We start from the raw sequence: 57,529 nt of genomic DNA, 5'->3' as shown, positions 1-57,529 counted from the left end.
CCCCGCCCACCGCGTGCCGCGGCCGACCCCGCCGCCCCGGCCGGGGCGGCCTCCGTGGACATGGCCGTCTCGGCGCCCGGCCGGTCGGCCGACACCACCAGGGCCGCGAGCAGCGTGGTGACCGGTACCGAGGCGACCAGGCCGATCGAGCCGACCAGGGTGCGTACGATCTCCTCGGCCACCAGCTCGCTGTTGGCGACCGTGACCACACTGCTCTGCGCGATCGAGAAGAGCAGCAGCAGGGGCAGCGCGGCGCCCGCGTAGGCCAGCACGAGGGTGTTGACGACGGAGGCGATGTGGTCGCGGCCGATCCGGATGCCCGCCCGGTACAGCCCGCGCCAGCCCATCGTCGGGTTGGCCTCGTGCAGCTCCCAGACGGCCGAGGTCTGGGTCACCGTCACGTCGTCCAGCACGCCCAGCGAACCGATGATGACACCGGCCAGCAGGAGGCCGCTCATGTCGATCGACGGGTACAGGCCGTGGATCAGGCCGGTGTTGTCGTCGGTGTTGCCGGTGAGCGCGGCCCAGTCGATGAACTCCGAGCCGAGCAGTCCGATCAGGCACAGCGAGACCAGCGTGCCGAGTACCGCCACCGAGGTCCGCGCGGACAGCCCGTGGCAGATGTACAGGGCGATCAGCATGATGGCGCTCGACCCGACCACCGCCATCAGCAGCGGATTCGAGCCCTGCAGGATCCCCGGCAGGATGAACATGGTCAGCACCAGGAAGCTGACGGCCAGTGCGACCAGCGCCATCACGCCGCGCAGCCGGCCCACCACCACGACGGCGAGCGCGAAGATCCCGGCCAGCAACGCCATCGGGAACTTCCGGTTCACGTCGGTGACCGAGTACTGCAGGTCCTTGGGCGCGGAGGGCTCGTACGCGGCCACCACCTGCTCGCCCTCGTGCAACTGCCGCGACTGGTCGGGCTGCACGATCTCGGTGAAGGTACGGCCCTTGTCCTTGCCGGTGTCGACGCGGACCGTGGCCTTCTTGCAGGTGGCGTCCTCCTCCTTCGGGGAGGTGCCGTCCGAGGTCGAGATGTCGCCGGTCGAGCCGCCTCCGGAGGCGTTGACCGACTTGCAGCTGACCGAGACGACCTTGGTGACCGTCGCCGCCTGCGTCTGGCGGTCGAAGCCGACACCCGTGCGCTCGTGCGGCGGGGCACCGCCGGGCCACAGCACCACCAGGCCGACCACGACCGCGGCGGTGAAGGGGATGAGGATCGCCGCGATGACCTTCCGCAGGTGCTTGGAGACGGGTGCGGCCGGACCGTGGCTGTGACTGTGCCCGTGGCCGTGACCGCCGCCTGGCCCGGAGCCGCTGTGGTCGGCGCCAGGAGCGGCCCTACGGTCATGAGCGTGGCCGTGGGACGACCGGTGCTGGGTCTCGCCGTGACCGTGGGCCTGGCCGTCGTCGTGAGAGTGAGCTTGACCGAGGGCCTGCCCGTGGTCGTACTGCTGGCCCTGCCCGTGGATGTGTCCGTCACCGGCACCACGGCCCCCGTGGCCGGGTCCGCCACCCTGCGGCGCACCGTTGCCGCGCCGCGGGTCGGGGGGCGGATAGGGGTGCTGCTGTGTCGAGGTCACCGCCCGATCATCGCAAGAACGGTAGGGGCCCTCTGTTCACCGCGCCCGAATTGACGCTAGCGTGGAGGCACCTTTGCACACGCGGGAGCTCGGAGCACCGGGCTGAGAGGGCGCTGACCTCCGTATTCGCGATGTTTCACGTGGAACGAGTGATGTTTCACGGGAAACACCGCCCGACGGAAGCCGCTGCGTCGACCGCCGAACCTGTTACCGGGTAATGCCGGCGTAGGGAGTAGGTCTCATGACCAACAAGGACGTACGCACGCCTGCCTTCAGCCAGGACGAACAGCCCGTCACGGGCGAAACGTCCCCGGAGGCCGGGAAGTCCATCGGCTGGCACAAGGGGTATGTCGAGGGCTCGCGCCCCGACCTGCGGGTGCCGGTCCGTCAGGTGCACCTCACCAACGGGCAGTCGGTCACCCTCTACGACACCTCGGGCCCGTACACCGATCCGCTCGTCGAGACCGACGTCCGCAGGGGCCTGCCGCCGCTGCGGGAGAACTGGATCGTCGCCCGCGGCGACACCGAGGAGTACGCGGGCCGGCCCGTCCGTCCCGAGGACGACGGAATCAAGCACACCTCGCCGCGCGGGGGCCTGCGCAACCTGGACGCGGTCTTCCCGGGCCGGCCGCGCCAGCCGCGCCGCGGCCGGGGAGGCGAGGCGGTGACGCAGCTCGCGTACGCCCGCCGGGGCGAGATCACCCCGGAGATGGAGTACGTGGCCATCCGTGAGAACGTCTCTCCCGAGGTGGTCCGTGAGGAGATCGCGGCGGGCAGGGCCGTACTGCCCGCCAACGTCAACCACCCGGAGATCGAGCCGATGATCATCGGCAAGCGGTTCCTGGTGAAGGTCAACGCCAACATCGGCAACTCCGCGGTCACCTCCTCCATCGAGGAGGAGGTCGAGAAGATGACCTGGGCGACCCGCTGGGGTGCCGACACGGTCATGGACCTCTCCACCGGCCGCAACATCCACACCACCCGCGAGTGGGTGCTGCGCAACTCCCCCGTTCCCATCGGCACGGTGCCGCTCTACCAGGCCCTGGAGAAGGTCGACGGCAGGGCCGAGGAACTGACCTGGGAGATCTACAAGGACACGGTCGTCGAACAGGCCGAGCAGGGCGTGGACTACATGACCGTCCACGCGGGCGTCCGCCTGCCGTACGTGCCGCTCACCGCCAACCGCAAGACCGGCATCGTCTCGCGCGGCGGCTCGATCATGGCGGCCTGGTGCCTCGCGCACCACAAGGAGTCGTTCCTGTACGAGAACTTCGAGGAACTCTGCGAGATCCTCGCCGCCTACGACGTCACGTACTCCCTCGGCGACGGGCTGCGCCCGGGTTCCATCGCGGACGCCAACGACGAGGCCCAGTTCGCGGAGTTGCGCACGCTCGGGGAACTCAACCGGATCGCCAGGCGTTTCCATGTTCAGACCATGATCGAAGGCCCGGGCCATGTCCCGATGCACAAGATCAAGGAGAACATCGACCTTCAGCAGGAGATCTGCGATGAAGCGCCGTTCTATACGCTCGGCCCGCTGACCACGGACGTCGCGCCGGCGTACGACCACATCACCTCCGGCATCGGTGCCGCGATGATCGCCTGGTGGGGCACGGCGATGCTCTGCTACGTCACGCCCAAGGAGCACCTGGGCCTGCCCAACCGCGACGACGTCAAGACCGGCGTCATCACTTACAAGATCGCGGCCCACGCGGCCGACCTCGCCAAGGGCCACCCGGGCGCGCAGGAGTGGGACGACGCGTTGTCCGACGCCCGCTTCGAGTTCCGGTGGGAGGACCAGTTCAACCTCGCCCTGGACCCGGACACGGCCCGCGAGTTCCACGACGAGACGCTCCCGGCGGAGCCGGCGAAGACGGCCCACTTCTGCTCGATGTGCGGGCCGAAGTTCTGCTCGATGAAGATTAGTAAAACCATTACATCTCGGTTCGGTAACGCTGCCGTGGAAGGGGCCACTCAGGAGGAGATCACGGAAGGGATGCTTCGGAAGTCGCGGGAGTTCGCAGAGGCAGGACATCAGGTGTACCTGCCGTTGGCGGACTACTGACTTCGGCTCATCAGGGTGAACCGTCCCGATCTGCCTGACGAGCCGAAGTCGGTATCGACGGCCTCGCGAAGGTGGCCCCGAACGCCTGATGCCGCAACGGTGGAAGCAGCCGGGAGCGGGTAGCGCATCAGGTCGCGGGGCTGCCTGGCGTTGCCCGTGGCAGCGCCAGGCTCGTCCTCAGGCCATCACCAGGGCCCGCTCTAGCCGTTGAGGATCGTCACGCTGTACACGGTGACATAGGAGTCGAAGAGGACCGCGTTGCCCCGCGGATCGCCGGTCGGCCCGATGTCGAAGGAGCCGACGCTGGTGTTGAAGGCCCCGTGGTTCCAGTCGGCCGTGACCCTGTAGACGCCACTCTGGTCGACGTTCCACTTGCCGGGGGTGCCCGCGTAGCAGAAGTTGCCGTGCGAGGTCCAGACTTCCAGGCCGTGGCTCATGGGGAAGCTGCTGTTCTGGGTGGGGCACGCGGTGGGGCCGATGGCGCTGGCCGGCGTGGCCATCGCCACACCGCCGGCCAGGATGCCGCCGGTGAGGGCTATGGCCGAGAGTTTCCTGCGAATCATCAAGATCATCTCCTGTGCCTTGCGGTGGCCGCGATCCCAGGCCGGTGATCGCGGTGGTCCGAGTCGTGCCGTCCTGCCCCGGCCTGCCCTCCAGCCCCCGTTCCGCGGGGTCTTGTGCAAGATCGAGGCTAAGAGCTGCTGTCCTAGGTCCGTCCTAGATCCGTCCTACTGACCTTGAATGCGTGATGTCGTCACGGTGGCTGGCGTCGGAGACCGGTGCCGGTGAGGCAGCCGTCGAGGACATTGGGACGGTACTGGAGCTGGCGTAATCCGCGCCGGACGGCAGTGATCAGGTCATCGGGGTCGGCGAAGGCGCGGTTGGCCGTGGTGGTGCGTCGCAGGACGGACCAGATGCTCTCGACCGGGTTGAGGTCGGGTGCGTAGGGCGGCAATTGGAAGACGGTGAGCCAGTCGCGGTCGGCGATGTAGCGCCGCATGCCGGCGGTGAGGTGGGTGTTGAGGTTGTCCCAGACCAGCACGATCGGACCGCCCAGCTGCTGGTGGGCGGTCTGGATCAAGTCGCGGTAGTCCTTCCAGGAGAAGCTTTTGCGCCCGTCGGGCCGGGCGTCCGGGCAGGGACGGTAGATAAGCCGCGAAGGTTCACCGGTCTTGTAGCGGGCCAGGGCGGCCACCGATAAGCGGCGACGGGAACGGCCCCGGACGCGGACTACGGGGTGTGGCCGCGGCGGGACCAGGTGCGGGTGGTTGGCGGCGTCATCGAAAATCCGGCTTCGTCCTCGAAGACGAGCCAGGCGTCGAGCGCCGCCACGGTCCTTCCACCTGGGGCCAGGTCTCCTTCATCCAGCCGGTCACGGCCGCCCCGTCTCGCTCGATGGCACGGCGGGCGGGAACCCGGCAGGTCCAGCCATGCCGTCTGAGCAGCGCGGCGACACCCTGGACGGTGTAGCTCTTGTGGAACCGGCGCCCGATCAGGGCCTTGATCCGCGACAGCGTCCAGGTCTGGTCCGGCCAGCCATGCGTGACCGGTCCCTTGAACAGCTCCCGCTCAAGGACGGCGAAGAGTTCGTCGCTGAGCAACGGCAAGGACGCCGGCCCCTTCGAGGCCAGGGCTCTCGGCCCCTCCTGCGACCAGGCCCTGCGCCACCGCTGTACCGACCGGACGCTGACCCGCAGGTCGTGAGCGATGACCGCGTTCTCGTCGCCCTGCTGGAAGCGCTCAGCCGCCTCCAGCCGCAACTTCTCACGAAAGGCCCGCCGTTCGTCGGTCAGCCCGCCCCCTTGCGCATACCTCATGCACTTGGCGTACCGCAGGGATCATGACCCGTCAGCCCCACCGACACCACGCTCTGAAGGTCAGTAACGGCTGGTCAGACGACTGAAGCGTATGTGCGTGCTTTAGTAATGCTCTACTCGATGAAGATCTCTCAGGACATCCGGCGTGAACACGGCGGCAGTCGGGCCGAGGTGGAGGCGGGTATGGCGCAGAAGTCCAAGGAGTTCGCGGCCGCGGGGAACCGGGTGTATATGCCGGTCACGGACTGACGGGGGGCCCGTGCGTGCGCGGGGGGTCGGGAAACAGGCTCGAGTGGGCCGGGTGTCCGGCCTGCGCCCCCTGGCCGGGGGCGCAAGCCGGGTTATTCCGGCTGGTGTTCCGGGCCTCCGAAGTCCGGGCTGGTGTAGTCCGGGCTGGTGAAGCTCGGGCGGGGGGCGGGTGCGGCGCCGTCGTCGGTGCTGAAGCCGGGGCGGTCGTAACCGAGACGCGGCATCCGGCCCGCCGGGCCCGACGGGGCGGTGCGGCGCAGTCCGGCCGTGCCGGAGTCGGCGGCCAGCGCTTCCCGCAGGAAGGGCAGGACGCCCCGCTCCAGCACAGCGTCCCGCCAGGCCTCCCGGGCCTTGGCCACCTCCCCGCCGGGTTCGCCGTAGGCTCCGGCCTCCAGCGAGGGGCTGTTGCGCAGTGCGGTGAGCAGCAGTCCCGCGCCGGCCATGAGGATGGCGGCCGCGGTCACGACGCCGAACACCCAGCCCGCGGTGAGCATGGTCTGGGCGAACGCCGGGGCCGGGTCCAGCATCTTCAGGACGTATCCGACGAGGAGGAAGATCGCGGCGGCGGTGCCGGCGAGCACCGGCGCCAGGACCAGAGCGAGGGCGAAGCCTCCCGCTCCAGTGGTCTCGGCGGCCTCGCCGAGGGTGGTGGCGAGCCCCATCGCGCCGCCGGCGCCCGGCTCTGCGGAGCCGGAGTCCTGGACGGCGGCCGGGGTGGACCGCGCCGGATTGCGCAGTTCCTCGCGGACCTTCACGTAGTGCTGGTACTCGGTCGCCGCGGCCGCCGTGATCAGTGCGGTGGCGTTGAGCGCCATGGTGCGCAGCTGTTCGGTGTTCAGGTGCCGGCCTATGCCGGCCAGTTCGGGACGGTACGGGGCGGAGCGCAGCGCCTCGTCGAGGATCCGCTCGTATTCCTGGCGGTCCTCGCTGTGCAGGTGCTGCGGAACGCTGTTCATGTGCATCCCCCGATGCTCCGTAGGGCTGGTGGCTCGCACGCCGGCGAGCCGTCGGGCAGAAACGGAGGGGAGCCTGCTACGGATAAACCGATGGTAGAGCCGTTACGGCACGCGGTGACAGGGGGTTGCCGGAAATTGGGGGTGGCCCGTGTGTGACAGCGCGGGGATGAAACCGCCCGGACAACGCTCAGTTGTTCAGCGGGAGTTGCCTCACCAGCAGCTTTCCGGCCATGGTCACGCCGCCGTCCATGGCGATGGCGAGCCCGTCCGCGTAGACGTGCGGCCCTTCCACAACCGGGCCGGTGCCCTCTTCGCCCTCCTCGGAGCCGACTTCGCCCAGCAGATAGGGAATAGGGCTGTGTCCGTGAACGATGCGGGTACCGCCGTACGTATCGAGAAGGGAACGGACGGCGTCTGCACCCCCCTCGTCGCGGAAGGAGAAGCGCTTGGTGAACTTGCGGAAGAGGTCCCACACCTCGTCCGCGTCATTACGCGTGATGGTCTCGCGGACCGTGTCGTTGACCGCCTCGATCGAGTCGCCGTAGTCGAGGTAGGCGGTGGTGTCGGAGTGGACCAGCAGGTAGCCGTCGACCTCCTCGACGGCGTCCAGGCGGGCCATCCACTGCAGGTGGTGGTCCTGGAGCCGGTCCATGTCGGTCTTCTGGCCGCCGTTGAGCAGCCAGGCGGCCTGGAAGGTCGCGGTGCCCGCGCCGGAGTTGACGGGGGTGTCGCCGAACCGCTTGGCGCCGAGCAGCAGCAGCTCGTGGTTGCCCATCAGGGCCTTGCAGTAGCCGCCGGCCGCGGCCGCCTCGGCGGACAGCCGCATCACCAGGTCGATGACGCCGATGCCGTCCGGACCCCGGTCGGTGAAGTCGCCGAGGAACCAGAGCCGGGCGACGCCCGCGCACCAGTGCCCGTCCGCGTCGATCAGGCCCTGTTCGCGCAGCGCGGTGACCAGCTCGTCGATGTAGCCGTGCACGTCACCGACGACGTACAGCGGGCCGGGACCGTCCGCGGGCTGCGCCGCCGGGACGGCGGCGGGTTCGACGGGCACCTGGAGCGTGTCGCCGCGGTTGATGACGGGCAGGTCGCGCTCGGTGGGCGTGTACCCGTCCGGATACCCCTCGGGGTACATGTCGTCGAGGGGTGGGGCGACGTCGCCGGGGTGGGTGCTGGAAGCGTACGGACCGGTCTCGTTGACGTATCCGGGCACCCGGAAGTCGCGCAACGTCGCCGTCCGCTCCGTCTCGGGTCCCTGACCGGCCCCCTGAGTCATCAGACCCCTCCACCATCGCGCCGCATCTGCACCGCTTCGGACTGCCTGGTCGCAGCGGCCCGCGGTGTCGTGGGCCCATCATAGGAATGCCCGTCGCGCCGTGTGATGACCCAGGGGTGGTGAATCCGGGCAGGACTCCGGTTCAGGGTGGCTTTCGCCCCGGTTGGGCAGGGCTTCGACCACCCGTCGCTCGGCTGCCGGCCGCCGTCCGGCGCCGTCCGGCAGCCGCGCCGCCCCGTGCTCCACGCGTCCGTGCTACTCCTCCTCCGGCGCCCTCGGCGGGCTGACCGTGGTGCGCTGCGCGCGTCGCTGGGAGGAGGTACGCACGATCAGTTCGGTCGGTATCACCTGTTCGACCGGCTGGTCCGACTCGACTCCCTCGATCGCGTCGATGAGCAGTTGGACCACCGCCGTGCCGATGCGGCGCGGCTTCAGGGAGAGTGTGGTGATGGGCGGCTCGGTGTTGGCGTACACGGTCGACTCGCTGCAGCACACCAGGAGCAGGTCGTCGGGGACGCGCAGTCCGTAGCGGCGGGCGGCGGCGAGCAGGTCGGTGCCGTTGGGGTCGAACAGGCCGTAGACGGCGTCGGGACGGTCCGGGCGGGCCAGCAGCCGGTCGGCGGCGACGGCGCCCGCGCACGGGTCGTGGGCCGGGTAGGCCTCGTAGACCGGGTCCTGGCCGACGCGCTCGCACCAGCGCAGGTAGGCGGTGGTCGACAGGTGGGTGTACGTGTCCGTGGTGGTGCCCGTGAGCAGCCCGATCCGGCGGGCGCCGGCGTCGGCGAGATGGTCGAGGATGCCGAGTACGGCGGCCTCGTGGTCGTTGTCCACCCAGGCGGTGACCGGGAGCTCGCCGGCCGGGCGGCCGTCGGAGACCACCGGCAGGCCCTGCCGGACCAGTTCGCTGACCACCGGGTCCTGGTCGGAGGGGTCGATGACGACCGTGCCGTCCAGGGCCACGTTCGACCACACGTCGTGCCGTGAGGTGGCGGGCAGGATGACGAGGGCGTAGCCGCGGGCGAGCGCGGCCGAGGTGGCGGCCCGCGCCATCTCGGCGAAGTACGCGAACTCGGTGAAGGTGAAAGGTTCATCCCCGTACGTCGTCACCGTCAGGCCGATGAGTCCCGACTTGCCGGTACGGAGGGTGCGGGCGGCGGCCGAGGGGCGGTACCCCAGCCGGTCGGCGACCTCTCTGACATGGCGGCGGGTGGCGTCCGGGAGCCGCCCCTTGCCGTTCAGGGCGTCGGAGACGGTCGTGATGGAGACTCCGGCGGCGGCGGCCACGTCTCTGATGCCCGCCCGGCCCGGCCGGCTGCCTCGCCGAGAGGTTTCCGCGCGGCTCACCTGGTGCTTCCCTGCTGCTGTCATGGCGAGCCGATAGTAGGGCTCATGCGGTGGGGTAGTGCGGACGCATATGCACGCGTTGACAGGCACGTTTCTGCAAGGTCAATGTGGGTCAACTGCCTTAGAAAGAAAGTCAGTTGAACGATCCAATGGTAGGACGTGACTTGTCGGCACGCATGGGCCTGCCAAGTGCCCGATGTTTCGAAGAGGTCTCAACTCACCTGCACGGGTGATGCGCGCTACGGCGCGAGCCACCGGCGCGTAGATATATGTAGGGCGCGCCCCCGATAAATGCGCCTTCGTGCGGTGATGCCCGTGATGCCGGTGGTACGGATGAGGCTCGCCCTCCCGGCTCCGCGCCGGCCTGCCGACGGTCCGCCGCCGGTCCGGCCCGGTTCCTCGCGCCGTCTTCCCCTGTACGCGGTGGCGCCGAATCCTCATAAGGTGAGCAGTATTGGATGCCGGCGGCGTGGACGGTCCGCCGGTGGTCGCGAGGAGGACTGCGGTGAGCGAGACGAGCCCCAAGCTGCGCGCCGAGCTGGCGGGGATCCCCACCTACAAGCCGGGCAAGCCCGCGGCGGCCGGCGGCCCGGTCGCGTACAAGCTCTCCTCCAACGAGAACCCGTATCCCCCGCTGCCCGGCGTGATGGAGTCCGTCATCGCCGCCGCCTCCTCCTTCAACCGCTACCCCGACCTGGCGTGCACCGGGCTGGTGAACGAGCTCGCGGACCGCTTCGGCGTGCCGCTCGGGCACCTGGCCACCGGTACCGGGTCGGTCGGTGTGGCCCAGCAGCTGGTGCAGGCCACCAGTGGGCCCGGCGACGAGGTGATCTACGCGTGGCGGTCCTTCGAGGCCTATCCGATCATCACGCAGATCAGTGGTGCCCGGTCGGTCCAGGTGCCGCTCACCCCCGGCGATGTGCACGACCTGGACGCCATGGCGGACGCCGTCACCGACCGCACCCGCCTGATCTTCGTCTGCAACCCCAACAACCCGACCGGCACCGTCGTGAGGCGGGCCGAGCTGGAGCGGTTCCTGGACCGGGTGCCGAGCGACGTGCTGGTGGTCCTGGACGAGGCCTACCGCGAGTTCATCCGCGATCCCGAGGTCCCCGACGGCGTCGCGATCTACCGTGAGCGGCCGAACGTCTGTGTGCTGCGGACCTTCTCCAAGGCGTACGGCCTCGCCGGGCTGCGCGTCGGCTTCGCGATCGCGCACGAGCCGGTGGCCGCGGCGCTGCGCAAGACGGCGGTCCCCTTCGGCGTGAGCCAGCTCGCCCAGGAGGCGGCGATCGCCTCGCTGCGGGCCGAGGACGAGCTGCTGGGCCGGGTCGGCTCGCTGGTGTGCGAGCGGCTGCGCGTGGTCGAGGCGCTGCGCGGCCAGGGCTGGGCGGTGCCCGAGACCCAGGCAAACTTCGTCTGGCTGCGGCTGGGGGAGCGTACGACCGCCTTCGCGCAGCTCTGCGAGGAGCACGGCGTGGTCGTGCGGCCGTTCCCGGGCGAGGGTGTGCGGGTGACGGTCGGCGAGACCGAGGCGAACGACATCTTCCTGAAGGTGACGGAGGCGTTCCGCAAGGAGCTGTAGCCTCCGCGGGCCGCGCGGAGGTTGCCGCGGCCGAAGGGTGTCAGGTGTGCGGGGTCGCACGGCCGGGATGAGGGCCGAGCGGCCCCGTTCGCGTGTTCGGGAGGGGGCCGGACGGCTCAAGCGCGACCCCCCTTCGATGTTCGAGAGTGAGTGCGCCATAATGGCTTGTGAATGTGAATGCATTCACAAGCGCGTCCCGTTTGTTCCGTGATGTACGTGACAAAGGGGGCACATGCCGCTGTACCACGGCGACGTAAGGAGACTGACGACGTGTACCTGGCTTTGGCGCCGGAGACACTGGCGCGCTGGCAGTTCGGCATCACCACCGTCTACCACTTCCTCTTCGTCCCGCTGACGATCTCGCTGGCCGCCCTCACGGCCGGCCTGCAGACCGCCTGGGTGCGCACGGAGAAGGAGAAGTACCTCAGGGCGACGAAGTTCTGGGGCAAGCTCTTCCTGATCAACATCGCGATGGGCGTGGTCACCGGCATCGTGCAGGAGTTCCAGTTCGGCATGAACTGGTCCGACTACTCGCGGTTCGTCGGCGACATCTTCGGCGCCCCGCTCGCCTTCGAGGCGCTGATCGCCTTCTTCTTCGAGTCCACCTTCATCGGGCTGTGGATCTTCGGCTGGGACAAGCTGCCCAAGAAGATCCATCTGGCCTGTATATGGATGGTCTCCATCGGCACGATCCTGTCGGCGTACTTCATCCTCGCCGCCAACTCGTGGATGCAGCACCCCGTCGGCTACAAGATCGACAAGGCGAAGGGGCGGGCGGAACTCACCGACTTCTGGGCCGTTCTCACCCAGAACGCCGCGCTGGCCCAGGCCTTCCACACCCTGTCCGCGTCCTTCCTGACCGGTGGGGCGTTCATGGTCGGCATCGCCGCCTTCCACCTGTTCCGCAAGAAGCACATCACCGTGATGAAGACCTCGCTGCGGCTCGGCCTGGTCACCGTCGTCATCGCCGGCATGCTCACCGCCATCAGCGGCGACACTCTCGGCAAGGTCATGTTCAAGCAGCAGCCGATGAAGATGGCCGCCGCCGAGGCGCTGTGGGACGGTCAGAAGCCGGCACCCTTCTCGATCTTCGCCTACGGCGACGTCAGCAAGGGCCACAACACCGTCGAACTGTCCGTCCCCGGCCTGCTCTCTTTCCTCGCCGACGACAACTTCAACTCGTACGTCCCCGGTATCAACGACACCAACAAGGCCGAGCAGCAGAAGTACGGCGCCGGCGACTACCGGCCCATCATCCCCGTCACCTTCTGGGCGTTCCGCTGGATGATCGGCTTCGGCATGGCGTCCTTCGCCATCGGCCTCGCGGGACTCTGGCTGACCCGCAAGAAGTTCATGCTGCCGCAGCACCTGCGGGTCGGTGAGGACGAGGTGCCGAACCTGGTTCTCTTCAGGAACAAGGCGCTCAGCCCCAAGTTCGGCAGGCTGTACTGGCTGGTGGCGATATGGACCCTGGGCTTCCCGCTGATAGCCAACTCCTGGGGCTGGATCTTCACCGAGATGGGCCGCCAGCCCTGGGTCGTCTACGGCGTCCTGCAGACCCGCGACGCGGTCTCCCCCGGTGTCTCCCAGACCGAGATCCTCATCTCGTTGATCACCTTCACCGCGCTCTACGCCGTCCTCGCCGTCGTCGAGGTCAAGCTGCTCGTGAAGTACGTGAAGGCCGGCCCGCCCGAGCTCACCGAGGACGATCTCAACCCGCCCACGAAGATCGGCGGCGAGGCCCGTGACGCCGACAAGCCGATGGCCTTCTCGTACTAGGCCGAGGGAGACGCAGTCATGGAACTTCACGACGTCTGGTTCGTCCTGATCGCCGTCCTGTGGACCGGCTACTTCTTCCTGGAGGGATTCGACTTCGGGGTCGGCATCCTCACCAAGCTGCTCGCCCGGGACCGCCTGGAGAAGCGGGTGCTGATCAACACGATCGGCCCGGTCTGGGACGGCAACGAGGTGTGGCTGCTCACCGCGGGCGGCGCGACCTTCGCCGCCTTCCCCGAGTGGTACGCCACGCTCTTCTCGGGCTTCTACCTGCCGCTGCTGGTCATCCTGGTCTGTCTGATCGTCCGGGGTGTCGCCTTCGAGTACCGGGCCAAGCGGCCCGAGGAGAACTGGCAGCGCAACTGGGAGACCGCGATCTTCTGGACCTCGCTGATCCCGGCGTTCCTGTGGGGCGTGGCCTTCGGGAACATCGCGCACGGTGTCAAGATCGACCGGAACTTCGAGTACGTCGGCACCGTCTGGGACCTGCTCAACCCGTACGCCCTGCTCGGCGGGCTCGTGACGCTGACCCTGTTCACCTTCCACGGCTCGGTGTTCGCCGCGCTCAAGACGGTCGGCGACATCCGGGTACGGGCGCGGAAGCTGGCCACCAAGGTCGGTGTCCTCACCGCGGCGCTGGCGCTGGCCTTCCTGCTGTGGACCCAGGTCGACAGCGGTGACGGCAAGAGCCTGGTGGCGCTCATCGTGGCGGTCGCCGCGCTGGTGGCCGCCCTCGGGGCCAATCTGCGGGGCCGCGAGGGATGGGCGTTCGCCCTGTCCGGCGTGACCATCGTGGCCGCCGTGGCGATGCTCTTCCTGTCGCTCTTCCCGAACGTCATGCCGTCGTCGCTCAACGGGGACTGGAGCCTCACGGTCACCAATGCCTCGTCGAGTCCGTACACCCTGAAGATCATGACGTGGCTCGCGGCGATCGCCACGCCGCTCGTCCTGCTCTACCAGGGGTGGACCTACTGGGTGTTCCGCAAGCGGATCGGTACGCAGCACATCGCGACCGAAGCCGCGCACTGAGTCCGAGGAGAGGGCGTTTCACGTGAAACGCCCTCTCCGGGCCGAAGGGCATGTTTCACGTGAAACCAATCGATCCCCGTCTGCTGCGTTATGCCCGTGCCACCCGCCTCTTCCTGGTGGCCGTCGTCGGCCTCGGTGCCGTCGGTGCCGGGCTGGTCATCGCCCAGGCCATGCTCATCGCCGACGTGGTGGTGGGGGCCTTCCAGCACGGTCACTCCGTCTCCGAACTCCGCACCCCTCTGCTGTTGTTGGTGGCCGTGGCCGTCGGCCGGGCGCTGGTCTCCTGGCTCACCGAACTCGCCGCTCACCGGGCGAGCGCGGCGGTCAAGTCCGAGCTGCGCGGCCGGCTCCTCGACCGTGCGGTGGAGCTCGGCCCCGGCTGGCTGAGCGGACAGCGGACCGGATCGCTGGTCACGCTCGCCACGCGCGGGGTCGACGCCCTCGACGACTACTTCTCGCGCTACCTGCCGCAGTTGGGACTGGCGGTGGTCGTACCGGTCGCAGTGCTGGCGCGGGTCGTCACCGAGGACTGGGTCTCCGCGGCGATCATCGTCGGGACCCTGCCGCTGATCCCGCTCTTCATGGTCCTGATCGGCTGGGCCACCCAGTCCCGGACGGACCGTCAATGGCGGCTGCTGTCACGGCTCTCCGGCCACTTCCTGGACGTGGTCGCCGGCCTGCCCACGCTGAAGGTGTTCGGCCGGGCCAAGGCGCAGGCCGAGTCCATCCGGCGGATCACCGGTGAGTACCGGCAGGCGACCATGCGGACGCTGCGGATCGCGTTCCTCTCCTCGTTCGCGCTGGAACTGCTCGCCACGCTGTCGGTGGCGCTGGTCGCCGTGACCATCGGCATGCGGCTCGTCCACGGCGACATGGACCTGTACGTCGGGCTGGTCGTCCTGGTGCTGGCGCCCGAGGCGTATCTGCCGTTGCGGCAGGTGGGAGCCCAGTTCCACGCGGCGGCGGAAGGACTGGCGGCCGCGGAGGAGATCTTCGCGGTGCTTGAGACGCCGGTGCCGGCATCGGGGACGGGCGCGGTGCCTTCCGATGCGGCCCTGGCCTTCGAGGGCGTGACGGTCCGCTACCCGGGGCGGTCGGCGGACGCGGTGACGGATGTGTCGTTCACGGTCGAACCCGGGGAGACCGTCGCGCTGGTCGGCCCGAGCGGTGTGGGCAAGTCGACGCTGCTCAACGTCCTGCTGGGGTTCGTACGGCCCGCGCAGGGGCGGGTACGGATCGGGGACGTCGATCTCGCGGACGTCGACGTGGCGGAGTGGCGGTCGCGGATCGCGTGGGTGCCGCAGCGACCGCATCTGTACGCCGGGACGATCGCCGAGAACGTACGGCTCGCGCGTCCCGACGCGGACGACGACGCCGTCCGGGGGGCGCTGCGGGACGCCGGGGCGCTGGAGTTCGTGGAGGCGCTGCCGGAGGGGGCGCGGACGGTACTCGGGGAGGACGGGTCCGGTCTGTCTGCGGGGCAGCGGCAGCGGCTGGCGCTGGCGCGGGCGTTTCTGGCCGACCGGCCTGTGCTGTTGCTGGATGAGCCGACGGCCGCGTTGGACGGGGCGACCGAGGGGGAGGTCGTGGCGGCGGTACGGCGGCTCTCCGAGGGGCGGACCGTGTTGCTGGTGGTGCACCGGCCGGCGCTGCTGTCGGCGGCGGACCGGGTCGTGCGGCTCTCCGGCGGCGAGGTCCCCAGGGGGCTCCGCCCCCTGGACCCCCAGAACCTTCGCCCACCCACCACCCGACTCGGTCAGTTTGAGGGTGAGGTCGCGGGCCGGGTCGGTGGGTCGGCGGGCGGGGGTGTGGGGCATCTCGGTCAGGTGGAAGGTGAGGGTGCGGGGCGGGACCGTGGGCTGAGTGGTCCTCGGGCGGGCGGTGCTGCGGAGCCGGTGGTTGTGGGGCGGTGGGGTGTTCTGGGGCGGGTTCGTGCCGCGTCCGGGGGGCGGCGGGGGCGGTTGCTGCTCGCGCTTGTGCTGGGGGCGCTGGCGCTCGGCAGTGCCGTCGGGCTGATGGCGACCTCCGGGTGGCTGATCTCGCGGGCTTCGCAGCAGCCGCCGGTGCTGTACCTGATGGTCGCCGTGACGGCCACGCGGGCCTTCGGGATCGGGCGGGCCGTGTTCCGGTACGGCGAGCGGCTGGTGTCGCACGACGCCGTGCTGCGGATGCTGGCCGACACACGTGTCGCCGTGTACCGGCGGCTGGAGCGGCTCGCGCCGGCCGGGCTGCGGACGACCAGGCGGGGCGATCTGCTCAGCCGGCTGGTCGCCGACGTGGACACCCTTCAGGACTACTGGCTGCGGTGGCTGCTTCCGGTCGGGGCCGCGGTGGCGGTGTCCGCCGGGGCCGTGGGCTTCACGGCCTGGCTGCTGCCCGAGGCCGGGGCCGCGCTCGCGGTGGGGCTGCTGGCGGCCGGTGCGGGCGTTCCGCTGGTGACCTCGACCGTGGCCAGGCGCGCCGAGCACCGGCTGGCACCGGCCCGCGGGCTGCTCGCCACCCGGGTGACCGACCTGCTCACCGGCACCGCCGAACTGACCGTCGCCGGCGCGCTGCCGGCCCGCACCGACGAGGCCCGGCGGGCCGACGGCACGCTCACCCGGATCGCCTCGCGAGGGGCCACGGCCACCGCGCTCGGCGACGGGCTGACCGCGTTGCTGACCGGCCTGACCGTCGCGGCCGCCGCGCTCTTGGGCGCCCAGGGGGTCGCAGACGGCCGGCTGAGCGGCGTGGCGATGGCGGTCGTCGTGCTCACTCCGCTGGCCGCCTTCGAGGCGGTACTCGGGCTGCCGGCGGCCGTGCGGCACCGGCAGCGGGTACGCAGGAGCGCCGAGCGCATCTACGAGGTGCTGGACGCGCCCGAGCCCGTGCGGGAACCGGAGCGGCCGCGCCAAGCGCCCGCCGCGCCCTTCCCCGTCGTGCTGAAGGGCCTGAGGGCCCGGTACCCGGGGCAGCGGCGGGACGCCCTCGACGGGCTCGACCTCACCCTGCACGAGGGGCGCAGGGTCGCCGTCGTCGGTGCCTCCGGCGCCGGCAAGTCGACCCTCGCGCAGGTCCTGCTGCGGTTCCTGGACCCGGAGGCGGGCTCCTACACGCTGGCCGGCGTGGACGCGTACGGCATGGACAGCGACGACGTGCGGCGGCTCGTCGGGCTGTGCGCCCAGGACGCGCACCTCTTCGACAGTTCCGTGCGCGAGAACCTGCTGCTCGCCCGGAAGGACGCCACCGAGGAGGACCTGCGGGACGCGCTGGGCCGGGCCCGGCTGCTCGACTGGGTGGACGGGCTGCCCGACGGACTGGACACCCTGGTGGGCGAGCACGGAGCACGGCTGTCCGGCGGCCAGCGGCAGCGGCTGGCCCTCGCCCGGGCGCTGCTCGCCGACTTCCCGTTGCTCGTGCTGGACGAGCCGGCCGAGCATCTCGACCTGCCCACGGCGGACGCCCTCACCGCGGACCTGCTGGCCGCGACCGAGGGCCGTACGACACTGCTCGTCACGCACCGGCTGGCGGGCCTGGAGGCCGTGGACGAGGTGGTCGTCCTCGACGCGGGCCGGGTGGTGCAGCGCGGCAGCCATGCGGAGCTGGCCGCCGCGGCCGGACCGCTGCGGGACATGGTCGAACGGGAGGCGGCGGCGGACGCTCTGGTGGGAGTGCGGTAGACCGGCGCGGCGGCAGGTCTCAGGCGCGGGCGGCCAGCAACTGCTCGATCACCACGGCCACCCCGTCCTCGTTGTTGGCGTCCGTCCGTCCGGAGGCGGCGGCGACGGCGGCGGGGTGGGCGTTGCCCATGGCGTACGACCGGCCGGCCCAGGTCAGCATCTCGACGTCGTTGGGCATGTCCCCGAAGGCCACGACCTCCTCGCGCGAGATGCCGCGCTCGGCACACTCCAGGGCGAGCGTGCTGGCCTTGGAGACGCCCGGACCGCTGATCTCCAGCAGGGCGCTGGGGCTGGACCGGGTGACGGTGGCGCGTTCGCCGACGGCGAGGCGGGCGAGGGTGAGGAAGGCGTCGGGGTCGAGATCGGGGTGGTAGGCGAGGATCTTGAGGACGGGTTCGCCGGCGCTCGGACCGTCCGTCGCGAGGATCTCCTCGGCGGCGAGCAGGTGGTCCGGTATCTCCAGGTGCATCTTGGGATAGGCCGGCTCCTGGTGGAAGCCGTACGTCTGCTCGATCGCGTACACGGTGCCGGGCGCTGCCTCGCGCAGCAGTCGTACCGCGTCCAGCGCGTTCTCCCGGGCCAGGTCGCGCACCTTCACGAAGCGGTGGGCGCCGGGGCCGCCGTGCAGGTCGACCACGGCCGCGCCGTTGCCGCAGATCGCCAGGCCGTGGCCGTGGACGTGGTCGCTGACTACGTCCATCCAGCGGGCCGGGCGGCCGGTGACGAAGAAGACCTCGATCCCCGCCTCCTCGGCGGCGGCCAGTGCGGCGACCGTCCTCGGGGAGACCGACTTGTCGTCGCGCAGCAGGGTGCCGTCGAGATCGGTGGCGATCAGCCGGGGCGGGGTCGCGAAGGCAGGGGTCTCGGGCTGTCGGGTCGCTGAGGTCACCGCGCCATTCTCGCGCATATGCCCGCACGGCCGTGCGGGCGGGCGCACAGATGAGACACAGATGACTCCGAGTGTCCCCGGCGGCGTCCCGGCCTTGCCGGAGCGGGCTCAGCCGAGCTGGGCCGGGGCCTCCATGGCGATCTGCTCGAAGACCTTCTGGTCGGCCGCGAAGTCCGAGTCGGGGATGGGCCAGTGGATCACCAGCTCGGTGAAGCCCAGCTCCTGGTGGCGGCCGGCGAAGTCCACGAAGGCGTCCAGGGACTCCAGGGGGCGGCCGCGGTCCGGGGTGAACCCGGTGAGCAGGATCTTGTCCAGTTCCGCCGTGTCCCGGCCGATCGCCGCGCAGGCCTCGCCGAGCTTCCCCAGCTGACCGCGGAGCGCCTCGGCCGACTGCTCGGGCGTGCCGTGCTCGTACAGCTTCGGGTCGCCTGTGGTCACCCACGCCTGGCCGTGCCGTGCGGCCAGCTTCAGTCCGCGCGGGCCGGTGGCCGCGACCGCGAAGGGCAGCCGGGGCCGCTGCACACAGCCCGGGATGTTGCGCGCCTCGTGGGCCGAGTAGAACTCACCCTCGTAGGTCACCGAGTCCTCGGTGAGAAGCCGGTCGAGGAGCGGCACGAACTCGGCGAACCGGTCGGCGCGCTCGCGCGGGGTCCACGACTCCTGGCCCAGCGCGGTGGCGTCGAAGCCGTTGCCGCCCGCGCCGATGCCGAGGGTGACGCGGCCGCCGGAGATGTCGTCGAGGGAGATCAGCTCCTTGGCGAGGGGCACCGGATGCCGGAAGTTCGGCGAGGTGACGAGGGTGCCGAGGCGCAGTCGGTCGGTGACGGACGCGGCGGCGGTCAGCGTCGGGATCGCCCCGAACCACGGGCCGTCCCGGAAGCTGCGCCAGGACAGGTGGTCGTACGTGTAGGCGGTGTGGAAGCCCAGCTCCTCGGCCCGCGTCCAGGCGGCGGCGCCGCCCTCGCTCCAGCGGCGGTACGGGAGGATCACGGTGCTCAGACGCAGACTCATGGGTCCGAGACTAAAGGGACCCGCAGGCACGGCCGAAACGGTCACCGTATGCGGCTGCTCAGCCACGGCGTGAGCAGGTACGCGGCCAGCTGCTCCCGGTACGTGCGGTCGCCGGGCAGCGGTACGACCAGCGAGGCCATGGGCGGGAAGCGACGGCCCCGGACATGGGCCAGGTCGCCGAAGACGGAGTGCAGGAAGGCGGGCACGTCGTCGCGCGGTACGTCGTGGAAGTCCACGCCCTCGACGGTGATCCGCGCGTCGCCCTCCGGGAAGAGCCGCACGCTCACCCGGGGCACCCCGCCGAACTCGGCGTACGCCTCGTGCGGCAGCGAACCGTCCGGGTCGGTGGTGACCCCGAAGCCCGCCGCGCTGCGCCGCGAGGTCTGGTCGGCGCCGATGTCGTGCGTGACCTCGATCTCGCGTCCGTACTCGGTCGCGATCGTGTGGAGCGCGGCGACGGCCGCCTCGGTGGTCGGAAGGTGCTCGCCGTGCTCCCGGCGCCCGGAATGGTCCATACCACTCATGATGCCGGGGTCAGTGCGGTTCGGGGAAGCGCAGGTAGCGCGGCGGCACCGCACGCGTCAGCCACACCCCGTTCGCGCTGATGTGGAAGACGTGTCCGTCCCGGTGCATCGCCGCCGCGTCCACCGACAGCACGACCGGGCGGCCGCGTCGGGCACCGACCCGCGTCGCGGTCTCCCGGTCCGCCGACAGGTGCACGTCGTGCCTGTTCATGGGTGCGAGGCCCGCCCTCCGGATCGCCTCCAGGTTCCGTGCGACGGTGCCGTGGTAGAGGTACGGCGGCGGGGTCGCAGGGGGCAGTCCGAGGTCGACGTCGATGCTGTGGCCCTGGCTGGCGCGGATCCGGGTGCCCTCGACGGCGAACCGCTGCTTGTCGTTGGCGGCGACGACGTGGTCCAGTTCCTCGCGGCTGACCGGGAACCCGTGCGCCGCTGCCGCCGCGAGCAGGGTGTCGATCTCCACCCAACCCGCCTCGTCCAGGCTGAGGCCGATGCGTTCGGGCTGGTGGCGCAGGTGTTTCGAGAGGTACTTCGACACCTTCACGGTGCGCCGCTCGTCCGGTGTTCCTTCGTTGTGTCTCGCGTTCATGCCATCAGGGTGCCGGGCGAGACGCGCGTCACGCAGATATTTTTCGCCGCAGGTTTGATCCACAACCAAGTGCGGTTATCCACAAGGAAATTGGCCGAGTTGTGGACAACTACTGGGCATTTCGCGGTGTTTCGTCAAGATCGTTAACCAGGACGTGATCTGAGGCGAGGGCGTCCAAGTGTCGCGCCCCGACCTCGCGTTCGGCCGCGAGGGCGATGAACTCGGCGATGCGATCCGGGCCAACGAGGCGCCGCACGGCCTGAATCGTCTCGGCGGGGAGGGACACGGGGCGGGTCTCGTCCGGAGCCTTCGGCTGTTCGCCCGCGCCGAGCCTGCGACGCACCTCACGGGTCGCGAACAGGCGCATGGCACGCGCCAGTTCGGCGTCCACCGTCTGCCGGGCCAGCGGGCGCAGGCGCCGTACCAGCGAGGCCGCCTCGGCCGCGTCGGCGTCGGTGCGGCGGTCGGGGTCGTCGAGGTAGCGGGCGAAGACGTGCTCGGTGGTGAACTCCAGGAAACGGGCGGCTATGTGCTCGACCTGGAGTCTCAACTCCCGCAGGTGCTCGGAGATCGCGGAGAGCGGGACACCGGCCGCGTACAACTCGGCCGCCACGGCGAGTTCCTGGGGGCTCGGGACGAGGAAGGAGCCTGGGTCGTCGGCGACCGGCTCCAGTACGCCCAGTGCCACGGCCTCGGCCACGGCCGTGTCGTCGGGGGTGCCGCCGAAGCGGGCGTCCAGGTCGGCGCGGGTCAGGCGCACCGGTTCCTCGTCGGTCCAGGGTCCTTCGGCCTCGGTGACGAGCCCGAGGACGCCGGCCAGGCCGCGGCCGGTGTCCCAGGCGTCGAACAACTCCTTGATGGAGGCGAGGGTGTAGCCGCGGGAGAGGAGGTCGGCGATCTGGAGGAGGCGGGTGAGGTGGACGTCGGAGTAGAGGTTGGCGCGGCCCTGGCGTTCGGGGCGGGGGAGGAGACCCTTGTCCTGGTAGGCGCGGATGGTACGGACGGTGGTGCGGGAGAGGTGGGCGAGGTCCTCGATGCGGTGGGTGGGGTTGGCCGGCGGGTCGGTCATGTGGGGTTCCTTGGCTGGTGAGCGGGGGCCGGGGCCGGGCGGGGGCGGGGTTGCTTGCCGGCGCTTGCAGGGTGCCTCCCCCAGCCTTCGGCCGGGGAGACCCCAGTACCCACCCGTGCCGCCCTGCGGCACGCCTGCCCGCAACCAGGGAGGACACGGTGGGGGAGCGCCCCTCTTCGGGGGCGCGAGGAACTGCGCGACCAGCCCCCGCCGGACCGCAGTTGGGCCACGACTCTCTACAACTTCGGCTCCACCCTTGCGATCCGCCGCAACACTCCCGGCGCCACCCGCGACAGCACCCGCGCCCCCCGCGCCTCCGGCGTCACCGGTACCACCGCGCGATTGTGTTCCACCGCCTCCAGGATCGCCGAAGCGACCTTCTCCGGAGGGTAGTTGCGCATCCCGTACAGCCGGGCGGAGCGCTTCTGCCTGTGGCGCTGCTCCTCCTCGTCGACCCCGGTGAAGCGGGCCGTCGAGGTGATGTTGGTGTTGATGAGGCCCGGGCAGATCGCCGTCACCCCGATGCTCCGGGGGGCGAGTTCGGCGCGCAGGCACTCGGAGAGCATCAGGACCGCCGCCTTGGAGGTGCTGTAGGCCGGCAGCGTCCGGGAGGGCAGGTAGGCCGCCGCCGACGCGACGTTCACGATGTGGCCGCCCTGGGCGCGGTCCGCCATCCGGGCCCCGAAGAGGCGGCAACCGTGGATCACGCCCCAGAGGTTGACGTCCAGGACCTGCCGCCAGTCCTCCGTCGTCGTCGTGAAGAAGGAGCCGGACAGGCCGATGCCCGCGTTGTTGACCAGCACGTCCAGGACGCCGTACTCGCGGTGGACCTTCTCCGCGAGCTTCTCCATGGCCTGCTCGTCGGAGACGTCGGCCGTCTCCGCCCACGCGTCCGCGGCGCCGACCAGCCGGGACAGCTCGGCGGTGCGGGCCGCGGCCTCCGCGTCCCGGTCCACCGCCACCACCCGCGCGCCCGCCTCCGCGAACGCGAACGCCGTGGCCCGCCCGATGCCGCTGCCCGCGCCGGTGACCAGCACCAGCTGGCCGCCGAACCGCTGGGCATGGCGGTCGGCGGGCTTCGGCTCCGGCCCCGGGCCGTCCTCCACCGACCTCACGAACTCCTCGATCCAGGCCGCCACCTGGTCCGGCCGGGTGCGCGGGATCCAGTGTCTGTCGGGCAGGGTGCGGCGGGTGAGCCGGGGCACCCAGCGCCCCAGGTCGTCGTAGAGCCGCTCGGAGAGGAACGCGTCGCCGAGGGGCGTGATGAGCTGCACGGGGGCGTGCGCGTACGCGTCCTCACGCGGGCGGCGCAGCCGGGACCGCACGTTGTCGCGGTACAGCCAGGCGCCGTGTGCCGCGTCGGAGGGCAGGGAGGACGTGGGGTAGTCACCCGGCGGGAGGTTCTCCGCCCGCCGCAGGATCCCCGGCCAGGCCTTGCCGAGGGGGCCGCGCCAGGCCAGTTCGGGCAGGGCGGGGGTGTGCAGCAGGTACACGTACCAGGACTTGGCGCCCTGGCCGAGGAGCTGGCCCACCCGGCGAGGGGTCGGGCGCCGCACGCGTGCGGCGATCCAGTGCCCGAAGTGGTCCAGGGACGGCCCGGACAGCGACGTGAAGGAGGCGATACGGCCCTCCGTGCGCCCCACCGTGGCGAACTCCCAGGACTGCACCGAGCCCCAGTCGTGGCCGACGAGGTGCACCGGTCGGTCGGGGCTGACCGCGTCGATCACCGCCAGGAAGTCGTCCGTGAGCTTGGCGAGGGTGAAGCCGCCGCGCAGTGGCTCGGGGGCGGTGGAGCGGCCGTGGCCGCGGACGTCGTACAGGACGACGTGGAAGCGCTCCGCGAGGCGGGCCGCGACCGCGGACCAGACCTCCTTGCTGTCCGGGTAGCCGTGGACCAGGACGACCGTCGGGTCCGCCGGGTCGCCCAGCTCCGCCACGCACAGGTCGACGCCACCGGTACGCACCCGGCGCTCGCGCGCGCCTTCGATCCCGTTCACTTGTCCTCCGCCCAGCGCCGCACGTGCGGCAGATCGTCGTCCAGCCAGAAGGCGCCCTGCTCGGGGTCCCGGGAGTCGGTGACCACGAGGATCTCCTCGAACTTGGCGCCCGTGCCGCGGAAGCCGAGGTGCGGTTCGACCGCCCACAGGCCCGGCTGCGGCGGGTGGTCCGAGAAGCGGTACGGCGACCACAGGGGCGACCAGCCCTCGCGGTGGCCGTGCAGCGCGTCGGCCGCGAGGCCCTTCAGGGACTGGGTGCCGAACCCGAAGAGGTGCGGTGCCCAGCGGCGCTGCTTCACCCGGTCCACCTTGTGGGCGATCACGCCGAAGGGGTACGCGCGATGCCGGTTGGCGTAGCCCTGGCGGACCATGAGGCGGTCCACGTCCTCGTAGATGTCGCGCAGCGGGCGCCGCTCGCGCACCTCGCGCAGGATCAGCTCCCGGTGCGCCTCCAGGTCGGCCATCAGCCGGTCCTGCACGGGGTTGGGCCCGAGGGCGCCCGAGTAGCCGATGTCGGCCGTGCAACCCTCGTACACCGGGGCCAGGTCCAGGATGAACGGCATGCCGGGCGCCAGCCGGCGGTCGGTCGGGAAGAACTGCAGCGGGACGCGGAAGTCCGTGAACGCCGTGCGGTCGCCGAACCAGGCGAAGGGGAGGTGGAACCAGTCCCGCACGCCCCGGGCACGCAGCCACTCGCGCTGCATCCGGGCCGCCTCACGCTCGGTGATCCCCGGCTCCAGCGCGGCCGCGACCGCCTCGGCGCACTCGTAGGCGAGCCGTTGCACCCGCCGGAAACCCTCGAGCTCCGTGGCGCGTTCTTCCTTCGATGCCACTGCCGTCGCCATCCGTTCCGTCCCGTCCCCGTCTCCGTCGACTGCGGTACGTGCCCGTAACTTGACACTGGTGAATGTGACAGTTGTTAGAGGCGACGTCAATAGGCCGTGGCGAGGCCTGTGGACAACTCTGCGTAGCCCTCAGGCAGGGGATCCCCTAGGGCCCCGTAATACTCGAGAGTGACGTGAAGACGGCTCCAAGGTCTGACGACCCCAGTGGCGCGGGTCACTACCTTCTATGACGTGACTGTGATCGCGACCGAAAGCCTGAGCAAGCGGTTCCCCCGGGTGACCGCGCTCGACCGGCTGTCCGTGGACATCGGACCCGGTGTGACCGGGCTCGTCGGAGCCAACGGCGCCGGCAAGTCCACCCTGATCAAGATCCTGCTGGGTCTGTCCCCCGCGACCGAGGGCCGCGCCGAAGTGCTCGGCCTCGACGTCGCGACCAAGGGCGCCGCCATCCGCGAGCGCGTGGGCTACATGCCGGAGCACGACTGCCTGCCCCCCGACGTCTCGGCCACCGAGTTCGTCGTGCACATGGCCCGCATGTCCGGCCTGCCGCCCGCCGCCGCCCGCGAGCGCACCGCCGACACCCTGCGCCATGTCGGGCTCTACGAGGAGCGGTACCGCCCGATCGGCGGCTACTCCACCGGCATGAAGCAGCGCGTGAAGCTCGCCCAGGCCCTGGTGCACGACCCGCAGCTGGTCTTCCTCGACGAGCCGACGAACGGCCTCGACCCGGTCGGCCGCGACGAGATGCTCGGCCTGATCCGCCGCATCCACACCGACTTCGGCATCTCGGTCCTGGTCACCTCGCACCTGCTCGGCGAACTGGAACGCACCTGCGACCACGTGGTCGTCGTCGACGGCGGCAAGCTGCTGCGCTCCAGCTCCACCACCGACTTCACGCAGTCCACGACCACGCTCGCCATCGAGGTCACCGACAGCGACGAGCACCCGGACGGCACCCGCGCGGTCCGCGACGCGCTCCACGCGCGCGGGGTGGAGACGAACGCCGAGGGCGGCGGCCTCCCCGGCGCCGGCCACATCCTGCTGCTCACCGCCCAGGGCGAGGAGACCTATGACCTGGTCCGCGACGTCGTCGCCGACCTCGGTCTCGGCCTGGTGCGCATGGAACAGCGCCGGCACCACATCTCCGAGGTCTTCACCAGCGACGACGAGCAGCGGAAGGAGGCGACCGTCCATGGCGGTTGACCAGCCCATCGCGGGACCGGGTGACCAGTCCCGCATCCACGACATCGGCTACCGCGGCTACGACGGCCCGCGCCTCGGCCGCGGGTACGCCCGTCTGTCCCTGTACTCGCAGACCCTGCGCGGCTCCTACGGCCTCGGCCGCTCGGTGAAGTCCAAGGTGCTGCCGATGCTGCTGTTCGCGGTGATCTGCGTGCCGGCGGCCATCATGGTCGCGGTCGCCGTCGCCACCAAGGCGCACGACCTGCCGGTCACCTACACGCGGTACGCGATCATCATGCAGGCCGTCATCAGCCTGTACGTCGCCTCGCAGGCCCCCCAGGCCGTCTCCCGCGACCTGCGCTTCAAGACCATCCCGCTGTACTTCTCGCGGCCCATCGAGACCGCCGACTACGTCCAGGCCAAGTTCGCGGCCCTCGCGTCCGCGATGTTCATCCTGACCGGCGCCCCGCTGGTCGTCCTGTACGTGGGCGCCCTGCTCGCCAAGATGGACTTCGGGCACCAGACCAAGGGGTTCGGCCAGGGACTCCTCTCGGTGGCGCTGCTCTCCCTCCTCCTCGCGGGCATCGGCCTGGTCATCGCGTCGGTCACGCCGCGCCGCGGCTTCGGCATCGCCGCCGTGATCGCCGTACTGACCATCTCCTACGGCGCGGTCTCCACCCTCCAGGCCATCGCCGACGCCCAGGGCAGCACCGGTGCCATCCCGTGGATCGGCCTGTTCTCGCCGGTGACCCTGATCGGAGGCCTGAGCACCGCCCTGCTCGGCGGCACCAACACCTTCCCGGGCGGCGACGGACCCTCCCATGCCCAGGGCGTGGTGTACCTGCTCGTCGTCCTCGGCCTGATCGCCGCCTGCTACGGCCTTCTGCTGCGCCGCTACAAGAAGGTGGGACTGTGACCACGCTCTCCATCGACCACGTCTCCCGCTGGTTCGGCAACGTGGTCGCCGTCAACGACATCACCATGACCATCGGCCCCGGCGTCACCGGCCTCCTCGGCCCCAACGGCGCCGGCAAGTCCACCCTCATCAACATGATGGGCGGCTTCCTCGCCCCCTCCACCGGCACGGTCACCCTCGACGGGCAGCCGACCTGGCGCAACGAGGCCATCTACAAGCACATCGGCATCGTCCCCGAGCGCGAGGCGATGTACGACTTCCTCACCGGCCGCGAATTCGTCGTCGCCAACGCCGAGTTGCACGGCCTCGGCGCCAAAGCCGCGCAGAAGGCCCTCGCCACGGTCGAGATGGAGTACGCGCAGGACCGCAGGATCTCGACGTACTCCAAGGGCATGCGCCAGCGCGTGAAGATGGCGTCCGCCCTGGTCCACGACCCGTCGCTGCTCCTCCTCGACGAGCCCTTCAACGGCATGGACCCGCGCCAGCGCATGCAGCTCATGGAACTGCTGCGGCGGATGGGCGACGAGGGCCGTACGGTCCTGTTCTCCTCCCACATCCTCGAAGAGGTCGAGCAACTCGCCTGGCACATCGAGGTCGTGGTCGCGGGACGGCACGCGGCCAGCGGCGACTTCCGCAAGATCCGCCGGCTGATGACCGACCGCCCGCACCGCTACCTGGTCCGCTCCAGCGACGACCGCGCCCTCGCGGCCGCCCTCATCGCCGACCCCTCCACCTCGGGCATCGAGGTCGACCTCACCGAGGGCGCGCTGCGCATCCAGGCCGTCGACTTCGGCCGCTTCACCGCCCTGCTGCCCAAGGTCGCCCGCGACCACGGCATCCGGCTGCTCACGGTCTCGCCGTCCGACGAGTCCCTCGAATCCGTGTTCTCGTATCTGGTCGCGGCGTAGGAGGCCGAAGATGTACGACCCCACAGTCGCCAGGCTCACCTACCGGGCCCTGCTCGGCCGCCGCAGGGCGCTCATCCTGGGCGCGCTGCCCCTGCTGCTGATCGCGATCTCCGTCGTCGTCCGCGGCCTCGCCGGCGCCGACGACCAGACGGCCGCCGACCTGCTCGGCGGTCTCGGGCTCGCCACCATGGTGCCGATCATCGGCGTCATCGCGGGCACGGGCGCGATCGGCCCGGAGATCGACGACGGCTCGGTGGTGTACCTGCTGTCCAAGCCGATCAGACGACCCACCATCATCTTCACCAAGCTGATCGTGGCGATCGCCGTGACGATGGTCTTCTCGGCCCTGCCGACCCTGATCGCGGGCTTCATCCTCAACGGCAACGGCCAGCAGATCGCCGTCGCCTACACGGTTGCCGCGCTGGTCGCCTCCATCGCCTACGCCGCGCTCTTCCTGCTGCTCGGTACGGTGTCGCGGCACGCGGTGGTCTTCGGGCTCGTCTACGCGCTGGTCTGGGAGGCCCTGTTCGGCTCCCTGGTGCCCGGAGCGCGGACGTTGAGCGTCCAGCAGTGGTCCCTGGCGGTCGCCCACAAGGTGACCGGGGGCGACCTGGTCACGTCCGACGTCTCGCTGACGACGGGCACGGTGCTGCTGGTCGTGGTGACCGTCCTGGCCACCTGGTACGCCGGCCAGAAGCTGCGCTCGCTGACGCTGGCGGGCGAGGAGTAGACGGCCCGCTTACTGACGGGGGCTTGACCCCCGTCCGGCCACACTGGGTCAGAGGGGATGCACTGCGTAGGAGGCGCGGGGATGGCTGACGACTGGAACGACCTCGTACTGGACGAGGAGTTCATACGGTCCGCGGAGACGTCGGAGCCGTCCGCGCGGGCGCGGATGCTGGCCGCGCGGTGGCGCGCGGAGAAGCCGGAGCCGCAGCCGTGGCGGTCGGACGAGGCGCCGGCAGGGTGGTTCTTCAGCAAGGCCCGGCGCAAGTGGTGGCGCCGTTGAGGTTGTGGGGTGGCTGCGGGCCGGTGGGGGCTGGTTACGCGGTTCCTCCCCCAGCCTTCGGCCGGGGGAACCCCAGCGCCCCTGAAGGGGCGCGCGCAGTGGGCGCCTCTGAATAATCAGTGGCGTCCAACTCGGCCCGAAGGCACAGTTGTTGTGTCACCCCACCAGCTGGGAGAGGAGCCGGACGATGTCCATGCACGACAGTACGTCTCGCTCCCGTCAGGGCAGCCGTCGGCGGGTCGCCGTGTAGCTGCCCGGGGCGGCCGCTTCGAGCACGCGATGTCGCTCTCGCGTGGGCCGCCCACCCGGAGGATTGGCCGAGTGGTAAGGCACCGGCTTGCTAAGCCGCGGTCGGGCCCGAAAAGCCCGCGCACGTTCGATCCGTGCATCCTCCGCAACCTTCAGGACGCCCTGGCTGCAGCGCCCCAAGAGGCGCTGGGGGTCCCCCGGCCGAAGGCTGGGGGAGGAACTGCGCGACCAGATCCCACCGAGCCGCACCCGAGCCACCACCTCAGGCGAGCAGACGCTCCACGACCACCGCGATGCCGTCCTCCTCGTTGGAGGAGGTCACCTCGTCGGCCACCGTGCGAAGCTCTTCATGCGCGTTGGCCATGGCCACCCCCCGAGCCGCCCACGCGAACATCGGGATGTCGTTCGGCATGTCGCCGAAGGCGATCGTGTCGGCCGGCCTGAGGCCCAGCCGGCGCGCGGCCAGCGAGAGACCGGTCGCCTTGGACAGGCCCAGAGGCAGCAGCTCCACGATGCCCTCGCCCGCCATGGCCACCGTGACGAAGCCTCCGGCAGCCTGCTGGGCCGCTTCCGCGAGCTCGTCGTCGGACAGCCGCGGGTGCTGTATGTAGATCTTGTTCAGCGGGGCCGCCCAGAGGTCGGCGACGTCCGTGAAGGGCGTCGACGGGAGATGCCCCGTCACCGCGTACCCCGGCCCCACCAGCACGTCGCCGTCGAGGCCGTCACGGCTCGCCGCCAGGTACAGCGGACCGACCTCGGCCTCGATCTTCGCGAGGGCGACCCCGGCCAGCTGCCGGTCCAGCGTCACGGAGGTGAGGAGGCGGTGCGCGCCGGCGTCGTACACCTGCGCCCCTTGGCCGCACACGGCGAGGCCGTCGTAACCGAGGTCGTCGAGGATGTGCCGGGTCCAGGGGACCGCGCGGCCGGTGACGACGATGTGAGCGGCGCCCGCCGCGGTGGCCGCGGCGAGCGCTTCACGGGTGCGCGGGGAGACCGACTCGTCGGACCGCAGCAGCGTCCCGTCGAGGTCGGTCGCGATCAGCCCGTAGGGGAAGCTCACCGGGACACCGGCTCCAGGACCTCCCGGCCGCCCAGGTACGGGCGCAGCACCTCGGGCACGTACACCGAGCCGTCGGCCTGCTGGTGGTTCTCCAGGATCGCCACGATGGTGCGCGGTACGGCGCACAGCGTGCCGTTGAGCGTGGCCAGCGGCTTGACCTGCTTGCCGTCGCGGACCCGGATGGACAGCCGGCGGGACTGGAACTCGGTGCAGTCCGACGTCGAGGTCAGCTCGCGGTACTTGCCCTGCGTCGGGATCCACGCCTCGCAGTCGAACTTGCGGGCGGCCGAGGCGCCGAGGTCACCGGTGGCGACGTCGATGACGCGGAACGGCAGCTCCAGCGAGGTCAGCCACTGCTTCTCCCAGGCCAGCAGACGCTGGTGCTCCGCCTCCGAGTCCTCGGGGGCGACGTAGGAGAACATCTCCACCTTGTCGAACTGGTGAACGCGGAAGATGCCCTTGGTGTCCTTGCCGTGCGAACCGGCCTCGCGGCGGAAGCACGGGGAGAAACCGGCGTAGCGCAGTGGCAGGCGCTCCGCTTCGATGATCTCGTCCATGTGGTACGCGGCGAGCGGGACCTCGGACGTGCCGACCAGGTAGAGGTCGTCCTTGTCGAGGTGGTAGACGTCCTGGGCCGCCTGGCCGAGGAAGCCGGTGCCCGCCATGGACTGCGGGCGGACCAGCGCCGGGGTCAGCATCGGCGTGAAGCCGGCCTCGGTGGCCTGCGCGATCGCCGCGTTGACGAGCGCCAGTTCCAGCAGGGCGCCGACGCCGGTCAGGAAGTAGAAGCGGGAGCCGGAGACCTTGGCGCCGCGCTCGACGTCGATGGCGCCGAGCAGCTGGCCCAGCTCCAGGTGGTCCTTGGGTTCGAAGCCCTCGGCCCCGAAGTCGCGGATCGTGCCGTGCTCCTCGAGGGTGACGAAGTCCTCCTCGCCGCCGACGGGCACCTCGGGGTGGACGAGGTTGCCGAGCCGGAGCAGCAGCTCGTGGGCCTCGGCGTCGGCCGCGTCGCGCTCGGCGTCGGCGGTCTTGACGTCGGCTTTCAGCTGCTCGGCCCTCTTCAGCAGCTCGGCCTTCTCGTCGGCGGAGGCCTTGGGGATGAGCTTGCCGAGCTGCTTCTGCTCGTTGCGCAGCTCGTCGAAGCGGACGCCGGAGGACCTGCGCCGCTCGTCGGCGGAGAGGAGGGCGTCGACGAGCGCGACGTCCTCTCCACGGGCGCGCTGGGAGGCGCGCACACGGTCGGGGTCCTCACGGAGCAGGCGAAGGTCAATCACGGAGCCAAGGCTACCGGTGCGGGGTTGCCCCCCACGAATCACTATTGACACGTGTTCCGAATCGTGGCTTACGTTCCGTTAGGGATGAATTGCCCAACGTGTCAATAAAAAGTGTCTCACTCCCCGAGACGGGGCATGCCCGCGGCTTGCGGTTGACTGGATTTCCTTGTGCGCAGCGGGACTTGGGGGCGCGGTTGTCCACAGGGATCCACGCCCTCCCGAGAGTTATCCACAGGGTGTGTGGACGGAGTGTGGACTCCGGAATGGATCACTCCGCGAGTGGTGCGTGAAGAGAGGAATTCCCGCATCAAACCGGGACAACACCCTCTTTCGAGTGGAAAGGCATCGCTCCAAAAGATGAACCATGGGAAACGAGTGGACGAAGGGTGATGTGGGCGGGCGGGGGCGTCCTGCCGTCCTGTAGGCCGATTTGTCGACAGACTCATGTGTCGCTGTCGACTTGTCCCCAGGTCGAGATGGGCGCCTGTGGATAACCCCTGTGGATAACGAAGATACGAGGGTACGACCGGCTAGAAACGGCCGTCCTGGCAGCGCGCCACCCAGTCCGAGGCCGCCACGAACTCCTCGTCCGACGTCCCCGGCAGCGTGGGTCCCACGGTCTCGCCCGGTCGGACGTCCGCCCGCGGGTACGAGCCCAGGAAGCGCACCTGGCGGCAGATCCGCTTCAGCCCCATCAGCGCCTCCGCCACCCGGCGGTCGGAGATGTGGCCCTCGGCGTCGATGCAGAAGCAGTAGTTGCCGATACCGGTGCCGGTCGGCCGGGACTGCAGCAGCATGAGGTTGATGCCCCGGGTGGCGAACTCGCCGAGCAGGTCACGCAGCCCGCCGGGGTGGTCGTCGTTCTGCCAGAGCACGACCGAGGTCTTGTCCGCGCCGGTCGGGGCCGCGGGCCGGGCCGGGCGGCCGACCAGGACGAACCGGGTCTGTGCGTTCTCCGCGTCGTGGATCCCGGTCTCCAGGGCCTCCAGGCCGTACCGCTCGGCCGCGAACTCGCCCGCGAAGGCCGCGTCGAAACGGCCCTCCTGGACCAGGCGGGCGCCGTCCGCGTTCGAAGCGGCGGACTCCCAGACGGCGTCCGGGAGGTGGGCCCGCAGCCAGTTGCGGACCTGCGGCTGGGCCACCGGATGGGCGGTCACCGTCTTGATCTCGGAGAGCTTGGTGCCGGGGCGGACCAGCAGTGCGAACGTGATCGACAGCAGCACCTCGCGGTAGATCATCAGCGGCCTGCCCGCGACCAGCTCGTCGAGGGTCGTGGTGACCCCGCCCTCGACGGAGTTCTCGATCGGCACGAACGCGGCCTCGGCCTCGCCGTTGCGTACGGCGTCCAGCGCGGACTGGACGGAGACGTACGGGATGAGCTCCCGGGTGGCGGCCTCCGGAAGCGTGCGCAGGGCGACTTCGGTGAAGGTGCCTTCGGGACCGAGATACGCATAGCTCGCTGGCATGTCCCTCACCCTAATGGGCGCAGGGAGACACGGCTCAGTTGTCTCATCGGATCCACTCGAACGGGTGGTTTGAAACCCGGAAACGCGCCAATAGTGATCAGAAACCACTCTGGTACAGCTGCGGCGGGCGGATGTCACCCCTCCAGCAGCCGCTGCCCCACGTACTCCCCGTCGGCCGCGCCGCCCGGCACCGCGAACAGGCCGCTCGCCTCGTGCCGGATGTACTGCGACAGCGCGTCCCCGCGGTCCAGCTTCCGCTGCAGCGGCACGAACCCGCGCAGCGGATCCGCCTGCCAGCAGACGAAGAGCAGCCCCGCGTCCGGCGTCCCGTCCGCGTCGATGCCGTCGTGGTACGAGAACGGGCGCCGCAGGATCGCCGCGCCCCCGTTCTGGTCCGGCCGGGTGATCCGGGCATGGGCGTTGATCGGGACGACGTACTCCCCGTCCGACCGGGCCTTCTCCAGGTCCATGGCCGTCGTCTCGGTGCCGCCGGTCAGCGGCGCCCCGTTCGACTTCCTGCGCCCGATCACGTTCTCCTGGGCCGCGAGCGACAGCTTCTCCCAGTCGTCGAGGAGCATGCGGATCCGGCGCACGACGGCGTAGGAGCCGTTCGCCATCCACGCGGGGTCGCTCGCACCGCTCGCCGGCACGAAGATCCGGCGGTCGAAGTCCGAGTCCGTCGGCTTCGGGTTGCGGGTGCCGTCCAGCTGGCCCATGAGGTTGCGGGCCGTCATGGGGTGCGCGGTGGCGCCCGGGGTGCGGTTGAAGCCGTTCATCTGCCAGCGGACCTTCGCCGCGCTGCCCGCGTCCTTCTGTATCGCCCGCAGGGCGTGGAAGGCGACCAGGGCGTCGTCGGCGCCGATCTGCACCCACAGGTCCCCGTTGCTGCGTGACCTGTCGAGGTGGTCCGAGGAGAAGTCGGGCAGCGGGTCCAGCGAGGAGGGCCGCTGCTTCTCCAGGCCGGTACGGCTGAAGAAGCTGTTGCCGAAGCCGAAGGTGACCGTCAGCGCCGAGGGCCCCGCGTCCCGGGCCACGTCCGTGTCGTCCTGCGTCATCGGCTCGCCCGCCATCAGCCGCCCGGCCGTCGTCGACCAGCGGCGCAGCAGCGCGGCGGCCTCGGTACGGCCCGCGCCGGCCGCCAGGTCGAAGGCGACGAGATGGCCGCGCGCCTGGAGGCCCTCGGTGATGCCCGGCTGATGTTTCCCGTGAAACATCGCCCGGTCGGAGCCGACCGAGCTGAGCGGGGTGGCCTGGGCGGGGGCGGCCGCGTAGCCGAGGCCCGCGCCCGCCGCGCCGAGGACGAGTCCGGTGGCCCCGGCGGTGCCGAGCAGTGCACGCCGGCTGACTCCCCCAGCCGGGGGAGCCTCGGCGGCTGCGGTGCGGGCCTCGGTGACGGACTGGGACTGTTCGGGCATGGTGCGGTTCAGCCGATCTGCGCGCTCTTGGAGACGGTCACCTGGTCGATGTCGGAGGTCCGCACGGTGACGGAGACCTTCCAGTCGCCGGCGATGGGGATCTGCACCCCGTTGGCCGCCCAGTGTCCGGTGGTGATGTGGTCGGGGTTCACGGGAATCGGCCCGAGCTTCTTGGCGTCGAGAGTGAAGGCGACCTTCACCTCGGGGATGTCGAAGGCCCGGCCGTTGGGGCGCTGCACGTAGACGTGCATCTCGTTGCTGCCGACGGTCGCGGGGTCCAGGTCGACGCGGACCACGCCCTTGCCGTCCTTGCCGCCGGTGTCGAACGACATGTCGAGGGTCAGCGCGCCCGAGGACGAGTTCGACGCGGAGGAGGACGAGGCGGATGCGGTGGTGGCCTTGGCGTCCTGCTCGGTACGGCCGGGCTCGGTCTGCGTCAGCACGGTCGTGACCGCGAGCAGCGCGACCGCGACCCCGGCTTCGGCCAGCACCGAGCGGCGCAGGCCGAAGCGGTGCGGGTCGGCGTCCCGGAGCCGCCTCTGCCGGGCGGTCTCCCTGGCGGACTGCTGCCGGGCGAGCTGGGCGGCGCGCTCGGGGTCGTCGTCGGCGGCCCCGGCCTTCCCGGAGCCGCCGGGCACACCGGTGCCGGACTTGGCGGCCTTGCCGGAGGCCTCCTTCGTGGCGGCGGACGCCTTGACCGTCTCCTTCGCCGTCTCTTCCTCCTCCGGCGCCTCTTCGACGGTCGCCGTCTCCGTCACCCCCGCAGCCGCGAGCCGCCCGGTCCACCGTCGCGAGATGGACGCGATGCCGACGAGCAGCGCCACGAGCCCGATCTTGACCAGCAGCAGCTCGCCGTAGGCCGTGTCGGTGAACGCCGACCACGAGCCGAGCTGGCGCCAGGACTGGTAGATGCCGGTGGCGACCAGCGCGAGCACCGACCCGAAGGCCACACGGGAGAAGCGCTGTACGGCGGCGGACTCGACCGGGGTGTCGGCGGGCGCCCGGTAGAGGGCGACCAGCAGGGCGGTGAGCCCGCCCAGCCAGGCGGCGACGGCGAGCAGGTGGATGACGTCGACCGGCATCGCGATGCCCGGCTGGAGTCCGGTGGAGGCGTGCTCGGCCATGGCCCAGCTCGCCGCGAGTCCGGCGGCCACGACGGTCCCGCCGACGGCCAGCCCGAAGGTCAGGTCGCGCTTCTCCTCGTCCTCGCGCTTGTCGTAGGCGCCGAAGAGGACGGCGATGAAGAGGGCGGCCGCCGCGAGCAGCAGCAGCCGGGAGACCAGGGCCGCGCCGGTCTTGGTCTGCAGCACCTGGCCGAGGAGGTTCAGGTCGAAGATGTCCCCGACGCTGCCGGAGGTCGTGTAGGAGCCGCGCAGGAGCAGCAGCCAGAGGGTGGCCGCGGTGAGCGTCAGCCAGCCGCCGACGACCAGGCGCTGCATGGCCCGCACCCCGGAACCGCGCTGCCAGCAGGCGAGGACGAAGGCGGCGCCGCCGACGAGCACGATGTACCCGGCGTAGGACATGTACCGCCCGAAGCCGTAGAGCCAGCCGACGACCCCGCCGCCCGCCTCCTGGTCCCCGACCGAGGCGACGGTCTTGGAGGGCGCTCCGACGGAGAAGGTGAAGGCACCGGCGACGGGGTGGCTGTCCGCCGAGACGACCTGCCAGGCGACTGTGTACGTGCCGTTGCCCAGCCCGCTCTTGAGCTGGACCCCGTAGGTCGTGCCGGTCAGGTTGCTGGGCTTTGCGAGGTCGACCCGCTTGCCCTTGGGATCGAGGACCCGGATGGAGTTGTTGTTCGTCGACACGTTTTCGGAGAACGTGAGCGAGACCTGATCGGGCGCCTTCGGGACCACCACCCCCTGGGCGGGGTCGCTCCCGGTCAGCGCGGCGTGCGCCGAGGCCGGCCCGGCGCCGGCCAGCAGCGCGCCGGTGACGGCGAGGAACAGCAGCACCAGGGTGCGCAGGCGGGGGGTGATGGTCCGCATCAAGGTCGGTCCTCCCTCAGTGTCCGGTCGACGGGTTGTACGTGGCGGACTTCACCGGCATCTCGACGGTGAGCGGACCGGATTCGGCGAACTTGAGTTTCAGAGTGATCGTGTCGCCCTGTTCCGGGCGGCGCTTCAGCTTCTCGAACATCAGATGGTTGCCACCACTTTTGAACACGAGTTGACCGTGTGCGGGCACCTCGAAGGCGTTGACCTCCTCCATCGCCCCGCCGTTGGTCTCGTGCATGGTGATCTCACCGGCGGAGTCGCTGGTGACCGAGGTGAGCTCGTCCTTCGTGCCGCCCCTGTTGGTGATCGTCAGGAATCCGGCGGCCATGTCGGCGGAGACCGGCTGGGGCATGTAGGAGGCGCCGACGGACAGCTCGACCCCCGAGGAGCCCGAGGAGCCCGAGGCTCCTGAGGCGCCCGAGCCGCCGCAGCCCGCGAGGGCGAGTGCCCCCGCGATCGCTATCCCGGTCAGGGCGAAGCGTTTCCCGGGTTTCCCGGGGTTCGTGGACGTCACGGGTTCTCCCCCTCGATGATCTTGGGGAGGTCCTTGGTGTAGTCGTCGACGGTGGCGTTCTCGCCGTAGAGGACGTATCCGCCGTCGGTCTTCGGCGAGAACGCGATGACCTGGGTGCCGTGCACCGAGACGACCTTGCCGGTCTTCTTGTCCTTGTGGGTCGGCTCGATGGAGATGCCCAGGGCGCGGGCGCCGGCCTGGATGGTGGCGAAGTCGCCGGTCAGCCCGACGAAGCTCGGGTCGATGCCCTTGAGCCACTTGCCGAGCTCGGACGGGGTGTCGCGGGCCGGGTCGGTGGTGACGAACACGACCCGCAGTTTCGCCTGGTCGGCCTTGGACAGCGCCTTCTTCGCGACCGCGACGTTGTTCATGGTCAGCGGGCAGACGTCGGGGCAGTGCGTGTAGCCGAAGTAGATCAGCGTCGGCCGGCCCTTGGTCTCCGTGCGCAGGTCGTACTTCTTGCCCTGGGTGTCGGTGAGTACCAGGTCAGGCTTCTCGAACGGCGTGTCCAGGATGGTCGCGGCCTTGTTCGAGGTGTCCCCGGAGACCACGGTGACGGGTGACTTCGCGTCGTTGTCGCCGCTGCCGCAGGCGGAGAGGGTCAGGGTGGCGGCGGCGAGCAGCGCGGCCGCGGCGAACGTCTTCTTGCGCATAGGAAAATGTCCCAGATGTGAGAGATCCGGCGCGCACCGGGGGGCCGTACGACAGTTGCGCGACAGCTGTCACAGCGTCGCACGGCCCCCTGTGCGCGTTACGGACGCGGAGCTCAGGCCTCGGTGCCGGTGGTGGACCGGCGGCGCCCGGCGAGGACGCCGTAGGCGACCCCGGCCACGCCGACGGCGATGCCGACGACGCCGAGGACGCGGGCGGTGGTGTCGGTGCCGCTCGGGGAGCCGGAGTCGTCGGACGAGGCCGTGGTCTCGGTCCTGGCCGCGGTGTCCTCGGCCGTCGTCGAACCGTGGTGGTCATCGGTGGCGGCGGACAGCGCGAGGACCGGGGCCGGGTTCTCCGGCTCGTCCTGGCCCTTCTGCTGGACCTCGATCCACCGGACGACCTCCTTGTTGGAGTACGTCTGGACGGCCTTGAAGACCAGTTCGTCGGTGTTCTCGGGCAGGGCGCCCACGGAGAGCGGGAACTTCTGGAAGTAGCCCGGCTCGATGCCCTTGTCCTCGGCGGTCCAGGTGACCTTGGTGACCGCCTGGTCGATCTTCTCGCCGTGCATCTCCAGCGGCTTGGCCAGCTTGGACTTGGTGACGTCGATCTTCCAGCCGGCCATTGGCTGCGGCATCACGGAGGCGATCGGGTGGTCGGCGGGGAAGTTGACCTCGACCTTGGTGGTCGAGGCGTCGTCACGCTCGTTGGGGACCTTGAAGTCGATGACCGCGTAACCGCCCTTGGCGGCGGTGCCCTCGGGCTGCACGCTGACGTGCGCGAACGCGGGCGAGGAGACGGCCAGTACGGCCGTACCCGTGACGGCGGCGACGGCGACGACGCGCGAGGCCTTCATGGCGGACACGGCGGACATGGCGGTCATGACGGAAGCCTTCATGGCAGGGAGCACTCCACTCCGAGTGAGTTCTGTCGTTGAGGGTGCGCGTGGAGAACCGAAATCCCACAGCCGAAATCCCACGGCCGAGATCCCACAGCCGGGAACCCTGAGCCGGGAAACCGGGGTCGGAACCGAAGCCGGGAGACCGGAGCCGGAGACCGAAGCCGGGAGACCGGAGCCGGAAGCCGACAGCGGCCGTCGGAACGGTGCACGCGCGCGTGCCGCACGACGGCGGCAGGTCCCTCCGGATCCGGGCAGACCCCGGGGAGTGCTCTGGTCGCGTCGTGTCAGGCGGCGAGAACGAGTACGGCGGCGGCGACCGGCGGCCCGCGCCGGATCACGGAGTGCTGGAGCGTGACGGTGCACGGTGCGGGCGCTATGTCCCAGGCGCTGCGGCGGCCCCGCGCGGGCGCCTCGGGCACGGCCACGAGCCCGGCGCACAGAGCGCGCGCCAGCGCGAGCGCCCCGCGCAGGGAACGGATCAGCGCCCCCTCGGCGACCCCGTGCGCCGAATCGGCCGACAACTGGATCAGCCGCAGCAGCGCGAGGTCGCCCCGGCGCAGCAGCCACCCGGCCACGACGGCCGCGAGCACGTGCCCGAGCAGCATGGGCACGGAGGGCAGCAGCGAACCGGAAGCCCCGGTGGCGTCCGCGGCATGGGCCGCCCCGCTCGTGCCGGTGGCCGGAGCGGAGGTGCTGAGGTGCGCGTCCGTGAGGATCTTGTAGGCGTGGGCGGGGCTGATCTGCGCGGCCCCCGCCCCGCACACCAGCCGTGCGGCCCGCTCCACCAGCGAGGCGTCGTTCAGGGACGTGGACGAGATCGACGACATCGACGTCATGGATGCCATGGCCGACCCGGACATCGAGCCGCCGGACATCGCGGAACCGCCGTGCTGACCGAGTCCGAACAGCGTGTGGAGGACGGTCTGCACCACCGTGAGCAGGGCCACGATCCCCGGCAGCGAGCGTGCCCGGCCGGTCAGCGGGGCGACGAGCGCCAGGGTGCCCAGGAAGCCCGCGCCGAGTGTCCACAGCGGGACGGTCGCGCAGGAGGCCAGGGTGTGCCCCGCCGCGGCCAGCACGACGCAGAGCGCGGCGAACACCGCGGCCCGCAGGAGCCGCAGTCCGCTTCCGGTGCGCGCCGCGCGCGGATGGGGGGCAGTCATGGCGCGCTCATCATCGCACTGGACCCGCACCCGTTCGACGCCAGGTCCGGAAGATTCCGTTACGCCGGAGGACGGTGATCGAGAGAAAGAACCGAAAGATCATCCTTGTGGCGAACCGCCCGCTCATACACCGAAACCTCCACCCACGCATCCCCCGGATGGGCGTTCTCACATGAACGGAGTGCTTACACCCGGGCACGGGTGGCAATAGGTATCGGTATGTCGAGCCGCAGCCAGGAGGCTGGAGCATGAGCATCTGGTGGTCACTCCATCTGCGGCGTGAGGCCGCGAGCGTGCCGCTCGCCCGACGGTTGCTGATCGGCACGATGGAGACGGCGGGCGTCGACCCCGACATCTCCTACGACCTCTCCGTCGCCCTCAGCGAGGCCTGCGCGAACGCCGTCGAGCACGGCGGGGTCGGCCGTACCTCGGAGGCGTACCGGGTCACCGCCTACCTGGACGGCGAGAAGTGCCGTATCGAGGTGGCCGATTCGGGCCCGGGGCTCGCGCCGGGGTTCGCCCGCACCCAGGACATCAGGCCCGCCCGTCCCGACGCCGAGAACGGCAGGGGCCTCTGTCTCATCAGGGAACTCGCGGATCACGTCCACATCGGCAACAAGCCGGGCCGCGGCGGCACCGTCGTCAGCTTCGACAAGATCCTCAAGTGGAAGAAAGATCCTTCCCTGCTTTCGGCATGACTCTCGCTCCGGCATAACGCCCGCGCTAGGGTGCGCGCATGATTATCGGAAAGATTAAAGAAAGCCTGCTCATCCCCGGCGTGATATTGCGTCCCATTGCCGTCGGCGACGCGGGAGCGCTGTGCGACGCATACGTCGGCAGCAGAAGTCATCTCGAACCCTGGGAACCGGTCAGACCCGAGACCTTCTTCACCGTCGAGGGCCAGGCCGAGCGCATCGACAGCCTGCTGGGACAGGCCGCGGACGGCCTCGTGGCCCCCTGGCTCATGGAGTCGGCCGAGGACGGCCGGATCGTCGGGGCGATCACCCTTTCCGGCATTTCCCTCGGTCCTTTCTGCAGTTCCTACGTCGGTTATTGGGTGGCCGGTGACCAACAGGGCCGCGGTCTGGCCACCGCTGCCCTGGAACGGGTCTGCGAGATCGCCCGGGAGGTGGTGGGACTTCACCGGATCGAGGCGTCCACCCTGATCGAGAACACGACGTCCCAACGCGTGCTGAAGAAATGCGGGTTCGAGACGATCGGGGATGCCCCGCAGTATCTGCACATCAATGGAGAATGGCGGGACAGCCGGCTGTTCCAGCGGGTCCTGCACAACCGCGCCCCGGCGCTGTGACCTGTGGCTTCCCGACTGGTTCAGCTTCCTGGGCGTTCACAGGCCGTTGCCAGCCCCTGCCCATACCCCTGACAAACGGCGTTCCTGGCTTCGTCGGCCATGACGGGAAACCACAAGAACGCGTCGATCACCCGCCGCCGTGCCCTCGCGGTCTCCGGCGGCACGGTGGCGGCCGGCGGCCTCGCGGTCGCCGGCTTCCAGTCGGCCTTCGCCGACACCACGGACACCGGCGCCGACGCGACCGGAACGGCCGCCGCCGACGCGGACGCCACCGCCTCCGCGAGTTCCACCGGCAGTGCGTGCATGACGCTGATGAGCAGCGTCACGGAAGGGCCGTACTACCTCGACGGTGCCTTGGTGCGCAAGGACATCACCGAGGGCAGGGCCGGCGTTCCGCTGACCCTGCGCCTGACCGTCGTGGACGCCACCGACGGCTGCACCCCGGTCAAGGGCGCGGCGGTCGAGATCTGGCACTGCGACGCCTGGGGCTACTACTCCGGTTACACCACCGCCAACCCGGGCGGCTCGGCCCCCGCGGAGAGCGAGGAGGGCGACTCCGCCGACGACGACACCTACCTGCGCGGCTACCAGATCGCCAACGCCAACGGGGTCGTCAAGTTCGAGACGATCTTCCCTGGCTGGTACACCCCGCGCACCTGCCACATCCACGTGAAGGTGCACACGGGCGGCGAGAAGGCGGACGGCACCTACGAGGGCGGCAAGGTCGACTACACCGGCCGGCTCTTCTTCGCCGACGACATCGCCGAGGAGATCTTCACGCTCGAGCCCTATGCGAAGCACACCGGCGACTACACCGTCCTCGCCGACGACATGGTGTACGACGGCGGTGGCGCCGCCGGCGGTCTGCTGACCCTGAAGGCCGTGCACAAGAAGGACCCGTCGAAGGGCTACAAGGGCTCGCTGACCCTGGCCGTCGACCCGGACGCCGAGAACACGGGCGCCGGCAGCGGTGGCGGCGGCACCCCCCGCCGAGCGACGCCCCCACGGGCACCCCGCCGGGCGGGGCTCCCGGCGACAGCGCCTCCCCGTCGGCCTCTGCCTCCTCATAAGGTAAGGGACATGACAAGTTGCGAGGACGACGCGCTGGCCCGGGCCGCCGTGGCCGCGCTCACCGGTCAGCTGGCCCTGGCCCCCAAGCCGGGCCTGCCCGACCCGCGTGACCTGGACGTCCGCAGCACGCGCCGGGAGCACGACAGTCTGCGCTGGTCGGCCAGGGCGCTGGCGCCCGGCCTCGCGGCGATGGCCGCCTCCGCCCGCCGTACCGGCGAGGCCACGCCGGTGCTGCGGGCGGAACTCGGCGCCATCGGCCGGTGCACCGAGCACTCGGTCGGCCTGGCCGGCGGCGGCCACAAGGGCGCCCTGTGGGCCCTCGGCTTCCTGGTCGCCGCGGTCGCCCTGGACCCCCGGGCCACGGCCCGCGAGATCGCCCTGAACGCACGGAAGATCGCCGCGTTCAACGACAAGGGCGCCCCCAGGCGTCCCTCCCGGGGTTCGTCGATCTCCGTCAAGTACGGCGCGGCCGGCGCCCGTGGCGAGGCCCGGGCCGGATTCCCGCACGTACGCAGGGCCCTGGACGCCCTCACCGCGGCCCGCAAGGCAGGCGCGACCGAGAACCAGGCCCGTCTGGACGCCCTGCTCACCGTGATGTCCACCCTCCAGGACACCGAACTCCTCCACACCGCGGGCCCGCTGGGTCTGCGCCGGGTCCAGGCCGGGGCCCGGCAGGTCCTGGAGGCGGGCGGCACGGCGACGGAGGCGGGCGCAGAGGCACTGCGAACCCTCGACGCGGACCTGCACGACAAAGACTGGAGCCCGCGGGGCAGCGCGGGCCTGCTGGCCGGCGCCCTCTTCCTGGACGCCCTGCCTTCTCTGTGACGCCCCGACCCGGGCGCCCCGAAAGGGACGCGGGGCTGTATCCGGTCTGCGGCCACCGCCGCGTGGGCGAGAGCAACCTCCTACGACCCGCGGAACGCGACGACCACCCGCGGAACGCGACGATGGCCGGGCACCCCCTTGGTGCCCGGCCATCCACATCGCGCGTCAGCCCTTGAGCGAAGCCATCCAGCTCTCGACCTCGTCAGACCGCCGAGGCAGCCCCGCGCTGAGGTTCCGGTTCCCGTCGGCCGTCACGAGGATGTCGTCCTCGATCCGGACGCCGATTCCCCGGTACTCCTCCGGCACGGTCAGGTCGTCGGCCTGGAAGTACAGCCCCGGCTCGACGGTCAGCACCATCCCCGGCTCCAGGACGCCCTCCACGTACGTCTCGGTCCGCGCGGCGGCGCAGTCGTGGACGTCGAGCCCCAGCATGTGCCCGGTGCCGTGCAGCGTCCACCGGCGCTGCAGGCCCAGCTCCAGCACCCGCTCCACCGGGCCCTCCACGAGCCCCCACTCGACGAGCCGCTCGGCCAGCACCCGCTGCGCGGCGTCGTGGAAGTCGCGGTACTTGGCGCCCGGCTGGACCGCCGCGATGCCGGCCTCCTGGGCGTCGTACACGGCGTCGTAGATCTTCTTCTGGATCTCGCTGTACGTGCCGTTGACCGGCAGCGTGCGCGTGACGTCTGCGGTGTAGAGGCTGTGCGTCTCGACGCCGGCGTCCAGCAGGAGCAGGTCGCCGGAGCGCACCGGGCCGTCGTTGCGGACCCAGTGCAGGGTGCAGGCGTGCGGGCCGGCCGCGCAGATGGAGCCGTAGCCGATGTCGTTGCCCTCCACGCGTGCGCGGAGGAAGAAGGTGCCCTCGATGTAGCGCTCGCTGGTGGCCTCGGCCTTGTCGAGGACCTTCACGACGTCCTCGAAGCCGCGGGCGGTGGAGTCGACGGCCTTCTGCAGCTCGCCGATCTCCCAGTCGTCCTTGACCAGCCGGGCCTCGGAGAGGAAGACCCGCAGCTCCTCGTCGCGCTCGGCGGTGACCTTGTCGGCCAGCGCGGCCTGGATGCCGGCGTCGTACCCGCGGACGACCCGCACCGGGCCGGTGGCCTCGCGGAGCTTGTCGGCCAGCTCGCGCACGTCGGCGGCGGGGATGCCGTAGAGCGCCTCGGACTCGGTGAGGGAGTGGCGCCGGCCGACCCACAGCTCGCCCTGGCCGGAGAGCCAGAACTCGCCGTTCTCGCGGTCGGAGCGGGGCAGCAGGTAGACGGTGGCCACGTGGCCGTCGTCCTTCGGCTCCAGGACGAGTACGCCGTCCTCGGTCTGGTTGCCGGTCAGGTAGACGTACTCGACGGACGCCCGGAACGGGTAGTCCGTGTCGTTCGAGCGGGTCTTCAGGTTGCCGGCCGGGATCACCAGGCGCTCGCCCGGGAAGCGGGCCGACAGCTCGGCGCGGCGGCGGGCGGTGTGCCCGGCCTGCTCGACGGGCTGGAGATCGCGCAGCTCCGTGTCGGCCCAGCCGGACTTCATGCTCTCGGCGAGCTCGTCGGACACGCCCGGGTACAGGCCGTTCTTGCGCTGCTTGATCAGCTCTTCCGACTCGGTCTCCGGGGTCTCCGGATTTTCCGGGGTGAGCTCGTCGGACACGGTTATCCTCCTCGACACTGCAGTGGATCCCGTCCATCGTACGGTCGTACCGGACGGCGTCCCAGGGACCCGGGGCCCGCAGCCGTGTGAGGTGTGTCCGTCTCCGCCCTCCGGCGCTCCTCCTGACTGACCGGTCAGTCGAAGCGGGCTGCTAGCAGGACCACGTCCTCCTCGCTGTCGGCCTCGGCCAGGCCGTCCGGCAGCACCGTGCGCAGGACGTGGTCGGCGATCGCCCCGGGGTCGTGGCGCAGCGCGCGCGGGACGCTCGCGGCGGCGGTGTGCAGCCGGGCGAAGGCGCGGTCCATGGGGTCGCCGGTGCGGTGCAGCAGTCCGTCGGTGTAGAGGAGCACGGTCTCGCCGGCCTCCGCCTCGATCTCCACGCTGGGCGCCTCCCAGCAGGCGAGCATGCCGAGCGGCGCGGACACCGAGGTCTCCGCGAACTCCGTGCGGTGCTCCCCGATCAGCAGCGGCGGGCTGTGTCCCGCCCCGGCGAGGGTGACCTTGCGCAGCGCGGGCTCGCAGTAGGCGAACAGGGCGGTGGCGGAGCGGGCCGGCTCGGTCAGCCGCAGCAGCAGCTCCAGGTCGGACAGGACCGCGACCGGGTCCTCGCCCTCCATCACGGCGTACGCCCGCAGCGAGGCGCGCAGCCGGCCCATCGCGGCGACCGCGCTCGGCCCGGAGCCGGTGACCGAGCCGACGGCGAGGCCGAGGGCGGCGTCGGGCAGCGGCAGCGCGTCGTACCAGTCGCCGCCGCCGCGCGGTCCGGTGCGGTGCCGGGCGGCGAGCTGGACGCCGGCCACCCGGGGCAGCCGGGAGGGGAGCAGTTCCTCGGCGATGGTCGCCATGCACGCGCGCGTGCGCTCGACCTCCAGCAGCCGGGCCAGGTGTGCGGCCGCGTGCCTGACGTACAGGCCGGCCAGGTGGCGGCGGCGCTCGTCGGGCTCGGCCGGCTCGTCGTACAGCCAGGCGACCGCGCCGAGGCGGTCGGCGTCGGTGGCGAGGGGGAGCGCGTAGCTGGCCGCGTAGCCGAGGCGGGCGGCGACCTCGCGGTGACGCGGGTCCAGGCCGTCCTCGGCGAACAGGTCGGGGTGCGCGCTCTCGGCGGCGGTACCGGTGTCGTACGGCAGCGCGCCGCGCGGGACGGTCTCCAGGTGACCGAGGTCGGCGCGGCCGAGTCCGAGGCCGAGCGTGGTGTGCGGGCCCAGCCCGTCGGCGGGCTCCAGCGCCGCGACCCCGCGCCGGGCACCGACCAGGGCGGCACCCGCGCGCAGCAGTTCGTGCAGGGCCGGCTCCAGCGCGTCGGTCCGGGCGAGCCGTTCGGTCAGTTCGTGCAGGGTGGTGAGGTCGGAGACCCAGCCGGCCAGCCGGTCCTGGAGGACGGTGCCGGGTGCCGGGGCGGCGGGGGCCTTCGGGACGGCGGGTGCGGCCGGGGTGGCCGGAGCGGGGGGGACCGGGGCGACAGTGTGTGGGGGAGTGGGGACCGTTGAATCGATTCCAGCCACTTTCGGAGGGTGCGGGGCGTTCATCGCGTCCGGCTTTCAGACCTGTGCGTATTGCTCAGAAGCATCGCAAACCCCCATATTTTTCTACGCCGCCGGCGGTGTCTCCACATGTACACGCACTCGTGAGGGGATGTCCAGCATTGTCCTGCCGGGATTCCTGGTGTCCGTGGGCCTCTTGAGGTGTTCTCAGGGGGTTCTTCCGGACCGCTTGCGCAAAAGCAAAGTTGGCTTAAAACTGACTCGGGCAACGGTTCATTGCGGTCGACTGGCCTTGCTCCACAGAGCGTCACAGCGGTCGTGATGGGTACGTACTCGGTGAAGGCCAGGGGTGGTTGGGGACCACGCGGAACCTGGCGACGGACCCGGGCGTCTTAACCACCGACGACCGTGCCCCATCCTCCCGTGGCGGAGGCGGAGAGAAACACTCGGAACGGCAAAACGCCAGACTTCGCCACCCCCACGCCGTGGCCGTGCTTTTGATAGACGCAGTACGAGACGCAGTACGGGCAGTACGAGCAGTACGCGGTACGAGCAGTACGACGCAGTTCTTGTGAACGCGGGCGCGGCCCCCGCTCGACCCCGATGGGGTTCCCCTTGCCCAGCGCAGGGGTGTGATGCGCCAACAGGTACGCACAGTGAAGTGATCGACACATGGTGTGATGTGGTCCACGGTGTTGCCAGCGGTGCAACGGAAAGGAACGAGCGCTCATGCGCGAGATCCTCGGAAGGCGACGCAGGCTCCTGTCCAGGCGGAACGACAAGGGGCCTGAGCTTCTCGGCGCGGCCCTGACCTTCGCGACGGAATGGCAGTGGCCCGTACTCCCGGGCGTGGCTCCCGACCCTCAGGGGCGGGCCCGGTGCGCGTGTCCCGACCCCGAGTGCACGGTGCCCGGTGCACACCCCTTCGACCCCGGCCTGCTCGCCGCCACCACCGACGAGCGCATGGTCCGCTGGTGGTGGGGGAACCGGCCGACGGCCCCGATCGTCCTCGCCACCGGCGCCGCCGGCGGCAACGCACCCTGCGCGGTCAGCCTGCCGGCCCTCGCCGCCTCCCGCGCCCTCGCCCTCCTCGACCGCCGCGGCATGCGCCTCGGCCCGGTCGTCGCCGCACCCACCCGCTGGGCGCTCCTCGTCAAGCCGTACTCCATGGAGCAGCTGGGCGAGCTGCTCTACGCCAAGGACTTCGTGCCCGGCTCGCTCCGCTTCCACGGCGAGGGCGGCTATCTCGCCCTGCCGCCCTCCGAGACCGGCCAGGGCGCCATCCGCTGGGAGCGGGCCCCGCTGCCCGGCTCGGCCAAGCCCTGGGTGCCGGACGTGGAGGCCGTGGTGGACGCCGTGGTCGACGCCCTCACCCGTACGGGTGTGAGCGCGCCCGAGTTGTAGGGGTGTCCGGCGCGCGAGCCCGGCTTGTCGCGTCCGCCTGGTTACCCTCCGCACATGAACGTGCGTCTCCTCGCCCTCGCGGGCGTCATGGTGAGCGCGGTCGCGCTGCCGCTGGCCGTGGCGTCCGCAGGACAGGTGGGCGACGCCGCCGTTCCCGCCGCCCGGCACGACGACGAGAAGCTGCCGGTGCCGGTCCGGTCCCCGCTGGTGCTCGGGCTGGGCCTCGCCACGGCCGCCCGCTGCGGTCCCGAACTCACCTCGCCCGACGGCGTCGAGGCGCAGACCTGTGTGATGGCCCAGGGTGCGGACACCTGGGCGCGCACCTACTACCGCAACGCCACCGGCGCCGCCCTGGAAGGCGTGCTGAGCCTCCTCGGCCCGAACGGCCGCACCGTGCAGACGCACTGCGCCGCCGACGCCGCCGCCGACGACGAACCCGCCACCTGTGAGACGCCCCGGGAGCACACCAGGGGTGGGCTGGACGCCTACACGGCCGTCACGGAGTTCGCGGCGCGCGACGGTGACAGCCCGCTGCTGCTGCGCTCCGCGAGCAACTCGGGGGACGCCGGCGCCGGAGACTCCGCCGGGAGCAACTCCCAGCGCTCAAACGGGAGTTGACGAACCACTGCGGTCCGTACACCGGGCGCGGGCATGAAAAAGGCCCGGTTGCTGGCGACGGGGGATGCACCAGCAACCGGGCTACTGAGACGGTAACAAGAGATCGGCGGTTCGCAAATTCGATCTCGGCTATTCGGACACGTATTTGCTTGCCGTGTAGGGCAGTTGTGACAGGAGTCACCCGCGTCGACGGGCCTGGGGCGGCTGACCGACCGGTCAGCCGCGACCCTGTGTCCGCGCTGGTCGTCTGCTGATCGTCAGCTGAGCGTGACCTGTCGGTTGGTGAGTCCGCCGCGGGCCCGCCGCTCGTCCGCGGTGAGGGGTGCCTCCGAGGCCAGCGCGGTCGCGAGGCGCTCGGCGAACTCGGCGGCGGGCTTCTCCACGTCCTCGGCGCCGACCCCGCTCGGCAGGTCCCAGACCGGCACGGTGAGGCCGTGGGCACGGAACGAGCCGACCAGCCGGGTTCCCTCGCCGAGGCCGGACCGGCCCGCCGCGTGCAGCCGCGCGAGAGCGTCCAGAAGCTGCTCCTCGGGGTACGGCATGACCCACCGCAGGTGGTTCTTCTCGGGCGTCTCGCACCAGTAGGCGGAGTCGACGCCGGTCAGCTTCACCGTCGGGATGGCCGCCGCGTTGGCCCGCTCCAGGGAGGCGGTCACGTCCGGGGTGGCGTTCTCGGCGTCCTGCACCCAGAACTCGAAGCCGTCGTGCACAACTGGCTCGAACGGGCCCTTCGGGTCGAGCAGGTCCTGCAGCCGGGGGCTGTCGGCGGGGGCGCGGCGGCCCTGCACCGGGGTGCCCGGCTCGGCGGCGAGGGCGCGCCGCAGGGTGTCGGCGAGGTCGCGGCTGATGTCGCCGGAGGCCGTGTCGTTCTGCAGACCGAGCAGGACCGTGCCGTCGTCGCGGCGCAGCGCGGGCCAGGCCATCGGCAGCACGGTGGCGAGCGTGACCGAGGGGACGCCCTCGGGCAGGCCGTCCTTCAGGGTCAGCTCGACGGTGGCGGCGGGGACCAGCTCGCGCAGCGCCACCCAGTCGCCCTCGCCGGCCAGCCCCTCGAACGGGCGGTGCACCAGCTCGGTCGCCGCGTGCGCCGCCGCCCGGCCGTGACAGGCCTTGTAACGGCGGCCGCTGCCGCACGGGCAGGGCTCACGGGCACCGACAACCGGATAGTTCACATCAGCGCCTTCGGCGCGGGCCGCATCGCTGGGCTGCGGCCGCGTGGCCGTCGTCTGGGGTCGCTTCTTGGCCATCTGGGTGTCTCCCGGTTACGGCTCGTCTCGTACGGCGGGAGCCTAGCCGTTCATGCCCTGGACCACGGGAACCTGTGGACAACGGCGCCGCCGCGAACCTATTGCCCAGGGCGCCGAAGCCCCGGGCGCCGAAGCCCCAGCCGGCTCGTCGGCGGTTCGGTCCAGGTCGTCGAGCGCGGCGGTTCAGTCCAGGTCGTCGAACGCGTCAGCGAAGTCCAGGTCGGGCATCGCAGGGACCGGGGGTGCCGTGACGCGCGTAGCGAAGGCGTCGCGGCGGTCCCGGGTGACCGGACCGAGCACGTCCTTGTGGACCACGACCCAGACGGTCACCTCGCCCCGGGCGTCGTCCCGGACACCCCAGTCGTCGGCCAGGGCCGTGATGATGTTCAGCCCGCGGCCGCCGTGCGCCGTGACCGACGGGGTCATCGGGGCCGGGCGGGTCGGGCCGCCGCCGTCCGTCACCTCGACGATCAGCCGGCCGCGCGGGTCCACCCGCCAGGCGGCCCGGACGTCGCCGTCCCCCGCCAGCGCGTCCCCCAGAGGGCGCCCGTGCTTGCAGGCATTGCTCAAAAGTTCGGAAAGGATCAGTACGGCATCGTCGATGACCGCTTCCGACAGACCGCCCGTGCGCAGCTGGTCGCGCATACGGTGTCTCGCCTTGCCCACGCCCGCAGGGCCATGGGGTACGGCCATGCTCGACGACGTGGGCACCTCCTGTGCCACCACCAACGCCACCCCCGAGACCTCCTTTGCCCCACGCCACGGTGTGGATGCCCCATTGGCCTGAACCGGAAACCGGCCGGTGAATGCCCGGCGACGCATTCGCAACGGACGAATACGTGCCGAACGCGCCGGAGCACTCCCTGTGACGGGTCGCCGCCAGATCCCCCCGAAAATGGCGACGTATGGCTGAATTTCGATGGTGTGGCCGAGAAGTGAGGATGCTGTGAGCGGCCTGTCGGGTCAAGGGCTGCGAGGTGTCCTTACTCGACTCTTTATCTGAGCCCTGGTCAGGACGGCCGTCGGCCGCCGCCCCGGGTCCCGCTCAGCGTCCCAGCCGGCTCAGCACGGCGGCCGGCCGGTTGGTGATGATCGCGTCGATGCCCAGCTCCACGCACAGGTCCACGTCCTCCGGCTCGTTCACCGTCCAGACGTGCACGCGGTGGCCGTTGCGCTGCAGCCGCTCCACGTAGGCCGGGTGATTGCGCACGATCCGGATCGAGGGGCCCGCGATCCGCACCCCGGCAGGCAGCCGGCCGTCGCGCAGCCGGGGCGAGAGGAACTGCAGCAGATAGACGGTCGGCAGCGTCGGCGAGGCCGCCCGCACCCGGGCCAGCGACCGCGCGGAGAAGCTCATGACCCGCACCGGCGACTCCTCGGGACCGGCCGGAGCGTCCAGCCCGAACCGCTTGAGCAGGTCCAGCAGCCGCTCCTCCACCTGCCCCGCCCACCGCGTGGGGTGCTTGGTCTCGATCGCCAGCTCCACCCGCCGCCCGGCGTCCGCGACCAGTTCGAGCAGCCGCTCCAGCGTCAGTACGGCGGTGTCCGCGCGGTCCTCGGGACGGAACTCCCAGTCGGGCTCCTCGTCCCGCCCGCGCCAGGCCGGGCCCTTCCGCCACGAGCCGAAGTCCAGGGTGGCCAGGTCCGCGAGCTCCAGGGCCGAGACCGCGCCCCGCCCGTTGGACGTGCGGTTGACCCGCCGGTCGTGGACGCACACCAGGTGGCCGTCGGCGGTCAGGCGTACGTCGCACTCCAGGGCGTCGGCGCCGTCCTCGATGGCCTTCCGGTACGCGGCCAGGGTGTGCTCGGGGGCGTACTCGGAGGCCCCGCGGTGCGCGACGACCTGGATGCGATGCTGTGGTGCGTGGGTCACCGCGACATGGTGCCACCGAGCGAGGGTGGCTGGGGGCACCGGGGATGCCGGTAAAGAGAACTTTTGTCGGACAAGCACTATATAAAGGTTGTCCGTGTACCCACAGCCACCGCTTATGGTGCTCTGACGGCCTGTGGGAAAAGCTGACGGCATACAAAAGCACATGCACAGCCGAATCGCGCCGGGCCGACAGCAAGCGTGAGAGAGCGTGACCGAGTGCGACCGAGAAGAAAAGCCGTGGACCGAGGAGAGAAGCTGTGAGCACCGAGAACGAGGGCAACCCGGTACCTCCGGCCCCGTCCGCACCTCCCGTGCCGCCGTCGTCTCCCGCTGCCCCGCCGCAGGCGGCCGCGTCCGACGGCGGGGAAGCGCCGACCGCCCCGATCCCGCCGGCGCCCCAGAGCGCGCCCGCGAGCGACCCGTACGGGCACGCGCCCCAGGCCCCCGACGCCTCGTGGCCGCCCCCGCCCCCCGCGACCCCCTCCTATGCGGACCCGGGCGCGGGCGCCGGCGCAGGCTGGGGCTCGTCGTACGACCAGCAGCACCAGCAGTACCAGCACCAGCCGTTCCAGCAGCCGCAGCACGCGCCGAAGAAGGGCAGCGGGCGCGGCGGCCTGATCGCCGCCGTCCTGGTGGCCGCACTGGTCGCGGGCGGCCTCGGCGGCGGCCTCGGCTACACGCTGGCGAAGAACAACGACGACGGCGGCTCCACGACCATCTCCGCGACCTCCAGCGGCGGCGCCACCCAGGTCAAGCGCGCCGCCGGCACCGTCGCGGCGGTCGCCCAGAACGCGCTGCCCAGCACGGTCACCATCGAGTCCGAGGGCACCAACGGCGAGGGTGGCACCGGCACCGGCTTCGTCTTCGACAAGCAGGGCCACATCATCACCAACAACCACGTGGTCGCGGACTCCCTCGACGGCGGCAAGCTGACCGCGACGTTCCCGGACGGCAAGAAGTACGACGCCGAGGTCGTCGGCCACGCCCAGGGCTACGACGTCGCGGTGATCAAGCTCAAGAACCCGCCGTCGGACCTGAAGCCGCTCGCCCTGGGCGACTCCGACAAGGTCGCCGTCGGCGACGAGACGATCGCGATCGGCGCCCCCTTCGGCCTGTCCAACACGGTCACCACGGGCATCATCAGCGCCAAGAACCGCCCGGTCGCCTCCAGCGACGGCAGCTCCACCAGCAAGGCGTCGTACATGAGCGCCCTGCAGACCGACGCGTCCATCAACCCGGGCAACTCCGGCGGTCCGCTGCTGGACGCCTCCGGCGCGGTGATCGGCATCAACTCCGCGATCCAGTCCGCGACGAGCGGGGGCCTCGGCAGCACCGGGCAGTCGGGCTCGATCGGGCTCGGCTTCGCCATCCCGATCAACCAGGCCAAGTACGTGGCGCAGCAGCTGATCAAGACCGGCAAGCCGGTCTACGCGAAGATCGGCGCGTCGGTGTCGCTGGAGGACGGCACCTCCGGTGCCCAGATCACCGACTCCGGCTCGGGCGGCTCCGCCGCGGTGGAGTCGGGCGGCCCCGCGGACAAGGCCGGCCTCAAGCCCGGCGACGTCATCACCAAGCTGGACGACACGGTGATCGACAGCGGCCCGACCCTGATCGGCGAGATCTGGACCCACAAGCCCGGCGACAAGGTCGAGATCACCTACAAGCGGAACGGCAGCGAGCACACGGCCACCGTCACCCTCGGCTCCCGCGTCGGCGACAACTGACCCGCACCCGCCCACGGGAACCGGTTACTCTGTTCCCCGCGCCGATCTCGGTCGGCGCGGGGTGGGTTGCCCGAGCGGCCTAAGGGAACGGTCTTGAAAAACGTGAGGACGCGAAAGCGTCCCCGTGGGTTCGGATCGCGCCGCCTCCGCAGGTCATAGACGTGCTGGTCAGAAGGGGTGTCCCTCAGTGAGGGACACCCCTTCTGCATGGGGGTTGTCTCACCCCGATCCGGCCCTGTCGCGTTGTGGATCACTGCGTGTGGACCAGGCGTGGACCAGATTGTGGATCGCCGTCCCTGCATTGACCTGGAGTTGGTCAAGAGGTCGCGTTTCCCGGTGAACGGGAGCCACTGGTGCTTGACCGAGGCCATGACGGCGTAGCGACACCCGCCCGCCGGGCGGCGTTGCGGTACCGGTCCGACGCCGGCGCGGAGCGGGCACAGCTGACATGGGTGTGCCTCGTATCCGACTCCCGACGCGTGGCGCGGTCGGTGACAGGCGGGCCGCCGACCATGCGCGAACCGGCGGCCCGTCCAGCCCGTCCCTGTGGCGGACACCGGAGGAACGGCAGGGGCGCATACATCCTGCGGCCCGGCCCGTCACGATATCCGAGGTGACCGGAGTCAGGAGCATCCGCGCACATCGCTGCCACGAATTTGTTCCACCTGCGTAAGAGCCTTTAACCCTCCCGTCACTCGTACGGGCGATCAGCCAATAAGGGCGCATGCCGATAACCCGGAATGAGTCGAATGTGAAGGCGTCCCGCTCACCTTCGGCATCGGTGAGCGTGTACTGCTTCTCTCCACGTGCGAGCGCTATCCGAGTGGGTGAGAGCCGAGGCGACGGCTCTGGCACCACCGGATTGGGCCTTCTGTGGGTCCGGCGAAAGCGAACTAATGTGCAATTTAATTGGCGTGACTTATTTGGCTAGGTTGTGCTTGTGCGTTGCGTGGTCCTGCACTCATGAATCGGTCCACCGTTGAATTTCCCGACCCGGCGGCGTGATCACGGCGGGAGAGTATCCCGCGGCCTGGGTCTACCGGGCTCATTTTGCCTGGAAGACCGCCGGATGGTTCCGCTCTTGGGGGTGCCTGCAAGGTGTTGCCTTCAGTGGTGTCGCGCAGGGTAAGAATGATTTCCCTGTGGTACGTCTTCTGTTCCGGTGACGCTGGCCGACTGTCTCTCCAGGAGGAGCAGTCCTCTTTGGTTATGTACGTCCTCGCCCTTCCGGGTGAACAGTTGACGCCATTCGGCCCACTAGGTATTGCTGGCATTTCGCGATTCGCTCGTCAAGTTCGGCGAAACCACTCAAATGAACCTAGCCCGACCCATGTTCCTGAGTAATATGCCAGCGGCAGAAACATGGCGATTCTGCGCGACTGAGAACGCCAAATACCTCACCATCCCCTCACAGGAGTTGGCCCCTCGATGACGCTGAATATCCCTGTCGCGCCGCTACGGCGTACGTTGTCGGTCTGGATCGCGGCGGCACTTGCTGTGGTGATCGCCGCTGTCGTAGTCGCTATGACGCCGACGCAGGCAAATGCCATCGCCACACCTGTGCCGCTGGGCACGGCGGACAGCTTTGCGGTCCTGGCCGGTTCGGCCGTCACCAACACGGGTCCCTCGGTCGTCACCGGGGATCTCGGAGTGAGTCCGGGTACGTCCATCACCGGATTCCCTCCCGGTTTGGTGAACGGCGCGCAGCACTCTGCGGACGCCGTGGCCGACCAGGCCCAGACCGACCTGGTCACGGCCTACAACGACGCTGCCGGACAGGCCACCGACGGTGCCCTTCCTGCGGACGCTGGTGGCCTGACACTGGTGCCGGGCGTCTACACCGCTTCCTCCACTCTGGGGCTCACCGGCACTCTCACCCTGGACGCCCAGGGGGATCCCAACGCCGTCTGGGTGTTCCAGGTCGGTTCGGGTCTGACGACGGCGTCTGCCAGTCGGGTGCTTCTCATCAACGGCGCCTCGCCGTGCAATGTGTTCTGGAAGGTCGGCAGTTCGGCAACCCTCGGCACCAACTCCACCTTTGTCGGCAACATCCTGGCACTGACGTCTATCTCTGCCACGACAGGCGCAACGATCGACGGGCGGGCACTGGCCCGTAACGGTGCCGTGACGCTGGACACCAACACGATCACCCGGCCACAGTGCGCGGGCGGGACGACGGGTACCACGACGGCTGGGACGACGGGTACCACGACGGCCGGGACGACGGGCGCGACGACGGCCGGGACGACGGGTACCACGACGGCCGGGACGACGGGCGCGACGACGGCCGGGACGACGGGTACCACGACGGCCGGGACGACGGGTACCACGACGGCCGGGACGACGGGTACCACGACGGCCGGGACGACGGGCGCGACGACGGCCGGGACGACGGGTACCACGACGGCCGGGACGACGGGCGCGACGACCGCCGGTACCACGGGTTCGACGACCGCCGGTACCACCGGTGGAAACGGCCATGGGTGCAAGCCGGGCAAGCCCGGTAAACCCGATGACTACGGAGACCAGGGCGGCACGGACTATGGCTACGGCTGTGATCCTGCCTAGCGCGATGGTCAGCGCGGCCCGGAGCGATTCCAGCGCGTCCTGGGGATCTGCGACGGCGTAGCTGGATCACGCGCGTGCGGTCTCCGGCAGCGTGTGTGCTCGGGGGCCACCACCCACGTGCGTGAGTAGGACGGACGGCGTACGGCGCGAATCGTCACCGATTCCGCCGCACGCCGCCGGTGAACCTCAGGAGAAACAAGTGAGAGAAGTCGGGCGGGACCGGCCGGACGGGGCCGTGCATGGTGGCGTCGCGGCACCGGATGCCGACGAGTCAGACCGGGCCGTCGCCGGGCGAGCCGCACAGAACGGGGGCGGCGGACCACTTGCCGTCGACGCACCGTCGAAGCCGCCCGTCGCCGTCAGGGCCGGGGTACGAGTCGCCGTGGTCCTGTGTCTGGCGATGACCTTGGTCCACGTGCTCTTGGTGTTCCTGGAGGTGGCACCACCGAATCCCGTTTCCCGGCAATACAGCCGGCAGGTCGACGCCTGGGTCTTCCCGCTGTTCGAGCAGAACTGGCGACTCTTCGCCCCGGACCCGGAGTCGGTCAACCGGAGGATCTCGGCGCGGACCATGCACACCGCTGCGGATGGCGCCGTCCGGGTCAGCGGCTGGTTTGACCTGAGCGCCGTCGATACAGCCGCGGTGAGACACGACCCCTTCCCGAGCCATACCGCGCAGAACATGCTGCGCCGGGCCTGGACTTCCTACCTCGAGACGCACGGAGGCGACGATCGGCCGCACTCCCAGCGCGCTGTGATGATCCAGGAATACCTGCGCAACATCGCGGCGGAGCGCGTCACCGCCCGGCATCACGGCGCGTTCGAGTCCATCCAGCTGCGAGTGGTCGGCCTGCCCATCGCCGCGCCCGCAGCGGTGGGCCCCGACCCCGCCGCGGCAGCACAGAAGCCCGTGGACACCCGTTACCTGCCCTGGTGGAAGGTGGCCCCCCATGCAGCAGGCTGAGCAGACACCGATCGCGGCAACCATGCCCTCGCGCCCCGGACACGGCACCGAGCGGGCGGGCGTACACGGGTCGCAGCACATGCCGGCCCGCATCCTCACGCTCCTCACCCTCCTGCTGGAACAGCCGATCTCCCTGTATGCCGCGGCGGTTCTGCGTATCGGGTACGGGTTCCTGTACGTCGCCTTCCTGCTGCGCGAATTTCCCCACCGCGACGAGATCTGGGGTCCCGGCTCACCGTGGACGCCGGCACTGGCCAGGGAACTCTTCGACCAGACCGGATGGGCCAGCATCCTCACCCTGTCCGACAGCCGCGCCTACTTCGAGGTCTGCTACACGGTGGCCCTCGTCACCTCGGCACTGTTCATGCTGGGCTGGCGGACCAGAGCGGTGTCCGTGCTCTTCGCAGTCGTGGTGGCCTCGTTTCACGCCAGGGCGATCTTCATGACGGACGGAGGGGACAACCTCATCCTCCTCATGGCCCTCTACCTCGTCGTCACCGCATGCGGCCGACGCTGGTCCCTGGACGCGCGCAGGGCCCGGCTGGTATCCGCCGACAGGACTCACCGGCTTCCGCTGGACCAGCCGTCCGGCGAGCTGCGACGCCACCTCCGCGACGCACGCCAGACGGTGGTCGCCGTGCTGCACAACTGCGGCATGCTCGTCATCGCCGCCCAGGTCTGCTTCCTCTACGGATCCGCGGGCCTGTACAAGGTGCAGGGCGCCACCTGGGGCAACGGAAGTGCCCTCCACTACGCCCTGAACCTCGACGTGTTCCGGCCCTGGCCGGAGCTCTCCACCATGGCGGACCGACACGACGTACTCATCACTATCGTCTGCTACCTGACGGTGCTGGTGCAGGTGGCCTTCCCGTTCGTCCTCTTCGGCAGACTCAAGTACCCCGTGCTGGCACTGCTGTTGGGCATGCACCTGGGTATCGCGCTCTTTTTGGGCCTGCCGCTCTTCTCCGGCGCGATGATCGTCGCGGATGCCGTGTTCCTGCCGGACCGCTTCTACCGTTATCTCGGTCGGCTGCGGCGGGGCACCACCTGGCGGACACACGGCAGGGAGGCGGGAACTCCGTCCGGCGGAGAGCTGGCGCTCGTGCCGCCGCAGCACACATCGCTGAGCCAGTGAGGGGCCACGTTCTGCGAGGGGAACGGTCAGGCGGATGGCGAGTTCGTCCAAGGTACCGGAGCCGGGCAGGGCTGCCGGGGCGGTTAAGCCTCCACGTCGGATGCTTCGACCGGCTGGGCCAGCGTGTACACGTGAAAGGAACCGGATACTGCAGAACCCCGCTCACCCTCGACTTGGATGAGCGGGATTGCGGGCCTCGTTGTCAGTCTTCGTCGGCCGCTTCCAACGCGCTTTCGATCTGCTGGTTCGCGCGCTGCTGATTGCGGTGGATGGCCTTGGCGTAGAAGCGGAACAGGACTGCGATGCTGTGGCCTGCCCGGCGTGCGACTTCTGCCGGAGAGACGCCGGACTCAAGCCAGAGCGATACGCCCGCGTGACGCAGCGAGTACGGCACGTCAGCCAGGGGGGAAGCCGCCTCGGACCCGGTCAGCGCGGCGAGCCGGGCGGCCTTCCATGCCTCCCCGTACTCCTTGGACAGCAGGCCGCCACCCTGGGCCGCACGGAACAGCCGACCGTCTTCAGCGGTACCGAACTCCTTGATGTGCTAGCGGACCAGGCGCACGAGCACGGGGGGAACCGACACAGGCCGGGTCGCCTTGCGGGCCCGCTTCTTCAGGCCGCGCGTATCGAACGACTCGCCCGTGTCGGTCCACCCGGAGCCGACGCGGGGCGTGCTCGTGGACAGCAGCACCTCGCCCCAG

The 57,529-nt window shown here is 70.6% G+C and carries 48 protein-coding genes, 1 tRNA gene, 3 pseudogenes and 1 riboswitch (2 of these 53 running past the window's edge); of the genes and pseudogenes, 22 read left to right on the top strand and 30 right to left on the bottom strand.

Going from position 1 to position 57,529, the window contains the following annotated elements:
* Positions 1-1,589, bottom strand: partial view of a YibE/F family protein gene (locus AB0472_RS05900; protein WP_366353743.1) — the 5' portion only. Its footprint begins 19 nt before the window's first position; the window shows 1,589 of its 1,608 coding nt (coding positions 1-1,589); its start codon is at positions 1,587-1,589; its stop codon lies beyond the left edge, outside the window.
* A gap of 71 nt (positions 1,590-1,660) precedes the next feature.
* Positions 1,661-1,838, top strand: a riboswitch (TPP riboswitch).
* Here AB0472_RS05900 and thiC point away from each other — a divergent pair.
* Positions 1,831-3,654: a phosphomethylpyrimidine synthase ThiC gene (gene thiC / locus AB0472_RS05895; RefSeq protein WP_366353742.1), complete on the top strand. Its 1,824-nt coding sequence runs from the start codon at positions 1,831-1,833 to the stop codon at positions 3,652-3,654. It overlaps the preceding riboswitch by 8 nt.
* Positions 3,655-3,854: 200 nt before the next feature.
* On the opposite strand, the gene AB0472_RS05890 is transcribed toward thiC, so the two are convergent.
* The 3 genes and pseudogenes from AB0472_RS05890 to AB0472_RS05880 form a co-directional block, all read right to left on the bottom strand.
* The gene (locus AB0472_RS05890; protein WP_366353740.1) at positions 3,855-4,217 is read right to left on the bottom strand and encodes a hypothetical protein; all 363 of its coding nucleotides are present in this window, start codon (positions 4,215-4,217) and stop codon (positions 3,855-3,857) included.
* Between the two features lie 191 nt (positions 4,218-4,408).
* A pseudogene (locus AB0472_RS05885) lies at positions 4,409-4,935 on the bottom strand (transposase).
* Positions 4,932-5,471, bottom strand: a complete 540-nt coding sequence (locus tag AB0472_RS05880; RefSeq protein WP_366353738.1) for a winged helix-turn-helix domain-containing protein — start codon at positions 5,469-5,471, stop codon at positions 4,932-4,934. The pseudogene AB0472_RS05885 and the gene AB0472_RS05880 overlap by 4 nt, the downstream one beginning before the upstream one ends.
* A 117-nt stretch (positions 5,472-5,588) precedes the next feature.
* On the opposite strand from AB0472_RS05880, the pseudogene AB0472_RS05875 reads away from it, so the two are divergent.
* Positions 5,589-5,720, top strand: a pseudogene (locus tag AB0472_RS05875) (thiamine biosynthesis protein ThiC); the annotation flags it as partial.
* 92 nt (positions 5,721-5,812) lie between these two features.
* Here AB0472_RS05875 and AB0472_RS05870 read toward each other — a convergent pair.
* The 3 genes from AB0472_RS05870 to AB0472_RS05860 form a co-directional block, all read right to left on the bottom strand.
* Positions 5,813-6,682 carry a hypothetical protein gene (locus AB0472_RS05870; RefSeq protein WP_366353737.1) on the bottom strand — a complete coding sequence of 290 codons (870 nt, stop codon included), beginning with the start codon at positions 6,680-6,682 and terminating at the stop codon, positions 5,813-5,815.
* 181 nt (positions 6,683-6,863) lie between these two features.
* Positions 6,864-7,952: a metallophosphoesterase gene (locus AB0472_RS05865; RefSeq protein ID WP_366353735.1), complete on the bottom strand. Its 1,089-nt coding sequence runs from the start codon at positions 7,950-7,952 to the stop codon at positions 6,864-6,866.
* Between the two features lie 255 nt (positions 7,953-8,207).
* Positions 8,208-9,320, bottom strand: coding sequence for a LacI family DNA-binding transcriptional regulator (locus AB0472_RS05860; RefSeq protein WP_366353733.1), 1,113 nt, complete (start codon positions 9,318-9,320; stop codon positions 8,208-8,210).
* Between the two features lie 481 nt (positions 9,321-9,801).
* On the opposite strand from AB0472_RS05860, the gene hisC reads away from it, so the two are divergent.
* From hisC to cydD, 4 genes are all read left to right on the top strand, one after another.
* Complete coding sequence (gene hisC, locus AB0472_RS05855) at positions 9,802-10,881, top strand: histidinol-phosphate transaminase (RefSeq protein WP_366353731.1); 1,080 nt, start codon at positions 9,802-9,804, stop codon at positions 10,879-10,881.
* 270 nt (positions 10,882-11,151) lie between these two features.
* A complete protein-coding gene (locus AB0472_RS05850; protein ID WP_366353729.1) occupies positions 11,152-12,660 on the top strand; it encodes a cytochrome ubiquinol oxidase subunit I in 1,509 nt (502 codons plus the stop codon).
* Positions 12,661-12,678: 18 nt separating this feature from the next.
* Positions 12,679-13,686, top strand: coding sequence for a cytochrome d ubiquinol oxidase subunit II (gene cydB, locus AB0472_RS05845; RefSeq protein WP_366353727.1), 1,008 nt, complete (start codon positions 12,679-12,681; stop codon positions 13,684-13,686).
* Positions 13,687-13,745: 59 nt separating this feature from the next.
* Entirely contained in the window at positions 13,746-17,345 is a 3,600-nt protein-coding gene (gene cydD / locus AB0472_RS05840) for a thiol reductant ABC exporter subunit CydD (RefSeq protein ID WP_366353725.1), read from the top strand.
* Between the two features lie 19 nt (positions 17,346-17,364).
* On the opposite strand, the gene AB0472_RS05835 is transcribed toward cydD, so the two are convergent.
* The 7 genes from AB0472_RS05835 to AB0472_RS05805 all read right to left on the bottom strand — a co-directional run bounded on the left by AB0472_RS05835 (position 17,365) and on the right by AB0472_RS05805 (position 24,266).
* The gene (locus AB0472_RS05835; protein ID WP_366353724.1) at positions 17,365-18,252 is read right to left on the bottom strand and encodes a Cof-type HAD-IIB family hydrolase; all 888 of its coding nucleotides are present in this window, start codon (positions 18,250-18,252) and stop codon (positions 17,365-17,367) included.
* 90 nt (positions 18,253-18,342) lie between these two features.
* Positions 18,343-19,245, bottom strand: a complete 903-nt coding sequence (locus AB0472_RS05830) for an LLM class flavin-dependent oxidoreductase (RefSeq protein ID WP_366353722.1) — start codon at positions 19,243-19,245, stop codon at positions 18,343-18,345.
* A gap of 41 nt (positions 19,246-19,286) precedes the next feature.
* On the bottom strand, positions 19,287-19,760 hold the full coding sequence (locus AB0472_RS05825; protein ID WP_366353721.1) for a hypothetical protein: 474 nt from the start codon (positions 19,758-19,760) through the stop codon (positions 19,287-19,289).
* A 19-nt stretch (positions 19,761-19,779) separates the two neighbouring features.
* The gene (locus AB0472_RS05820; protein ID WP_366353720.1) at positions 19,780-20,355 is read right to left on the bottom strand and encodes an RNA 2'-phosphotransferase; all 576 of its coding nucleotides are present in this window, start codon (positions 20,353-20,355) and stop codon (positions 19,780-19,782) included.
* A gap of 109 nt (positions 20,356-20,464) precedes the next feature.
* Positions 20,465-21,424 (bottom strand): MerR family transcriptional regulator, encoded by a 960-nt coding sequence (locus AB0472_RS05815; RefSeq protein ID WP_366353718.1) that lies wholly within the window; start codon positions 21,422-21,424, stop codon positions 20,465-20,467.
* A 236-nt stretch (positions 21,425-21,660) separates the two neighbouring features.
* A complete protein-coding gene (locus tag AB0472_RS05810) occupies positions 21,661-23,421 on the bottom strand; it encodes an SDR family oxidoreductase (protein ID WP_366353717.1) in 1,761 nt (586 codons plus the stop codon).
* Positions 23,418-24,266: a M24 family metallopeptidase gene (locus AB0472_RS05805; RefSeq protein WP_366353715.1), complete on the bottom strand. Its 849-nt coding sequence runs from the start codon at positions 24,264-24,266 to the stop codon at positions 23,418-23,420. Before AB0472_RS05805 ends, AB0472_RS05810 begins: the two co-directional genes overlap by 4 nt.
* A 237-nt stretch (positions 24,267-24,503) precedes the next feature.
* Here AB0472_RS05805 and AB0472_RS05800 point away from each other — a divergent pair, with 237 nt between their 5' ends.
* The 6 genes from AB0472_RS05800 (at position 24,504) to AB0472_RS05775 (ending at position 28,676) form a co-directional block, all read left to right on the top strand.
* Entirely contained in the window at positions 24,504-25,469 is a 966-nt protein-coding gene (locus AB0472_RS05800) for an ABC transporter ATP-binding protein (RefSeq protein ID WP_366354059.1), read from the top strand.
* Positions 25,459-26,364 (top strand): ABC transporter permease subunit, encoded by a 906-nt coding sequence (locus AB0472_RS05795; protein WP_366353713.1) that lies wholly within the window; start codon positions 25,459-25,461, stop codon positions 26,362-26,364. Before AB0472_RS05800 ends, AB0472_RS05795 begins: the two co-directional genes overlap by 11 nt.
* The gene (locus tag AB0472_RS05790; protein ID WP_366353711.1) at positions 26,361-27,272 is read left to right on the top strand and encodes an ABC transporter ATP-binding protein; all 912 of its coding nucleotides are present in this window, start codon (positions 26,361-26,363) and stop codon (positions 27,270-27,272) included. Before AB0472_RS05795 ends, AB0472_RS05790 begins: the two co-directional genes overlap by 4 nt.
* A 10-nt stretch (positions 27,273-27,282) precedes the next feature.
* Positions 27,283-28,002 (top strand): ABC transporter permease subunit, encoded by a 720-nt coding sequence (locus AB0472_RS05785; protein WP_366353709.1) that lies wholly within the window; start codon positions 27,283-27,285, stop codon positions 28,000-28,002.
* An 81-nt stretch (positions 28,003-28,083) separates the two neighbouring features.
* The gene (locus AB0472_RS05780; RefSeq protein ID WP_366353707.1) at positions 28,084-28,281 is read left to right on the top strand and encodes a hypothetical protein; all 198 of its coding nucleotides are present in this window, start codon (positions 28,084-28,086) and stop codon (positions 28,279-28,281) included.
* 307 nt (positions 28,282-28,588) lie between these two features.
* A tRNA-Ser gene (locus AB0472_RS05775) sits at positions 28,589-28,676 on the top strand.
* 116 nt (positions 28,677-28,792) lie between these two features.
* Here the strand turns inward: AB0472_RS05775 and AB0472_RS05770 are convergent.
* From AB0472_RS05770 to AB0472_RS05730, 9 genes are all read right to left on the bottom strand, one after another.
* Entirely contained in the window at positions 28,793-29,590 is a 798-nt protein-coding gene (locus tag AB0472_RS05770) for an HAD family hydrolase (protein ID WP_366353705.1), read from the bottom strand.
* Entirely contained in the window at positions 29,587-30,864 is a 1,278-nt protein-coding gene (gene serS, locus AB0472_RS05765; RefSeq protein WP_366353703.1) for a serine--tRNA ligase, read from the bottom strand. Before serS ends, AB0472_RS05770 begins: the two co-directional genes overlap by 4 nt.
* A gap of 530 nt (positions 30,865-31,394) precedes the next feature.
* Positions 31,395-32,330 (bottom strand): prephenate dehydratase, encoded by a 936-nt coding sequence (gene pheA / locus AB0472_RS05760; RefSeq protein WP_366353701.1) that lies wholly within the window; start codon positions 32,328-32,330, stop codon positions 31,395-31,397.
* A 134-nt stretch (positions 32,331-32,464) separates the two neighbouring features.
* Entirely contained in the window at positions 32,465-33,745 is a 1,281-nt protein-coding gene (gene efeB, locus AB0472_RS05755) for an iron uptake transporter deferrochelatase/peroxidase subunit (protein WP_366353699.1), read from the bottom strand.
* Between the two features lie 8 nt (positions 33,746-33,753).
* Positions 33,754-35,736: a copper resistance protein CopC gene (locus AB0472_RS05750; protein WP_366353697.1), complete on the bottom strand. Its 1,983-nt coding sequence runs from the start codon at positions 35,734-35,736 to the stop codon at positions 33,754-33,756.
* A gap of 13 nt (positions 35,737-35,749) precedes the next feature.
* Positions 35,750-36,256: a copper chaperone PCu(A)C gene (locus AB0472_RS05745; protein ID WP_366353695.1), complete on the bottom strand. Its 507-nt coding sequence runs from the start codon at positions 36,254-36,256 to the stop codon at positions 35,750-35,752.
* A complete protein-coding gene (locus AB0472_RS05740; RefSeq protein ID WP_366353693.1) occupies positions 36,253-36,909 on the bottom strand; it encodes an SCO family protein in 657 nt (218 codons plus the stop codon). The genes AB0472_RS05745 and AB0472_RS05740 overlap by 4 nt, the downstream gene beginning before the upstream one ends.
* 113 nt (positions 36,910-37,022) lie before the next feature.
* Positions 37,023-37,763, bottom strand: a complete 741-nt coding sequence (locus tag AB0472_RS05735; RefSeq protein WP_366354057.1) for a YcnI family protein — start codon at positions 37,761-37,763, stop codon at positions 37,023-37,025.
* 329 nt (positions 37,764-38,092) lie between these two features.
* Complete coding sequence (locus AB0472_RS05730; protein WP_366353692.1) at positions 38,093-38,971, bottom strand: hypothetical protein; 879 nt, start codon at positions 38,969-38,971, stop codon at positions 38,093-38,095.
* Positions 38,972-39,219: 248 nt separating this feature from the next.
* Between AB0472_RS05730 and AB0472_RS05725 the strand changes: the two genes are divergently transcribed.
* The 4 genes and pseudogenes from AB0472_RS05725 (at position 39,220) to AB0472_RS05710 (ending at position 42,179) form a co-directional block, all read left to right on the top strand.
* On the top strand, positions 39,220-39,669 hold the full coding sequence (locus tag AB0472_RS05725) for an ATP-binding protein (protein ID WP_366353691.1): 450 nt from the start codon (positions 39,220-39,222) through the stop codon (positions 39,667-39,669).
* A gap of 38 nt (positions 39,670-39,707) precedes the next feature.
* Positions 39,708-40,283, top strand: a complete 576-nt coding sequence (locus tag AB0472_RS05720) for a GNAT family protein (RefSeq protein ID WP_366353689.1) — start codon at positions 39,708-39,710, stop codon at positions 40,281-40,283.
* Positions 40,284-40,382: 99 nt separating this feature from the next.
* Positions 40,383-41,353: pseudogene (locus AB0472_RS05715) on the top strand (intradiol ring-cleavage dioxygenase).
* A gap of 10 nt (positions 41,354-41,363) precedes the next feature.
* Positions 41,364-42,179 (top strand): triphosphoribosyl-dephospho-CoA synthase, encoded by an 816-nt coding sequence (locus AB0472_RS05710; RefSeq protein ID WP_366353688.1) that lies wholly within the window; start codon positions 41,364-41,366, stop codon positions 42,177-42,179.
* Between the two features lie 165 nt (positions 42,180-42,344).
* Here AB0472_RS05710 and AB0472_RS05705 read toward each other — a convergent pair whose 3' ends face one another.
* Both AB0472_RS05705 and AB0472_RS05700 read right to left on the bottom strand, forming a co-directional pair.
* Positions 42,345-43,814 carry an aminopeptidase P family protein gene (locus tag AB0472_RS05705; RefSeq protein ID WP_366353686.1) on the bottom strand — a complete coding sequence of 490 codons (1,470 nt, stop codon included), beginning with the start codon at positions 43,812-43,814 and terminating at the stop codon, positions 42,345-42,347.
* A 134-nt stretch (positions 43,815-43,948) separates the two neighbouring features.
* Entirely contained in the window at positions 43,949-45,340 is a 1,392-nt protein-coding gene (locus AB0472_RS05700) for a PP2C family protein-serine/threonine phosphatase (protein ID WP_366353684.1), read from the bottom strand.
* 684 nt (positions 45,341-46,024) lie between these two features.
* On the opposite strand from AB0472_RS05700, the gene AB0472_RS05695 reads away from it, so the two are divergent.
* A complete protein-coding gene (locus AB0472_RS05695; protein WP_366353682.1) occupies positions 46,025-46,699 on the top strand; it encodes a bifunctional DNA primase/polymerase in 675 nt (224 codons plus the stop codon).
* 54 nt (positions 46,700-46,753) lie between these two features.
* Positions 46,754-47,317 carry a hypothetical protein gene (locus tag AB0472_RS05690; protein ID WP_366353681.1) on the top strand — a complete coding sequence of 188 codons (564 nt, stop codon included), beginning with the start codon at positions 46,754-46,756 and terminating at the stop codon, positions 47,315-47,317.
* A 257-nt stretch (positions 47,318-47,574) separates the two neighbouring features.
* Here the strand turns inward: AB0472_RS05690 and AB0472_RS05685 are convergent, their stop codons facing one another.
* The 3 genes from AB0472_RS05685 to AB0472_RS05675 all read right to left on the bottom strand — a co-directional run bounded on the left by AB0472_RS05685 (position 47,575) and on the right by AB0472_RS05675 (position 50,437).
* A complete protein-coding gene (locus AB0472_RS05685; RefSeq protein WP_366353679.1) occupies positions 47,575-48,564 on the bottom strand; it encodes a DUF5926 family protein in 990 nt (329 codons plus the stop codon).
* 183 nt (positions 48,565-48,747) lie between these two features.
* Positions 48,748-49,386 (bottom strand): ATP-binding protein, encoded by a 639-nt coding sequence (locus AB0472_RS05680; RefSeq protein WP_366353677.1) that lies wholly within the window; start codon positions 49,384-49,386, stop codon positions 48,748-48,750.
* A 223-nt stretch (positions 49,387-49,609) separates the two neighbouring features.
* On the bottom strand, positions 49,610-50,437 hold the full coding sequence (locus AB0472_RS05675) for a glycerophosphodiester phosphodiesterase (RefSeq protein ID WP_366353675.1): 828 nt from the start codon (positions 50,435-50,437) through the stop codon (positions 49,610-49,612).
* 257 nt (positions 50,438-50,694) lie between these two features.
* Between AB0472_RS05675 and AB0472_RS05670 the strand changes: the two genes are divergently transcribed.
* The 4 genes from AB0472_RS05670 to AB0472_RS05655 all read left to right on the top strand — a co-directional run bounded on the left by AB0472_RS05670 (position 50,695) and on the right by AB0472_RS05655 (position 56,828).
* Complete coding sequence (locus AB0472_RS05670; RefSeq protein WP_366353673.1) at positions 50,695-52,161, top strand: trypsin-like peptidase domain-containing protein; 1,467 nt, start codon at positions 50,695-50,697, stop codon at positions 52,159-52,161.
* A 1,524-nt stretch (positions 52,162-53,685) separates the two neighbouring features.
* Positions 53,686-54,729: an ice-binding family protein gene (locus AB0472_RS05665; protein WP_366353672.1), complete on the top strand. Its 1,044-nt coding sequence runs from the start codon at positions 53,686-53,688 to the stop codon at positions 54,727-54,729.
* Positions 54,730-54,928: 199 nt separating this feature from the next.
* Positions 54,929-55,693, top strand: a complete 765-nt coding sequence (locus AB0472_RS05660) for a DUF5819 family protein (RefSeq protein WP_366353671.1) — start codon at positions 54,929-54,931, stop codon at positions 55,691-55,693.
* A gap of 79 nt (positions 55,694-55,772) precedes the next feature.
* Positions 55,773-56,828: an HTTM domain-containing protein gene (locus tag AB0472_RS05655; RefSeq protein WP_366354055.1), complete on the top strand. Its 1,056-nt coding sequence runs from the start codon at positions 55,773-55,775 to the stop codon at positions 56,826-56,828.
* A 202-nt stretch (positions 56,829-57,030) separates the two neighbouring features.
* Here the strand turns inward: AB0472_RS05655 and AB0472_RS05650 are convergent, their stop codons facing one another.
* Positions 57,031-57,222: a hypothetical protein gene (locus AB0472_RS05650; RefSeq protein WP_366353669.1), complete on the bottom strand. Its 192-nt coding sequence runs from the start codon at positions 57,220-57,222 to the stop codon at positions 57,031-57,033.
* Between the two features lie 150 nt (positions 57,223-57,372).
* Positions 57,373-57,529, bottom strand: the 3' end of a protein-coding gene (locus AB0472_RS05645) for a site-specific integrase (RefSeq protein WP_366353667.1). The gene runs 827 nt beyond the window's last position; 157 of the gene's 984 nt are visible here — the last part of the coding sequence; its start codon lies off the right edge, out of view — the gene reads right to left on this strand; the stop codon is at positions 57,373-57,375.

This window comes from Streptomyces sp. NPDC086777 (assembly GCF_040702065.1).
Taxonomy (GTDB): Bacteria; Actinomycetota; Actinomycetes; order Streptomycetales; family Streptomycetaceae; genus Streptomyces.
Note: the sequence above shows the minus strand (reverse complement) of the source record. Positions and strands in the feature narration are given on the sequence as shown.

Bases quoted from the DNA above. Each gene is read 5' to 3' on its own strand.
- AB0472_RS05730 (WP_366353692.1), bottom strand. From the start codon at position 38,971: ATGACTGCCCCCCATCCGCGCGCGGCGCGCACCGGAAGCGGACTGCGG.
- AB0472_RS05820 (WP_366353720.1), bottom strand. From the start codon at position 20,355: ATGAACGCGAGACACAACGAAGGAACACCGGACGAGCGGCGCACCGTG.
- AB0472_RS05735 (WP_366354057.1), bottom strand. From the start codon at position 37,763: ATGAAGGCCTCGCGCGTCGTCGCCGTCGCCGCCGTCACGGGTACGGCC.
- AB0472_RS05890 (WP_366353740.1), bottom strand. From the start codon at position 4,217: ATGATTCGCAGGAAACTCTCGGCCATAGCCCTCACCGGCGGCATCCTG.
- cydB (WP_366353727.1), top strand. From the start codon at position 12,679: ATGGAACTTCACGACGTCTGGTTCGTCCTGATCGCCGTCCTGTGGACC.
- pheA (WP_366353701.1), bottom strand. From the start codon at position 32,330: ATGCCAGCGAGCTATGCGTATCTCGGTCCCGAAGGCACCTTCACCGAA.
- AB0472_RS05740 (WP_366353693.1), bottom strand. From the start codon at position 36,909: ATGCGCAAGAAGACGTTCGCCGCGGCCGCGCTGCTCGCCGCCGCCACC.
- AB0472_RS05690 (WP_366353681.1), top strand. From the start codon at position 46,754: ATGAACGTGCGTCTCCTCGCCCTCGCGGGCGTCATGGTGAGCGCGGTC.
- AB0472_RS05665 (WP_366353672.1), top strand. From the start codon at position 53,686: ATGACGCCGACGCAGGCAAATGCCATCGCCACACCTGTGCCGCTGGGC.
- AB0472_RS05870 (WP_366353737.1), bottom strand. From the start codon at position 6,682: ATGCACATGAACAGCGTTCCGCAGCACCTGCACAGCGAGGACCGCCAG.
- AB0472_RS05700 (WP_366353684.1), bottom strand. From the start codon at position 45,340: ATGAACGCCCCGCACCCTCCGAAAGTGGCTGGAATCGATTCAACGGTC.
- AB0472_RS05680 (WP_366353677.1), bottom strand. From the start codon at position 49,386: ATGCGTCGCCGGGCATTCACCGGCCGGTTTCCGGTTCAGGCCAATGGG.
- AB0472_RS05825 (WP_366353721.1), bottom strand. From the start codon at position 19,760: ATGGACCATTCCGGGCGCCGGGAGCACGGCGAGCACCTTCCGACCACC.
- AB0472_RS05785 (WP_366353709.1), top strand. From the start codon at position 27,283: ATGTACGACCCCACAGTCGCCAGGCTCACCTACCGGGCCCTGCTCGGC.
- AB0472_RS05830 (WP_366353722.1), bottom strand. From the start codon at position 19,245: ATGAGTCTGCGTCTGAGCACCGTGATCCTCCCGTACCGCCGCTGGAGC.
- thiC (WP_366353742.1), top strand. From the start codon at position 1,831: ATGACCAACAAGGACGTACGCACGCCTGCCTTCAGCCAGGACGAACAG.
- AB0472_RS05655 (WP_366354055.1), top strand. From the start codon at position 55,773: ATGCCGGCCCGCATCCTCACGCTCCTCACCCTCCTGCTGGAACAGCCG.
- AB0472_RS05685 (WP_366353679.1), bottom strand. From the start codon at position 48,564: ATGGCCAAGAAGCGACCCCAGACGACGGCCACGCGGCCGCAGCCCAGC.
- AB0472_RS05710 (WP_366353688.1), top strand. From the start codon at position 41,364: ATGACAAGTTGCGAGGACGACGCGCTGGCCCGGGCCGCCGTGGCCGCG.
- AB0472_RS05795 (WP_366353713.1), top strand. From the start codon at position 25,459: ATGGCGGTTGACCAGCCCATCGCGGGACCGGGTGACCAGTCCCGCATC.
- AB0472_RS05780 (WP_366353707.1), top strand. From the start codon at position 28,084: ATGGCTGACGACTGGAACGACCTCGTACTGGACGAGGAGTTCATACGG.
- AB0472_RS05815 (WP_366353718.1), bottom strand. From the start codon at position 21,424: ATGACCGACCCGCCGGCCAACCCCACCCACCGCATCGAGGACCTCGCC.
- efeB (WP_366353699.1), bottom strand. From the start codon at position 33,745: ATGCCCGAACAGTCCCAGTCCGTCACCGAGGCCCGCACCGCAGCCGCC.
- AB0472_RS05805 (WP_366353715.1), bottom strand. From the start codon at position 24,266: ATGGCGACGGCAGTGGCATCGAAGGAAGAACGCGCCACGGAGCTCGAG.
- AB0472_RS05835 (WP_366353724.1), bottom strand. From the start codon at position 18,252: ATGCGCGAGAATGGCGCGGTGACCTCAGCGACCCGACAGCCCGAGACC.
- AB0472_RS05720 (WP_366353689.1), top strand. From the start codon at position 39,708: ATGATTATCGGAAAGATTAAAGAAAGCCTGCTCATCCCCGGCGTGATA.
- AB0472_RS05695 (WP_366353682.1), top strand. From the start codon at position 46,025: ATGCGCGAGATCCTCGGAAGGCGACGCAGGCTCCTGTCCAGGCGGAAC.
- AB0472_RS05860 (WP_366353733.1), bottom strand. From the start codon at position 9,320: ATGACAGCAGCAGGGAAGCACCAGGTGAGCCGCGCGGAAACCTCTCGG.
- AB0472_RS05725 (WP_366353691.1), top strand. From the start codon at position 39,220: ATGAGCATCTGGTGGTCACTCCATCTGCGGCGTGAGGCCGCGAGCGTG.
- AB0472_RS05865 (WP_366353735.1), bottom strand. From the start codon at position 7,952: ATGACTCAGGGGGCCGGTCAGGGACCCGAGACGGAGCGGACGGCGACG.
- AB0472_RS05880 (WP_366353738.1), bottom strand. From the start codon at position 5,471: ATGAGGTATGCGCAAGGGGGCGGGCTGACCGACGAACGGCGGGCCTTT.